Source organism: Microbacterium sp. GQ128, from assembly GCF_059758615.1.
This window is the reverse complement of sequence record NZ_JCAXDY010000006.1, coordinates 56944-112224: the sequence shown is the minus strand read 5'-3', so window position 1 is coordinate 112224 and position 55281 is coordinate 56944. Positions and strand designations below refer to the sequence as shown.

At 69.4% G+C, this 55281-nt stretch carries 57 protein-coding genes (2 of these 57 cut by a window edge); 38 read left to right on the top strand and 19 right to left on the bottom strand.

Going from position 1 to position 55281, the window contains the following annotated elements; all coding sequences use genetic code 11:
- The 5 genes in view from AC6CHX_RS18100 to AC6CHX_RS18080 are tightly spaced (at most 1 nt apart) and all read left to right on the top strand, a layout consistent with a single transcriptional unit that may run on beyond the window.
- Nucleotides 1-145 carry the 3' portion of an ABC transporter ATP-binding protein gene (locus AC6CHX_RS18100; protein WP_498273940.1) on the top strand. Its footprint begins 680 nt before the window's first position, so 145 of the gene's 825 nt are visible here — the last part of the coding sequence; its start codon lies beyond the left edge, outside the window; its stop codon occupies nt 143-145.
- A complete protein-coding gene (locus AC6CHX_RS18095; RefSeq protein WP_498273939.1) occupies nt 142-948 on the top strand; it encodes an ABC transporter ATP-binding protein in 807 nt (268 codons plus the stop codon). The genes AC6CHX_RS18100 and AC6CHX_RS18095 overlap by 4 nt, the downstream gene beginning before the upstream one ends.
- Complete coding sequence (locus AC6CHX_RS18090; protein WP_498273938.1) at nt 945-2033, top strand: ABC transporter permease; 1089 nt, start codon at nt 945-947, stop codon at nt 2031-2033. Before AC6CHX_RS18095 ends, AC6CHX_RS18090 begins: the two co-directional genes overlap by 4 nt.
- 1 nt (nt 2034) lies before the next feature.
- Nucleotides 2035-3162, top strand: coding sequence for an ABC transporter permease (locus AC6CHX_RS18085; RefSeq protein WP_498273937.1), 1128 nt, complete (start codon nt 2035-2037; stop codon nt 3160-3162).
- Nucleotides 3162-5408 carry an exo-beta-d-1,3/1,6-glucosidase gene (locus tag AC6CHX_RS18080; RefSeq protein ID WP_498273936.1) on the top strand — a complete coding sequence of 749 codons (2247 nt, stop codon included), beginning with the start codon at nt 3162-3164 and terminating at the stop codon, nt 5406-5408. The genes AC6CHX_RS18085 and AC6CHX_RS18080 overlap by 1 nt, the downstream gene beginning before the upstream one ends.
- Nucleotides 5409-5582: 174 nt before the next feature.
- Here AC6CHX_RS18080 and soxR read toward each other — a convergent pair whose 3' ends face one another.
- A complete protein-coding gene (gene soxR, locus AC6CHX_RS18075) occupies nt 5583-6032 on the bottom strand; it encodes a redox-sensitive transcriptional activator SoxR (RefSeq protein ID WP_498273935.1) in 450 nt (149 codons plus the stop codon).
- Between the two features lie 120 nt (nt 6033-6152).
- On the opposite strand from soxR, the gene fdxA reads away from it, so the two are divergent.
- Genes fdxA through AC6CHX_RS18055 form a run of 4 tightly spaced genes read left to right on the top strand, consistent with a single transcriptional unit; the run spans nt 6153 to nt 8992 of the window.
- The gene (gene fdxA / locus AC6CHX_RS18070) at nt 6153-6479 is read left to right on the top strand and encodes a ferredoxin (RefSeq protein ID WP_498274129.1); all 327 of its coding nucleotides are present in this window, start codon (nt 6153-6155) and stop codon (nt 6477-6479) included.
- Nucleotides 6476-7834: an FAD-dependent oxidoreductase gene (locus tag AC6CHX_RS18065; RefSeq protein WP_498273934.1), complete on the top strand. Its 1359-nt coding sequence runs from the start codon at nt 6476-6478 to the stop codon at nt 7832-7834. The genes fdxA and AC6CHX_RS18065 overlap by 4 nt, the downstream gene beginning before the upstream one ends.
- The gene (locus AC6CHX_RS18060; RefSeq protein ID WP_498273933.1) at nt 7831-8340 is read left to right on the top strand and encodes a flavin reductase family protein; all 510 of its coding nucleotides are present in this window, start codon (nt 7831-7833) and stop codon (nt 8338-8340) included. The genes AC6CHX_RS18065 and AC6CHX_RS18060 overlap by 4 nt, the downstream gene beginning before the upstream one ends.
- Before the next feature lie 22 nt (nt 8341-8362).
- Nucleotides 8363-8992 (top strand): superoxide dismutase, encoded by a 630-nt coding sequence (locus AC6CHX_RS18055; protein ID WP_105710713.1) that lies wholly within the window; start codon nt 8363-8365, stop codon nt 8990-8992.
- A 111-nt stretch (nt 8993-9103) separates the two neighbouring features.
- Here the strand turns inward: AC6CHX_RS18055 and AC6CHX_RS18050 are convergent, their stop codons facing one another.
- Nucleotides 9104-10111, bottom strand: a complete 1008-nt coding sequence (locus AC6CHX_RS18050; RefSeq protein ID WP_136040787.1) for a LacI family DNA-binding transcriptional regulator — start codon at nt 10109-10111, stop codon at nt 9104-9106.
- 87 nt (nt 10112-10198) lie between these two features.
- Nucleotides 10199-11869, bottom strand: a complete 1671-nt coding sequence (locus AC6CHX_RS18045) for a glycoside hydrolase family 13 protein (protein ID WP_498273932.1) — start codon at nt 11867-11869, stop codon at nt 10199-10201.
- A 117-nt stretch (nt 11870-11986) separates the two neighbouring features.
- Here AC6CHX_RS18045 and AC6CHX_RS18040 point away from each other — a divergent pair, with 117 nt between their 5' ends.
- A complete protein-coding gene (locus AC6CHX_RS18040; RefSeq protein WP_136040789.1) occupies nt 11987-12415 on the top strand; it encodes a DUF1761 domain-containing protein in 429 nt (142 codons plus the stop codon).
- A gap of 48 nt (nt 12416-12463) precedes the next feature.
- On the opposite strand, the gene AC6CHX_RS18035 is transcribed toward AC6CHX_RS18040, so the two are convergent.
- Nucleotides 12464-13360, bottom strand: coding sequence for an SDR family oxidoreductase (locus AC6CHX_RS18035; protein ID WP_452327563.1), 897 nt, complete (start codon nt 13358-13360; stop codon nt 12464-12466).
- A gap of 322 nt (nt 13361-13682) precedes the next feature.
- On the opposite strand from AC6CHX_RS18035, the gene AC6CHX_RS18030 reads away from it, so the two are divergent.
- Nucleotides 13683-14930, top strand: a complete 1248-nt coding sequence (locus tag AC6CHX_RS18030) for a hypothetical protein (protein ID WP_498274127.1) — start codon at nt 13683-13685, stop codon at nt 14928-14930.
- A gap of 94 nt (nt 14931-15024) precedes the next feature.
- Here the strand turns inward: AC6CHX_RS18030 and purQ are convergent, their stop codons facing one another.
- The 3 genes from purQ to AC6CHX_RS18015 form a co-directional block, all read right to left on the bottom strand.
- The gene (gene purQ, locus AC6CHX_RS18025; RefSeq protein ID WP_376102675.1) at nt 15025-15732 is read right to left on the bottom strand and encodes a phosphoribosylformylglycinamidine synthase subunit PurQ; all 708 of its coding nucleotides are present in this window, start codon (nt 15730-15732) and stop codon (nt 15025-15027) included.
- A complete protein-coding gene (purS, locus tag AC6CHX_RS18020; RefSeq protein ID WP_017204254.1) occupies nt 15729-15977 on the bottom strand; it encodes a phosphoribosylformylglycinamidine synthase subunit PurS in 249 nt (82 codons plus the stop codon). The genes purQ and purS overlap by 4 nt, the downstream gene beginning before the upstream one ends.
- Nucleotides 15978-16038: 61 nt before the next feature.
- Nucleotides 16039-16572 carry an adenine phosphoribosyltransferase gene (locus AC6CHX_RS18015; RefSeq protein WP_498273931.1) on the bottom strand — a complete coding sequence of 178 codons (534 nt, stop codon included), beginning with the start codon at nt 16570-16572 and terminating at the stop codon, nt 16039-16041.
- Between the two features lie 240 nt (nt 16573-16812).
- Between AC6CHX_RS18015 and AC6CHX_RS18010 the strand changes: the two genes are divergently transcribed.
- The 8 genes from AC6CHX_RS18010 to AC6CHX_RS17975 all read left to right on the top strand — a co-directional run bounded on the left by AC6CHX_RS18010 (nt 16813) and on the right by AC6CHX_RS17975 (nt 26186).
- Nucleotides 16813-18123 carry an ABC transporter substrate-binding protein gene (locus tag AC6CHX_RS18010; protein ID WP_498273930.1) on the top strand — a complete coding sequence of 437 codons (1311 nt, stop codon included), beginning with the start codon at nt 16813-16815 and terminating at the stop codon, nt 18121-18123.
- Nucleotides 18124-18229: 106 nt separating this feature from the next.
- Entirely contained in the window at nt 18230-19321 is a 1092-nt protein-coding gene (locus AC6CHX_RS18005) for a carbohydrate ABC transporter permease (protein WP_498273929.1), read from the top strand.
- Complete coding sequence (locus AC6CHX_RS18000) at nt 19318-20208, top strand: carbohydrate ABC transporter permease (protein ID WP_136040799.1); 891 nt, start codon at nt 19318-19320, stop codon at nt 20206-20208. The genes AC6CHX_RS18005 and AC6CHX_RS18000 overlap by 4 nt, the downstream gene beginning before the upstream one ends.
- 5 nt (nt 20209-20213) lie before the next feature.
- A complete protein-coding gene (locus AC6CHX_RS17995; RefSeq protein WP_498273928.1) occupies nt 20214-21644 on the top strand; it encodes a GH1 family beta-glucosidase in 1431 nt (476 codons plus the stop codon).
- Between the two features lie 117 nt (nt 21645-21761).
- Nucleotides 21762-22757: a LacI family DNA-binding transcriptional regulator gene (locus tag AC6CHX_RS17990; RefSeq protein WP_136040829.1), complete on the top strand. Its 996-nt coding sequence runs from the start codon at nt 21762-21764 to the stop codon at nt 22755-22757.
- 322 nt (nt 22758-23079) lie between these two features.
- Nucleotides 23080-23751 carry a TetR/AcrR family transcriptional regulator gene (locus AC6CHX_RS17985; RefSeq protein WP_240744977.1) on the top strand — a complete coding sequence of 224 codons (672 nt, stop codon included), beginning with the start codon at nt 23080-23082 and terminating at the stop codon, nt 23749-23751.
- 4 nt (nt 23752-23755) lie between these two features.
- Nucleotides 23756-24523, top strand: a complete 768-nt coding sequence (locus tag AC6CHX_RS17980) for a LamB/YcsF family protein (protein WP_498273927.1) — start codon at nt 23756-23758, stop codon at nt 24521-24523.
- 22 nt (nt 24524-24545) lie between these two features.
- Complete coding sequence (locus AC6CHX_RS17975) at nt 24546-26186, top strand: 5-oxoprolinase subunit B/C family protein (RefSeq protein ID WP_498273926.1); 1641 nt, start codon at nt 24546-24548, stop codon at nt 26184-26186.
- Nucleotides 26187-26322: 136 nt separating this feature from the next.
- Here AC6CHX_RS17975 and AC6CHX_RS17970 read toward each other — a convergent pair whose 3' ends face one another.
- Complete coding sequence (locus tag AC6CHX_RS17970) at nt 26323-27651, bottom strand: uracil-xanthine permease family protein (protein ID WP_136040803.1); 1329 nt, start codon at nt 27649-27651, stop codon at nt 26323-26325.
- A gap of 111 nt (nt 27652-27762) precedes the next feature.
- Between AC6CHX_RS17970 and AC6CHX_RS17965 the strand changes: the two genes are divergently transcribed.
- Together AC6CHX_RS17965 and AC6CHX_RS17960 are read left to right on the top strand one after the other, a co-directional pair.
- Entirely contained in the window at nt 27763-28026 is a 264-nt protein-coding gene (locus tag AC6CHX_RS17965; protein WP_498273925.1) for a type II toxin-antitoxin system VapB family antitoxin, read from the top strand.
- The gene (locus tag AC6CHX_RS17960; protein ID WP_136040805.1) at nt 28023-28421 is read left to right on the top strand and encodes a type II toxin-antitoxin system VapC family toxin; all 399 of its coding nucleotides are present in this window, start codon (nt 28023-28025) and stop codon (nt 28419-28421) included. Before AC6CHX_RS17965 ends, AC6CHX_RS17960 begins: the two co-directional genes overlap by 4 nt.
- A gap of 4 nt (nt 28422-28425) precedes the next feature.
- On the opposite strand, the gene AC6CHX_RS17955 is transcribed toward AC6CHX_RS17960, so the two are convergent.
- Complete coding sequence (locus AC6CHX_RS17955) at nt 28426-29304, bottom strand: phosphoribosylaminoimidazolesuccinocarboxamide synthase (protein WP_136040806.1); 879 nt, start codon at nt 29302-29304, stop codon at nt 28426-28428.
- Nucleotides 29305-29394: 90 nt separating this feature from the next.
- On the opposite strand from AC6CHX_RS17955, the gene AC6CHX_RS17950 reads away from it, so the two are divergent.
- The 8 genes from AC6CHX_RS17950 to AC6CHX_RS17915 all read left to right on the top strand — a co-directional run bounded on the left by AC6CHX_RS17950 (nt 29395) and on the right by AC6CHX_RS17915 (nt 35755).
- Complete coding sequence (locus AC6CHX_RS17950; RefSeq protein WP_498273924.1) at nt 29395-29943, top strand: GNAT family N-acetyltransferase; 549 nt, start codon at nt 29395-29397, stop codon at nt 29941-29943.
- 110 nt (nt 29944-30053) lie between these two features.
- Nucleotides 30054-30680 (top strand): PadR family transcriptional regulator, encoded by a 627-nt coding sequence (locus tag AC6CHX_RS17945; protein ID WP_136040808.1) that lies wholly within the window; start codon nt 30054-30056, stop codon nt 30678-30680.
- Between the two features lie 92 nt (nt 30681-30772).
- Nucleotides 30773-32248 (top strand): DHA2 family efflux MFS transporter permease subunit, encoded by a 1476-nt coding sequence (locus tag AC6CHX_RS17940; RefSeq protein WP_498274125.1) that lies wholly within the window; start codon nt 30773-30775, stop codon nt 32246-32248.
- A 110-nt stretch (nt 32249-32358) separates the two neighbouring features.
- A complete protein-coding gene (locus AC6CHX_RS17935) occupies nt 32359-32595 on the top strand; it encodes a DUF4160 domain-containing protein (protein WP_498273923.1) in 237 nt (78 codons plus the stop codon).
- Nucleotides 32576-32812, top strand: coding sequence for a DUF2442 domain-containing protein (locus tag AC6CHX_RS17930; RefSeq protein WP_498273922.1), 237 nt, complete (start codon nt 32576-32578; stop codon nt 32810-32812). Before AC6CHX_RS17935 ends, AC6CHX_RS17930 begins: the two co-directional genes overlap by 20 nt.
- A 41-nt stretch (nt 32813-32853) precedes the next feature.
- Nucleotides 32854-33393: a GNAT family N-acetyltransferase gene (locus AC6CHX_RS17925; protein ID WP_498273921.1), complete on the top strand. Its 540-nt coding sequence runs from the start codon at nt 32854-32856 to the stop codon at nt 33391-33393.
- A gap of 158 nt (nt 33394-33551) precedes the next feature.
- The gene (locus tag AC6CHX_RS17920; RefSeq protein ID WP_498273920.1) at nt 33552-35030 is read left to right on the top strand and encodes an amino acid ABC transporter substrate-binding protein/permease; all 1479 of its coding nucleotides are present in this window, start codon (nt 33552-33554) and stop codon (nt 35028-35030) included.
- Nucleotides 35027-35755 carry an amino acid ABC transporter ATP-binding protein gene (locus AC6CHX_RS17915; RefSeq protein WP_136040817.1) on the top strand — a complete coding sequence of 243 codons (729 nt, stop codon included), beginning with the start codon at nt 35027-35029 and terminating at the stop codon, nt 35753-35755. The genes AC6CHX_RS17920 and AC6CHX_RS17915 overlap by 4 nt, the downstream gene beginning before the upstream one ends.
- A gap of 118 nt (nt 35756-35873) precedes the next feature.
- On the opposite strand, the gene purD is transcribed toward AC6CHX_RS17915, so the two are convergent.
- The 3 genes from purD to AC6CHX_RS17900 all read right to left on the bottom strand — a co-directional run bounded on the left by purD (nt 35874) and on the right by AC6CHX_RS17900 (nt 38583).
- Complete coding sequence (purD, locus tag AC6CHX_RS17910; protein ID WP_498273919.1) at nt 35874-37151, bottom strand: phosphoribosylamine--glycine ligase; 1278 nt, start codon at nt 37149-37151, stop codon at nt 35874-35876.
- Nucleotides 37152-37286: 135 nt separating this feature from the next.
- The gene (locus AC6CHX_RS17905) at nt 37287-37961 is read right to left on the bottom strand and encodes an NUDIX hydrolase (protein WP_498273918.1); all 675 of its coding nucleotides are present in this window, start codon (nt 37959-37961) and stop codon (nt 37287-37289) included.
- An 88-nt stretch (nt 37962-38049) separates the two neighbouring features.
- Nucleotides 38050-38583: a GNAT family N-acetyltransferase gene (locus tag AC6CHX_RS17900; RefSeq protein ID WP_498273917.1), complete on the bottom strand. Its 534-nt coding sequence runs from the start codon at nt 38581-38583 to the stop codon at nt 38050-38052.
- A 70-nt stretch (nt 38584-38653) separates the two neighbouring features.
- On the opposite strand from AC6CHX_RS17900, the gene AC6CHX_RS17895 reads away from it, so the two are divergent.
- Nucleotides 38654-39118: a hypothetical protein gene (locus AC6CHX_RS17895; protein WP_498273916.1), complete on the top strand. Its 465-nt coding sequence runs from the start codon at nt 38654-38656 to the stop codon at nt 39116-39118.
- A 3-nt stretch (nt 39119-39121) separates the two neighbouring features.
- Nucleotides 39122-39490 carry a sterol carrier family protein gene (locus AC6CHX_RS17890; protein WP_498273915.1) on the top strand — a complete coding sequence of 123 codons (369 nt, stop codon included), beginning with the start codon at nt 39122-39124 and terminating at the stop codon, nt 39488-39490.
- A gap of 71 nt (nt 39491-39561) precedes the next feature.
- Here AC6CHX_RS17890 and AC6CHX_RS17885 read toward each other — a convergent pair whose 3' ends face one another.
- Together AC6CHX_RS17885 and AC6CHX_RS17880 are read right to left on the bottom strand one after the other, a co-directional pair.
- Complete coding sequence (locus tag AC6CHX_RS17885) at nt 39562-40017, bottom strand: hypothetical protein (RefSeq protein ID WP_498273914.1); 456 nt, start codon at nt 40015-40017, stop codon at nt 39562-39564.
- A 103-nt stretch (nt 40018-40120) separates the two neighbouring features.
- On the bottom strand, nt 40121-40489 hold the full coding sequence (locus tag AC6CHX_RS17880; RefSeq protein WP_498273913.1) for a VOC family protein: 369 nt from the start codon (nt 40487-40489) through the stop codon (nt 40121-40123).
- Between the two features lie 63 nt (nt 40490-40552).
- Between AC6CHX_RS17880 and AC6CHX_RS17875 the strand changes: the two genes are divergently transcribed.
- Nucleotides 40553-41002, top strand: a complete 450-nt coding sequence (locus AC6CHX_RS17875) for a MarR family winged helix-turn-helix transcriptional regulator (RefSeq protein ID WP_498273912.1) — start codon at nt 40553-40555, stop codon at nt 41000-41002.
- 26 nt (nt 41003-41028) lie between these two features.
- On the opposite strand, the gene AC6CHX_RS17870 is transcribed toward AC6CHX_RS17875, so the two are convergent.
- From AC6CHX_RS17870 to AC6CHX_RS17860, 3 genes are read right to left on the bottom strand one after another with little or no spacing between them, the layout of a single operon-like run.
- Nucleotides 41029-41808, bottom strand: coding sequence for a heme ABC transporter ATP-binding protein (locus tag AC6CHX_RS17870; RefSeq protein ID WP_498273911.1), 780 nt, complete (start codon nt 41806-41808; stop codon nt 41029-41031).
- Nucleotides 41799-42872, bottom strand: a complete 1074-nt coding sequence (locus tag AC6CHX_RS17865; RefSeq protein ID WP_498273910.1) for a FecCD family ABC transporter permease — start codon at nt 42870-42872, stop codon at nt 41799-41801. The genes AC6CHX_RS17870 and AC6CHX_RS17865 overlap by 10 nt, the downstream gene beginning before the upstream one ends.
- Nucleotides 42869-43975 carry a heme/hemin ABC transporter substrate-binding protein gene (locus AC6CHX_RS17860; RefSeq protein WP_498273909.1) on the bottom strand — a complete coding sequence of 369 codons (1107 nt, stop codon included), beginning with the start codon at nt 43973-43975 and terminating at the stop codon, nt 42869-42871. Before AC6CHX_RS17860 ends, AC6CHX_RS17865 begins: the two co-directional genes overlap by 4 nt.
- 164 nt (nt 43976-44139) lie before the next feature.
- Between AC6CHX_RS17860 and AC6CHX_RS17855 the strand changes: the two genes are divergently transcribed.
- Both AC6CHX_RS17855 and AC6CHX_RS17850 read left to right on the top strand, forming a co-directional pair.
- Nucleotides 44140-47544, top strand: a complete 3405-nt coding sequence (locus AC6CHX_RS17855; protein ID WP_498273908.1) for an HtaA domain-containing protein — start codon at nt 44140-44142, stop codon at nt 47542-47544.
- A gap of 153 nt (nt 47545-47697) precedes the next feature.
- Nucleotides 47698-48009: a potassium transporter Trk gene (locus AC6CHX_RS17850; protein ID WP_136041115.1), complete on the top strand. Its 312-nt coding sequence runs from the start codon at nt 47698-47700 to the stop codon at nt 48007-48009.
- A gap of 131 nt (nt 48010-48140) precedes the next feature.
- On the opposite strand, the gene AC6CHX_RS17845 is transcribed toward AC6CHX_RS17850, so the two are convergent.
- Nucleotides 48141-48746, bottom strand: a complete 606-nt coding sequence (locus tag AC6CHX_RS17845; protein WP_498273907.1) for a zinc-binding alcohol dehydrogenase — start codon at nt 48744-48746, stop codon at nt 48141-48143.
- A gap of 86 nt (nt 48747-48832) precedes the next feature.
- Between AC6CHX_RS17845 and purM the strand changes: the two genes are divergently transcribed.
- Genes purM through AC6CHX_RS17830 form a run of 3 tightly spaced genes read left to right on the top strand, consistent with a single transcriptional unit; the run spans nt 48833 to nt 52737 of the window.
- Entirely contained in the window at nt 48833-49948 is a 1116-nt protein-coding gene (purM, locus tag AC6CHX_RS17840; RefSeq protein ID WP_498273906.1) for a phosphoribosylformylglycinamidine cyclo-ligase, read from the top strand.
- Between the two features lie 6 nt (nt 49949-49954).
- Nucleotides 49955-51427 (top strand): amidophosphoribosyltransferase, encoded by a 1473-nt coding sequence (gene purF, locus AC6CHX_RS17835; RefSeq protein WP_452327317.1) that lies wholly within the window; start codon nt 49955-49957, stop codon nt 51425-51427.
- Nucleotides 51424-52737, top strand: a complete 1314-nt coding sequence (locus AC6CHX_RS17830) for an MFS transporter (RefSeq protein WP_498273905.1) — start codon at nt 51424-51426, stop codon at nt 52735-52737. The genes purF and AC6CHX_RS17830 overlap by 4 nt, the downstream gene beginning before the upstream one ends.
- Nucleotides 52738-52752: 15 nt before the next feature.
- On the opposite strand, the gene AC6CHX_RS17825 is transcribed toward AC6CHX_RS17830, so the two are convergent.
- Nucleotides 52753-53787 (bottom strand): LacI family DNA-binding transcriptional regulator, encoded by a 1035-nt coding sequence (locus AC6CHX_RS17825; RefSeq protein ID WP_376102767.1) that lies wholly within the window; start codon nt 53785-53787, stop codon nt 52753-52755.
- Between the two features lie 94 nt (nt 53788-53881).
- Between AC6CHX_RS17825 and AC6CHX_RS17820 the strand changes: the two genes are divergently transcribed.
- On the top strand, nt 53882-55281 hold the 5' portion of the coding sequence (locus AC6CHX_RS17820; protein ID WP_498273904.1) for a glycoside hydrolase family 35 protein. It continues 421 nt past the right edge of the window; only the first 1400 of its 1821 coding nucleotides appear in the window; the start codon lies at nt 53882-53884; its stop codon lies off the right edge, out of view.

Genomic DNA, 55281 nt, shown 5'->3' with positions numbered 1-55281 from the left:
CCGGATCGCGATCATGCGCGAGGGCGAGATCATCGAGCTCGAGACCGCCGAGCGCATCTGGACGCAGCCCGCGCACGAGTACACGAAGACGCTGCTGTCGTCGTTCCCCCGACTCACCGGCGAGAGAGGAGTGCTGGTGCGATGACCACCCTCGAATTCCGAAACGTCACGAAGGCGTACAACGTCCGCGGCGCCGGGCAGATCAAGGCGCTCGACGAGGTGAGCTTCACCCTCACCTCCGGCCAGACGATCGGCCTGGTGGGCCAGTCCGGCAGCGGCAAGTCCACGATCGCCAAGATCCTCACCCAGCTCGAGACCCCCACCAGCGGCGAGGTGCTGCTCGACGGCACGCCGATCCCCCGTCGCGGCAAAGGGCTGCGGAGGTACCGGCAACAGCTGCGCATGGTGTTCCAGGACCCGTTCGCCTCGCTCAACCCGTACCACTCGATCCGGTACCACCTGGAGCGCCCGATCCGTCTCGACGACGTCGTGCCGAAGAAGGAGACGGAGGACGAGGTGCGCCGGCTCCTCGACCGCGTGCGCCTGGATGCGGATGCCGTGATCGACCGCCGCCCCCACGAGCTCTCCGGGGGGCAGCGGCAGCGCGTCGCGATCGCCCGCGCGCTGGCTTCCCGTCCGTCGCTCCTGGTCGCCGACGAGCCCGTCTCGATGCTCGACGTCTCGATCCGCCTCGGCGTACTGAACCTGCTCGCCGACCTGCAGCGCGAAGAGGGGCTCGGCGTGCTCTACATCACCCACGACCTGGCCACCGCCCGCCACTTCAGCGACGAGATCATGGTCCTCAACCAGGGGCGCGTCGTGGAGTACGGCACCGCCGACGACGTCATCCTCAACCCGCAGGACCCGTACACGCGAGAACTGCGATCCGCTTCCCCCGACCCGGACAAGTTCTTCGCACAGGCCCCATCGAACGGAGGCGCACGGTGAGCACCGCATTTCCCCAGCTGGACGACAACGACCTGGTCGCCCGCGACGCCCTCGAGGTCGGGACCACCGCGACCACGGCGCAGCGCGGGCAGCGGCGCGTGCCGTGGCGCTTCTTCGCCGGACGCGCGGGCTTCTACCTGTTCACCCTGTGGGCGGCCATCACGATCAACTTCTTCCTGCCGCGCCTCATGAAAGGCGATGCGGTCAGCTCCTACCTCGCCCGCAACCGCAGCGTGAGCCCCGAGGCCGAGGAGGCGCTGCGCATCCTGCTCGGCATCGACACCGACAAGTCGATCTGGCAGCAGTACATCGAGTACTGGGGGATGCTGCTGCGCGGAGACCTCGGCATCTCCACGCTGCACGGCCTGCGGCCGGTCGCCGAGGTGCTCGCCGCCGCCCTGCCCTGGACCCTCGGCCTGGTCGGCATCGCGACGATCATCTCGTTCACGATCGGCACGGTCGCGGGTGCGATCGTCGGATGGAAGCGCGGCAGCAGGCTCGACGCGATCATCCCGGTGACGACGTTCTTCAACACCATCCCGTACTTCTGGCTCGGGCTCATCGCGATCGCGATCTTCTCGTCGACGCTGAAGTGGTTCCCCTCCTCGCACGCCTACGACAAGGGCCAGTCGCCCGAGTGGAGCTTCGACTTCATCGGCCAGGTGATCATGCACGGCACGCTGCCGGCGCTGACCATCGTGGTCGCCTCTCTCGGCGGCTGGGTGCTCGGCATGCGCAACATGATGCTGACCGTGCTCGACGACGACTACATCACGGTCGCGCAGGCGAAGGGCATGCCCAACAAACGGGTGCTGTGGGGATACGCCGCCCGCAACGCGGTGCTGCCGCAGATCCAGAGCTTCGCGCTGTCGATCGGCTTCATCGTCGGCGGCACGATCGTGATGGAGATGGTGTTCAGCTACCCGGGCGTGGGCAAGCTCCTGCTCGACGCGACCAACGCCAAGGACTTCGCCCTCATGCAGGGTGTCTTCCTCGTGATCACGCTGTCGGTGCTCGTGGCCAACATCCTCGCGGATGTCGTCTACGCCTACCTCGACCCGCGCACGCGCCAGATGGAGTCCTGACATGACCGTTCCCACCACCGCAGCGAGCACCGCTCCCGACGGATCGGCCGTCGTCTCGGGCATGCCGGAGACCGCGACCCTGCGCACCCCGCCGACCGGCGAGCCGCCGCGCAAGACCTTCTGGTCGCAGCTCGGCCAGGCGTTCGCGATGTTCCGCAACCCCAAGTCGGTCGCGGGTCTCATCATCCTCGGCGTGTTCGTGCTCGTCGCGATCCTCGCCCCCTGGATCGCGCCGTACGGACCGACCCAGAAGGACCGCACCGCGCTGCGTCAGCCGCCCTCCTGGGAGCACTGGCTGGGCACGACGCACATGGGGGAGGACGTGCTGAGCCAGATCATCTACGGCACTCGCGGTGTGATCGTCGTCGGCTTCCTCGCGGCCTTCATCGCCACGATCATCGCGATCACGATCGGTGTGATCGCCGGCTACGTGCGCGGCTGGAAGAGCGAGTCGCTCTCGGCGCTGACCAACGTGTTCCTGGTGATCCCCGGCATCCCGCTGATCATCATCATCGCCTCGCAGTTCGACAACCCGCCGCTGATCGTGATCGCCGCGGTGCTGGGCTTGACCGGATGGGCGTGGGGTGCGCGCGTGCTGCGCGCCCAGACGATGTCGCTGCGCAACCGCGACTTCATCCAGGCCGCGCGCGCCAACGGCGAGCCGCTGCGCCGCATCATCACGGTCGAGATGCTGCCGAACCTGATGGCGCTCATCGCGTCGAGCTTCGTCGGCACGGTCACCGCGGCCATCCTCGGCCTGACGACGCTGGCCTTCATCGGCGTGATCCCCGTGAGCAACCTCAACTGGGGCACCATCCTGTTCTGGGCGCAGCAGAACGGCGCCTTCCCGCGCCTGTGGTGGTGGTACGTGCCCGCCGGGCTCTGCATCGCGATCATCGGCGTCGCCCTCTCGCTCATCAACTTCGGCATCGACGAGTACGTCAACCCGCGCCTGCGCTCGGCCGGCGAGCGTGCCAGGGCCATGAAGAAGAAGGGGCTGGACGTGAACGACGCCGTCACGGCCGTCCGCAGCGTGCCCCTGCCGCGAAAGAGCGCCGATCCCGTAACGTCGGCGACCTCGCCCGACACCTCCGACTCTCCGAAGACCTCGACACAGAACACGAAGTGATGACCTCTCAGACCCTGACCACGGTTCTTCCCTACCAGGACCCCGCCCTCTCGATCCCCGAGCGCGTGGCCGATCTCCTCAACCGCATGACGCTGGAGGAGAAGGTCGGGCAGATGCTGCAGCTCGACGCGCGCGACGACCTCGACGACCACATCGCGCGGCGGCACGCGGGATCGATCCTGCACACCTCTCCCGAGCGCATCCTGCGGGCGAACGAGCTGACGGCCGAGACCCGGCTCCGCATTCCGCTGCTGGTGGGCGAGGACTGCATCCACGGGCACTCGTTCTGGCCGGGAGCCACGATCTACCCGACCCAGCTGGGCATGGCCGCATCGTGGGATGCCGACCTGCTCGAGCGGGTGGCCCGCGCGACGGCGGAGGAAGTGGCGATCACCGGCATCCACTGGACCTTCTCGCCCGTGCTGTGCATCGCCCGCGACCTGCGTTGGGGGCGCATCAGCGAGACCTTCGGCGAGGACCCGTTCCTGATCGGCGAGCTCGCATCGGCCATGGTGCGCGGTTACCAGGGCGACGGCCTCGACGACCCGACCGCGATCCTCGCGACCGCCAAGCACTTCGCCGGGTACTCCGAGACCCAGGGCGGTCGCGATGCGAGCGAGGCCGACATCTCGCGCCGCAAGCTCATCTCCTGGTTCCTGCCGCCGTTCGAGCGCGTCGCCCGCGAGGGGTGCCGCACGTTCATGCTCGGCTACCAGACCACCGACGGCGTGCCGATCACGACCAACGACTGGCTGCTCAGCGACGTGCTGCGCGGCGAGTGGGGGTACACCGGCACCCTCATCACCGACTGGGACAACGTCGGACGCATGGTGTGGGAGCAGCGGATCCAGCCCGACATCACGCACGCGGCCGCAGCGGCCGTGCGGGCGGGCAACGACATGATCATGACGACGCCCGCCTTCTACGAGGGGGCGCTGGATGCCGTGGCCCGCGGGATGCTCCCCGAGGATGCCTTCGACGCCGCAGCCGCCCGCATCCTGACGCTCAAGTTCGAGCTGGGGCTGTTCGAGAACCCGCGGTTGCCGGGTGCCGAGCTCGACGCCGTGGTCGGCAGCGCCGCGCACGCGGAGCTGAACCTCGAGACGGCCCGCCGCTCCATCGTGCTGCTCGAGAACGACGGGGTGCTGCCGCTCGACCCGACCGCCCCGCTGCGGGTGGTCGTCACCGGACCGCTCGCCGACGACGCGCAGACGCAGCTCGGCGACTGGGCCGGCGGCTCGGGTCAGGCCGGGTGGCTCGACGGACAGCCGCGCGAGATGATCACGACCGTGCTCGACGGCCTGCAGGGAGTCGAGGGGTGGAGTGTCACGCACGCCCATGGTGCCGACATCCTCACGCTGGAGGAAGACCCGAAGGGCGCCTTCTTCCCCGATCACCAGCCGCGTCCGCCGGTGGTGAAGGCGTGTGAGCCGGATGCCGCGCTGATCGCCGAGGCCGTGGCGGCGGCATCCGCCTCCGACGTCGTGGTCGCCGTGGTCGGTGACCGGATCGAGCTCGTCGGAGAGGGCCGCTCGACCGCGACGCTCGAACTCATCGGCGGGCAGAACGCCCTGATCGACGCGCTCATCGCGACCGGGAAGCCCGTCGTGATCGTGCTGCTCGCCTCGAAGCCGCTCGTGCTCCCGGCATCCGCGTCGAAGGCCGCCGCCGTGATCTGGGCGGCGAACCCGGGCATGCAGGGTGGCCGTGCGCTCGCCGAGATCATCTCGGGCGCGGTCGAGCCCTCCGGTCGGCTGCCGATCTCGTTCGCCCGGCACGTGGGGCAGCAGCCGACGTACTACAACCAGATCCGCGGACAGCACGGCGACCGGTACGCCGACCTGACGCAGTCGCCTGCCTGGGCGTTCGGCGAGGGCCTGTCGTACACGACGGTTGCGTACTCCGACCTGGAGTTGGAAGCGACCTCGCTCGGGGAGTCCGACACGATCGTCGGGCACGTCACGGTGGCGAACACGGGCTCACGGCCGGTGCGCGAGACGGTGCAGGTGTACGTGCGCGATTCGGTGACGAGCGTGAGCTGGACCGACAAGGAGCTCAAGACCTACCGCCAGGTCGACATCGCTCCGGGGGAGTCCGCCCGCGTGCGCGTGGAGCTGCCGGTCGCCGACTGCTCGATCGTGGATGCCGCCGGAAAGCGTCTGGTCGAGGCCGGCGCGTTCGAGCTGCTGGTCGGCCCGAGCTCCCGCGACGAGGTGCTCCTCTCCGCTGACTTCGAGGTCGCCTGACCCGGCCTCTCCTTCTCCTCCTCCTCCTCCTTCTCCTCCTCCTCCTTCTCCTTCACGCCGACCCACCCCCTTGTGTGCGAGCCACCCCTTTGTGTGCGCACGCAAGGGGCCGGGTCGTGCGCAACGGGCCGGGTCGGCGGCGAGGAAGGAAGGAGTGCGCAGGACGGGGGGATGTCAGTCCTGCAGGCGCTGCGGGCCGACGCCCTGCGTGCCGAGGGCGTCATCGGGGTTGAGCAGTCCGCACGCCTTCATCGACAGGCAGCCGCAGCCGATGCATCCGGTGAGCTCGCGCTCGAGACGTTCGATCCCTTCGCGCCGTTTCTCGAGCTCGCGCTTCCAGCGTCGTGACGCCTTCTGCCAGTCGGCGTGACTCGGTGTCTCGGTCAGCGGCACATCGGCGAAGGCTGCCTGCACGTCGGAAAGCGGGATGCCGAGGCGTTTTGCGACCGTGATGAGCGAGACCCGCCGCAGCATGTGCCGGGCGTAGCGGCGCTGATTGCCGGGCGTGCGGGTGGAGGCGATGAGGCCCAGCGACTCGTAGAAGTGCAGGGCGGAGGCGGCGACACCGGTGCGTCGGGTCATCTCGCCGATCGTCAGCGGCTCGTCGGGCGCGTGCGGGCTCATCGGGATGCCTCTCCCTCGATTTGACCTCAAGTGTACTTGAGGTCTTACGGTTGTCGAGTGGCCCCGACGTGGGCCGATCGACCCGAACGAGGACAGCGTGACCCGAACGAAGACCCCGCGATGACCTATGTGATCGCCCTGCCGTGCGTCGATGTGAAGGACAAGGCCTGCATCGACGAGTGCCCCGTCGACTGCATCTACGAGGGGGAACGGTCCCTGTACATCCACCCCGACGAGTGCGTGGACTGCGGCGCCTGCGAACCGGTGTGCCCGGTCGAGGCCATCTACTACGAAGATGATCTGCCCGACGAGTGGCAGGACTACTACAAGGCGAACGTCGAGTTCTTCGACGAGATCGGCTCGCCCGGAGGTGCCGCCAAGACGGGGATGCTCCCCTTCGACCACCCGATCATCGCCGCGCTCGCGCCCCAGGGGGAACACGCATGACCGTCACCGAACCGCGCATCGCCATCATCGGGGCAGGGCCGGCCGGAATCTACGCCGCCGACATCCTCCTCGGCCTCGTCCCGACCGCGTCGATCGACCTGTTCGAGAAGCTTCCGGCTCCCTACGGCCTGGTCCGCTACGGCGTCGCCCCGGATCATCCCCGCATCCGCAAGATCACCGACGCCCTGCACGATGTGCTCGTGAACCCGCGCATCCGGCTGTTGTGCAACGTCGAGATCGGCGTCGACGTCGAGATCGACGCACTGCGTGCGGCTTATGACGGTGTGATCGTGGCGACCGGCGCCGACCTCGACGTCGCACTCGACATCCCCGGCATCGATCTGCCGGGCTCGTTCGGCGCGGCCGCCTTCGTCGCCTGGTACGACGGGCATCCCGATGTCGCGCGCACCTGGCCGCTCGAGGCCGAGTCGGTCGCGGTGCTCGGTGCGGGCAACGTCGCCCTCGACGTCACGCGGATCCTCGCGAAGCACGCCTCCGCACTGACGCACACCGACACCCCGGATGCCGTGCTCGACCAGCTCACCGCCAGCCCGCTGCGCGACGTGCATCTGTTCGCCCGGCGCGGCCCCGCTGATGTGCGCTTCTCGGCGATGGAGCTGCGCGAGCTCGCCGAGCAGGACGACGTCGACGTGATCGTCGACCCGGAGGAGCTCGCCCTGGATGAGCACGCCGAGCGGGTGGTGGCGCAGTTCTCGCAGCGCCGCATCATCGTGCGCACCATGACCGAGTGGGCCGCGCGCGACCCCGCCACGCGCACGGCCTCGCGCCGCATCCACCTGCACTTGCGGCAGCGCCCCGTGCGCCTGCTGGGCACGGACCGCGTGACCGGCATCGAGATGGAGCGCACCGCATCCGACGAGCTGGGCCGGATGGTCGGCACGGGAGAGCTGCTGCGCTACGACGTCGGAGCGGTCTACCGGGCCGTGGGCTACCGCTCGACCCCGGTTCCCGGCATGCCGTTCGACGCGGAGCTCGGAGTGGTCCCGCACGTCGAAGGACGGGTCGTGGATGCGGCGGGCGCGCCGATCCCGCGGCTGTACGCCACCGGCTGGATCAAGCGGGGTCCCGTCGGGCTCATCGGCTCGACCAAGTCGGATGCCGCGCAGACCGTTCGGCACCTCGTCGACGATCTCGCCGACGCCGAGCCGGCCGCGTCCGGCGAGGACCCGCTCGCCCACGTGGACCACGCCGTCGACCTCGCCGGCTGGCTGCGCATCGACGCCGCCGAACGCGGGGCCGGAGCGGAACGCGGACGGGAGCGCACCAAGATCGTCGAACGCGCGGAGATGCTCGTGCACGCGAAACAGGAACAGATGACGGAGGCCGGCCGATGACCGCGATACCAGTACCCACCCCGGTCGGCGAAGGACTCAAGACCGCCTTCCGCACGCACCCCGCCGGTGTCGCGATCATCACGGCATCCACCCCCGCGGGCCCGGTCGGGCTCACGGCCTCGAGTGTCGCGTCCGTCGCGGTCGACCCGGCGGCGATCGTGTTCTCGGTCACTCGGGCGACCGGATCCGCGGGCGCGATCCTCGGCGCCGACACCTTCGTCGTCCACCTCATCGACGACGAGCATTCCGATCTCGCGCAGAGCTTCGCGGTCAGCGGCTCCGAGCGGTTCACCCCCGAGCAGGGATGGTCGGCCCTGGAGACGGGCGAGCCGCACCTCGCTTCGGCGCGGGCCGCCCTGCGCTGCCGCACCCTGCAGACCGTGGCCGTCGGCTCGTCGACGGTCGTGATCGCCGAGGTCCTCGAGGTGCTGGCGGGGCCGCAGGGCCGCCCGCTCGTGTACCTCGACCGCCGCTTCCACTCCCTCCCGCACGACACCCACCACTGACCATCATCGAAAGGAAGACGCCATGTCCACTCTCTACACACTCCCCGAGCTCCCCTACGACTACTCGGCCCTCGAGCCGCACATCTCCGGCAAGATCATGGAGCTGCACCACTCCAAGCACCACCAGGCGTACGTGACGGGTGCGAACACGGCACTCGAGCAGCTGGCGACCGCCCGCAGCGCGGGTGACCTCGCCAACGTGAACAAGCTCGAGAAGGACCTCGCCTTCAACCTCGGTGGCCACATCAATCACTCGGTGTTCTGGCAGAACCTCTCGCCCGAGGGCGGCGGCGCTCCCGAGGGTGAGCTCGAGGCGGCGCTGGTCGACGCATTCGGATCGATCGACGCCTTCCGCGCGCACTTCACCGCGACCGCACTCGGTGTGCAGGGATCGGGCTGGGCCGTGCTGGCCTGGGACAGCGTGGGCGCTCGTCCCGTGATCTTCCAGCTGTTCGACCAGCAGGGCAACGCGCCGCTCGGCGTCACTCCGCTGCTGCAGCTCGACGTCTGGGAGCACGCCTACTACCTCGACTACCTCAACGTGCGCGCCGACTACGTCAAGGCGTTCTGGAACCTCGTGAACTGGCCCGACGTGCAGCGCCGCTTCGAGGCCGCCCGCACCGCGACCAAGGGTCTGATCGTCGCGGGCTGACCCTCCCGTACTCTGCTCGACCCGGCCTCATATGTGCGACCCGGCCCGTTGCGGACGTCCGCAAAGGGCCGGGTCGCACATAACGGGCCGGGTCGAGTTCGATGGGTCGAGCTAGATCAGGCGCGCGGTCGTCCCGCGCACGTTCAGCTCGTACGGCAGCGCCGAAGGGATGTGCACCTCGTCGGGGGTGGTGAGCTTCGCCAGCACGGCATCCGCCGCGCGCTCGCCCTGTCCGAGCGGGAACTGATCGACCGTGGTCAGGCGGAAGAACTCCCCGAGCTCGTGCCCGTCGATGCCGACGATCGACAGCTCCTCGGGCACGCTGAAGCCCAGGTCGCGCGCGGCGAGCAGGGCTCCGATCGCCATCTCGTCGGATGCCGCGAACACCGCGGTCGGTCGTGGACCCGGTCGTCCGAGCAGCTGCTTCGCCGCGCGATAGCCGCCCTCGACCGTGAAGTCGGCCGGCTCGAGGAAGGCGTGGTTCAGGGGGATCCCGGCCTCCGCCAGGGCCTTCTCGAACCCGAGGCGGCGGTTGGTGGGGATGTGGAAGTCGATGTCGAACTCGGGGTTCGCGCCGATGTGGGCGATGTCGGTGTGGCCGAGGCCGATCAGGTGCTCGGTGGCGAGCTGGGCGACCGCGACGTCGTCGACCGTGAGGGTGTCGAGCTTCGGGTTCGGGCCGCCGATCGCGATCACCGGCAGGCCGAGGTCGAGCAGGTGCTGCGTCTCGTCGGCGTCGAGTTCGATCGACACGGCGATGACGGCATCCACGCGCTGCCGCCGCAGGAACGTGTCGAACACGTGCCGGCGCACGTCTTTGTCGGCGGTGATGTTGTAGAGCGTGATGTCGTAGCCGGCGCGCATCAGCGCGGCCGAGACGCCGGAGAGCACCGTGCTGAAGAACCACCGGTCGAGGAACGGGACGACGACCCCGATGTTGCGGGTGCGCCCCGACGCCAGGCTCGACGCGCGCGAGGACACGACGTACCCGAGCGACTGCGCCGCGGCCTGCACCCGCTCTCTGGCGGACTCGGACACGTGGCCGCGGCCGCTGAGGGCGCGCGAGACGGTCGCGGTGGAGACCCCGGCGAGCCGGGCGACCTCATCGATGCTGGCCATGTGTTCCTCTTCGAAAAGTGTTCCGGTCGCGATTTCTGTCGCTTCACGCGGGTGTGAGCGGCAGAAATCGCGACCGGAAGGGGCTTGTCAGACCTGGGCGGCGGTGGTGTACCAGACGGCGGTGTCGACCGGGATGGCCGCTCCGTTGAAGGGCTGGCTCTGCAGGATGACCGTCGCGTCGGCGGGCAGCTCGATCGGCTCGGTGCCGAGGTTCGCGACCACGTGCACATCACCGCGGCGGAAGGCCACCGTCTCGGCCCCGGCGTCTTCCCAGATCAGCGAGCCGCTGCCGAAGCCGTGCTCACGGCGGGCGGCGAGCAGTCGCTTGTACAGCGCGAGCGTCGAGCCGGGGTCGACCTCTTCGACGTCGCGGGCGTACGTCGCCCACTCGGCCGGCTGCGGGAGCCACGACTTCCCGGTCTCGTTGAAGCCGAAGGCCGGAGCCTCGGCCTCCCAGGGCAGCGGCACGCGGCATCCGTCGCGGCCGTAGCGCTTGCCCTCGGTGCGGAACCAGGTCGGGTCCTGACGGAACTCGTCGGGGATCTCCATGGCCTCGGGGAGCCCGAGCTCCTCGCCCTGATACAGGTACGCCGAGCCGGGCAGAGCGAGCATGAGGGTGGTCGCCGCGCGGGCACGGGCCAGTCCGATGACGATGTCGGGCTTGTTCGGGGTGTTCGGTCCGATGCCCTCGCCCTGGGGGTTGTCGGCCGTGAGCGCGAGGCGCGAGGCGTGCCGCACCACGTCGTGGTTCGAGAGCACCCAGGTGCTGGGCGCTCCGACGCCGCCGAACTCGTCGAGCGACTCGCGGATGACGTCACCCAGTCGCTGTGCGTCCCACGGCGTCATCAGGTACGGGAAGTTGAAGGTCTGGTGCATCTCGTCCGGACGCACCCAGAGAGCCGTCTGCTTGAGGGTCGGCATCCAGGCCTCGCCGCACAGGGCTCGGTCGCCGTCGTACTCGGCGAGCACCTTGTGCCAGTCGCGGTAGATCTCGTGCACGCCGTCCTGGCCCCAGTACGGCACGTTCGATTCGCCGCCGCCCATGGAGTCGGCGTCGGTCGGCGGGGTGTAGTCCGGGAGGCCCTCGGTCTTGATCATGCCGTGGGCGACGTCCACCCGGAAGCCGTCGACGCCGCGATCGAGCCAGAAGCGGAGGATGGAGCGGAACTCCTCCTGCACCTCTTCGTTGTTCCAGTCGAAGTCGGGCTGCGTGGCATCGAAGATGTGCAGGTACCACTGGCCGGGGGTGCCGTCGGCCTCGGTCACGCGCTGCCACATGCCGCCGCCGAACACCGACTCCCAGTTGTTCGGGGGGAGCTCGCCGTTCTCACCACGGCCGTCGCGGAAGATGTACCGCGCGCGCTCCGGGCTGCCCGGTGCTGCCTTGAGGGCTTCCTGGAACCAGACATGCTGGTCGGACGAGTGGTTCGGGACCAGGTCGACGATCACGCGGATGTCGCGGTCGTGTGCCTGAGCGAGCATCTCGTCGAAGTCGGCGAGCGTGCCGAACAGCGGGTCGACGTCGCGGTAGTCCGCCACGTCGTAGCCGGCGTCGCGCTGCGGACTGGTCATGAAGGGGCTGAGCCAGATCGCGTCGACGCCGAGTTCCTGCAGCGCGTCGAGGCGGCTGGTGATGCCCGGGAGGTCGCCGATGCCGTCGCCGGAGGCATCCGCGAAGGAACGGGGGTAGATCTGGTAGATGACGGCGCTGCGCCACCACTCGGAACCGGGGGCTGCGATCTGCTCAAGCTGTGCCATGCGAACAGGCTACTGCAAACGCTTACAGTCTTGCCAGAGCGGGCATCGAATCGGTTCGATCCCGGGCGGGCGTCCATCGGGGGAGTAGCCTGACGGCATCCGATGAGTGGAGGAATCATGGTTCCCGAGATCAACTACTGGGCGGTGCTGCTGGCCACCGCGTCGAGCATGCTCGTCGGCTCGATCTGGTACGCCCCGAAGGTGTTCGGCACGCGGTGGTCGAAGCTCGCGAACGTCGACATGGATCGTCCGGCGGCCACGGCGATGTGGCCGATCATCACCACCGTCATCGTGAGCTTCATCACGGCCTGGGTGCTCGCTGGGGCATCCGCCATCGCCTGGCATTTCTACGGCGGTCCGTTCTTCTGGGGCACCATCGTCACGGCGGTCACGCTGTGGGCGGGGTTCACCGCCGCGCGCTTCATCACGCACGACGCTTTCGAGGGCCGCTCGACGAGGCTGACGACCCTGAACATCGCGCACGAACTGGTCACGGTCGTGGTGATGGCCGTGCTGATCGGCGTCTGGCCGCCGGCACTGGGCTAGGGCCCGTACGGGGTCGTCGGCGGGGAGCCCGTCGACGACCCCGTCTGCTCACGGCGTGGGCATGCCGCCGTTGACGTTCAGCGTCTCACCGGCCACGTAGCTCGACTCGGCCGACGCCAGGAAGACGTAGGCGGGGGCGAGTTCGGCGGGCTGTCCCATCCGGCCGAGCGGGGTGTCTTCGCCGAAGCTCTCGAGCTTCTCCTGGGGCTGTCCGTCGCTGGGCTGCAGGGGCGTCCAGATCGGACCGGGCGCCACGGCGTTCACGCGGATGCCCTTCGGGGCGAGCTGCTCGGCAAGTCCCTTCGTGAAGGCGTTGATGGTCGCCTTGGTCGAGGCGTAATCGACGAGGATGCCGGAGGGCGAGTACGCCTGGATCGACGTGGTGTTGATGATCGTCGAGCCGGCGGGCAGGTGCGGCAGGGCTGCCTTCGTGATCCAGAACATCGCGTACACGTTGGTCTTGAACGTGTCGTCGAACTGCTCGTCCGTGATGTCGATCAGCGACTCCTGATAGACCTGCTTCCCGCCGTTGTTGACGAGGATGTCGAGCCCGCCGAGCGAGGCCACCGCGTCCGCGACGAGGGTCCGGCAGTACTCGGGATCGCGGAGGTCTCCCGGCAGAGCGGCGACCTTCACGCCGGCGTCGCGCAGGATGCCGGCGATGCGACTCGCATCCTTCTCCTCCTCGGGCAGGTAAGAGATCGCGACGTCGGCACCCTCTCGGGCGAACGCGATCGCGGTGGCCGCGCCGATACCCGAGTCGCCGCCGGTGATCAGCGCTTTGCGTCCGGTCAGGCGTCCGGTGCCGCGGTAGCTCTCCTCGCCGAGGTCGGCCTTCGGAGCCAGATCGGCGTCGAGACCGGGCTCCGGCATGTGCTGCTTCTCGGGTTCGATGTCCGCATAGAGCTCGGCGGGGTTGGTGAAGGTGTACTGGTCGCGGGGCATGAGGCGTCCTTTCGACAGTGGCCGATCGTCTCCGCCGCCCGTGATCTGCGTGCGAGACGCAGGCACGAGTCTCGGCGGCGAGTGGACTCCCAGAGTGCGGCCGACCTCCCCGTCGGGGCAAAAGCCTTGCGCGGACCGACCCCGGTTGCTATGCGGACGCCGTTGTTGTCCTCACGGGCCGCAGAAACCTAGACCTTCGCCACTTCTGCGCGGCGACTCGATATGCGAATGTTCCTATCGTGGCCGTCCGGCCGCCCGCGGGCCGCACCCGGACCGTGGTCCTGCCAGAGGGGTTCCGATGTCCGGTTCGTCGCGCCGAAGGATGCCGTCGGTGGTCACCGCCGCGCTCGTCGCAGCGGCGCTCGCGGCCGCCGTGCCCGCCGTCTCAGGCGCCTTCGCCGCAGCCGACGGCTCCCCGTCCGTGGACGGCGCACCGGACCCGTCGCGCTCGGTCGCGCTGGCCTACGAATTCCTCGACGCGCGCGTGGATCAGTTCTGCGACGGCGCCGGCCGCTGCCTGCCGCGCAGCTACGAGGGCGGATTCTTCACGACGCCGAGCTGGGACTTCACGCCGTCGTTCGTGTACGACGACGCACTGGTGATCATGGCGTACACCGCCCGAGGTCTGCCGGACGACATCCGACGTGCGCGGACGATCGGTGACGCGCTCCTCTTCGTGCAGGAGAACGACCCGATCGGCGACGGCCGCACCCGCGCGTCGTACGAGCCGCACGGCATCCGGCAGGGACGGGTGGAGATCACCGGGCCCGGCACGTTCACCGGGAATCAGGCCTGGGTCGGGATGGCGTTCACGCGGCTCGCGCACACGACCGGGGATCCGCGGTACCTCGAGGGGGCACTGCGTGTCGGTCGGTGGATCCAGGACCACACGGCAGATATGGCCCGCGCGCCCTCCGGCTACACCGGCGGCCAGCTCGAGGATGGAACGTCGCTGACCTGGAAGTCCACGGAGCACAACAGCGACGTGGCGGGATTCTTCACTCAACTGGCGCAGCTCACAGGCGATTCGGTGTGGTCCGATCGCGCAGCCGTTGCCGCGGGTTTCGTCGCGGCGATGCAGAGCGCGGACGGCCACGTGAACACCGGCACCGGCCTCGACGGCTCGACGATCAACACCCGGCCCATCCCGCTGGACGCGCAGACGTGGAGCTCACTCGCCACCGGCGACCCACGGTACGGGACAGCGCTGGATTGGACACTCGAGAACCTGATCGCGACGGACGGCCCCTATACCGGTCCGTCGATCAGCGAGGTCGACGTGTCGAAGGCGTGGTTCGAAGGCAGCGGGCACCTGGCGCTGGCCCTCCGGCTGCGCGACGGCTCGGAGGATGCCGCGACGGCGGAGATGCTGCTGGACAGCATCCGCCTGGCGCAGCGCGACGCGCCGAACGGCGACGGCAAGGGGATCGTCGCGACCTCGAACGACGGTCTCGATTCAGGCTTCGGCGACCTCTACTACGCGAGCCTGCACACCGGCGCGACGGCGTGGTACCTGCTCGCGTCAGCGGAGGACAACCCGTTCGTGCTGCCGGTCGACCCGGCCTCTTGAGGACGAGCCGGCCCTGTGCGTGCAGACGCAAGGGGCCGGTTCGAACCGAAGGGGGTGGGTCGGGTCGGGCTGTCGGGCGACGCGGGCGAAGTGGTTACGCGGCGACGCGGGCGACGGCGGCGATCGCGCTCGTGAAGAAGTCGAGTCCGTCGACACCGCTGCGCATGGCGGCCGCGGTGTCGGGGCCGAAGCCGGCTTCGGTGGCGTGCTCGGGGTGCGGCATGAGGCCGACCACGTTGCCCGCTTCGTTCGTGACACCGGCGATGTCGCGGAGCGAACCGTTCGGGTTCACGCCGGCATAGCGGAAGGCCACGAGGCCCTCGCCCTCGATGCGGTCGAGGGTCTGCTCGTCGGCGATGTAGCCGCCGTCGGCGTTCTTCAGCGGGATGACGATCTCCTGGCCGCTGCGGAACGCGTTCGTCCAGGCGGTGTCGGAGTTCTCGACCGTGAGGCGCTGGTCGCGGCGCACGAAGTGCTGGTGGTTGTTGCGGATCAGTCCGCCGGGCAGCAGGTGCGCCTCGACGAGCATCTGGAAGCCGTTGCAGATGCCGAGCACGGGCATGCCCTTGGCGGCGGCATCCTTCACCTCGGACATGATCGGCGAGAGCGCGGCGATCGCGCCGGCGCGCAGGTAGTCGCCGTAGCTGAAGCCGCCGGGGAGGACGAGCGCGTCGACGCCCTCGAGATCGTGCGAGCCGTGCCACAGGGCGACGGGCTCGGCGCCGGCGATGCGGACGGCGCGCTGTGCGTCGCGGTCGTCGAGCGAGCCGGGGAAGGTGACGACGCCGATGCGGATGGTCACTCCGCGACCTCGATGCCGACGACGTCTTCGATCACGGAGTTGGAGAGCACCTCGTCGGCGATGCGGCGGGCCTCGGCGAGCACCTCGTCGGTGACCTCGCCCTCGACCGTGAGCTCGAAGCGCTTGCCGATGCGGACGTCGGTGAAGCCCTCGACGCCGAGGCGGGCGAAGGCGCCGGAGACGGCCTTGCCCTGCGGGTCGAGCAGTTCGGGCTTGGGCATGACGTCGACGACGATGGTGGGCATGACGGCTCCAAGAGTCGCGGGCGGACGGGCGCACCCAGTCTACCGTCCTCGGGCGAGCCGCTTACGCGGAGTGGAAGACGGTGTGCAGGTCGCCGACGGCTTCGCGACCGCCGAGGCCGTCGATCTCGAACAGCACCGAGATGCCGATGACGTGGCTGCCGAGACGCTCGACGAGTTCGCGCCCGGCAGCGAGCGTGCCGCCCGTGGCCAGCACGTCGTCGATGAGCAGCACGCGGGAGCCGGTGGGCAGGTCGTCGTGCATCTCGATCGTCGCGGTGCCGTACTCGAGGGCGTAGTCGACGGATGCCGCGGGCCGGGGCAGCTTTCCGGCCTTGCGGATCGGGATGAGGCCGACGCCGGCGGCGATCGCGGCGGCGCTGGCGAGGATGAAGCCGCGCGCCTCGATGCCCGCGATCACGTCGAACTGGCCGGCGAAGGGCTCGATGATCGCCTCGGTCGTGACCCGCAGTGCCTCGGCATCGGCGAGGAGCGGCGTGATGTCGCGGAAGATGATGCCCGGCTGCGGGTAGTCCGGCACGTTGCGGATCAGGGTTTCGGCACGGACGAGGGCAGGAGACAGGGCGGCTTCGGGCACCGGACAAGGTTACGCCGCTCGACCTGGCCTTGACGATTCGCCGACAAGGGGACGATCGGCCGAGGGTTTCCCGGCATCCCCTCGGTGAATCGTCCCTACCTCGGCGGATCGTCGGCAACCAGACCGGCTTGACACCGTGGGAGCGCTCCCATAGAGTGACTGCTCAGTTCGTGGGAGCGCTCCCACGACGTCCCGAAAGCAGCAACACCGCACGACCCCCACCACACAAAGGAGTGAACCGTGAACACACGTGCCCGCCACCGGATCCTCGCGATCGCCGCCGTGGCATCCGTCTCCGCCCTCGCCCTCGCCGGCTGTGCCGGTAACGCCGGCGGTGCCGACGAAGGCAGCGCCGACGAAGAGGTGACGCTCACCGTCACCACGTTCGGCACCTTCGGCTACGACGACCTCTACAAGGAGTATGAGAAGGCGCACCCGAACGTGAAGATCGAGGCGACCAACATCGACACCGGCGGCAATGCCCGCACCGATGCCTTCACCAAGATCGCCGCCGGCTCCGGCCTCAGCGACGTCGTCGCGATCGAGGAGGGCTGGCTCGGCGCCGTCATGGACGTGTCCGACACCTTCGTCGACCTGCGCGACTACGGCATCGAAGACCGCAAGGCCGACTGGGTCGACTGGAAGTACGGACAGGCGACGGATGCCGAAGGCCGCGTCATCGGCTACGGCACCGACATCGGCCCGAGCGGCATCTGCTACAACGGCGCCGCGTTCGAGGCAGCCGGCCTCCCCAGCGACCGCGAGTCCGTCGCCGAGCTGCTGAACGGCGACTGGGAGAACTACTTCCAGGTCGGCGCCGACTACACGGCCAAGACCGGGAAGGCCTGGTACGACCACTCCGGCTTCGTCTGGAACGCCATGGTCAACCAGCTCGACGAGGGCTACTACACCACCGACGGCGAGCTGAACGTCGAGGACAACGCCGAGCTCAAGGAGCGCTTCGAGCTGCTGGGTGCGGCGACCGAGGGCGGCCAGTCGGCTGCCCAGACGGCGTGGGACTGGAACGGCGGCAAGTCGTTCGTCGACGGCACCTTCGCGACCTTCGTGTGCCCGGGCTGGATGCTCGGTGTCGTGCAGGGTCAGGTCGAGGCCGGCGGCGGAGACGCCTCCACCGGCTGGGACTTCGCCGACGTGTTCCCCGGCGGCGCAGCCAACTGGGGTGGCGCGTTCCTGTCGATCCCGGAGTCCTCGCAGCACAAGGAGGCGGCCGCCGAGCTCGCCGACTGGCTGACGCAGCCCGAGCAGCAGGTCAAGCAGTCCGCCGCCGCGGGCAACTTCCCCTCCACGATCAAGGCGCAGGAGACGCTGGCCGCCGACGCGACGCCGAACGAGTTCTTCAACGATGCTCCGACCGGTGCGATCCTCGCGGAGCGTGCCAAGGGCGTCGTCGCCCAGTTCAAGGGCGCCGACGACTCGGTCATCCAGGAGAACGTGTTCGGCCCGGCCCTCAGCAGCCTCGACCGCGGCGAGACCGACACGCAGGGTTCCTGGGGCCAGGCGATCAAGCTCCTGAACGAGCTCGTCGACTGACACCGGTCGACCTCACCCTCCCGTCGCAGTCTCCGTCGGTATCGCACGTGCGTTCCGACGGAGACTGCGACGGGAATCCTCGGAACCCCGGGACAAGGACCCCTCCATGACTCTCACCGCCCCGCCCGCGGAGCAGCAGGCCGCGGCATCCGCCCACAAGACGGATGCTCCGCCGAAGCGCTCCTGGCGCCACCGCGTCTCGCGGTTCGACCAGAACGCCTCCCCGTACTTCTACATCTCGCCGTTCTTCCTGCTGTTCGGGCTGGTCGGCCTGTTCCCGCTGCTCTACACGGTGTGGGTCGCCGTGCACGAATGGGACCTGCTCAAGGGCGAGGGCGACTTCGTCGGCGTCGGCAACTTCGTCGAGATCCTCGGCGACGCCATGTTCTGGAACTCCATCGGCAACACCCTGAGCATCTTCCTGCTCTCCGCGATCCCGCAGCTGTCCGTCGCGCTCGTGATCGCCTATCTCCTCGACCGGGGGCTCCGCGCCCCGACCTTCTGGCGGATGAGCGTGCTGATCCCGTTCGTCGTCACCCCTGTCGCGGTCGCCATCATCTTCTCGAGCATCTTCAACGAGGCCGACGGCCTGGCCAACAACCTGCTCAACCTCATCGGCATCGCCGACCAGGAGTGGAAGCACAACACCGCCCTGTCGCACATCGCGATCGCCGTCATGGTGAACTTCCGCTGGACCGGGTACAACGCCCTGATCCTCCTCGCCGCCATGCAGGCCGTGCCGCGCGATCTCTACGAGTCGGCCGCCCTCGACGGGGCAGGCGCCGCCCGTCGGTTCTTCTCGATCACGATCCCGACGATCCGTCCGACCCTGATCTTCGTGATCATCACCGCGACGATCGGCGGCCTGCAGATCTTCGCCGAGCCGCGCCTGTTCGACGTCTCGACGGCCGGCGGCATCGGCGGCAGCGATCGACAGTTCCAGACAACGGTGCTGTTCCTGTGGGAGCTCGCGTTCTTCCGCCGCGACCTCGGTGAGGCCTCCGCGGTCGCCATCCTGCTGTTCCTGCTGATCGTCGGGATCGGCGTGATCAACTTCCTGATCTCCCGGCGCATCTCCACCGGCGACGGGCCGAAGAACCGTGCCGCCCGCCGGCGCGCCCGCACCGCCGACAGGACGGCCGCCACCGCCGCCGCGGGAACGACGATCGCCACCACCACCGAGGAGAACGCGCGATGACCGCCACCCAGGCACTCAGCGTGCCCGAGAAGATCCGCCGTCGGCGCAGCGCAGCGGGAGGCACCGCTGGCATCGGCAGCCGCCCGGGCTTCCTCACCTACGGGCTCCTCGCGGCCTTCATCATCGGCAGCGTGTATCCGCTGTGGTGGTCGGTCGTGGTCGCCAGCGGCACGAACGCCACCCGCGGAGAGACGCTGCCGCTGATCCCCGGGGGCAACTTCTTCGCCAACGCGGCCAAGGTGTTCGACGCCATCCCGTTCTGGCTCGCCCTCGGCAACTCATTCCTGATCTCGGGCATCATCACGATCTCGGTCGTCACGTTCTCCACCCTCGCGGGCTACGCGTTCGCGAAGCTGAAGTTCAAGGGACGCGACGGACTGATGGTCTTCGTGATCGCGACGATGGCGATCCCGACGCAGCTGGGCATCATCCCCCTGTTCATGCTGATGCGCGAGCTCGGCTGGACCGGCTCGATCGGCGCGGTGATCGTGCCGACCCTCGTCACCGCATTCGGGGTGTTCTTCATGCGGCAGTACCTCGTCGACGTCATCCCCGACGAGCTGATCGAGGCGGCGCGCATGGACGGCGCGAACCAGTTCCGCACGTTCCTGACCGTCGGGCTGCCCGCGGCTCGACCGGCCATGGCCATCCTCGGACTCTTCACCTTCATGACGGCGTGGACCGACTACCTGTGGCCGCTGATCGTGCTCTCCCCGCAGAACCCCACGCTGCAGACGGCGCTCAGCCAGCTGCAGTCGGGCTACTACATCGACTACTCGATCGTGCTCGCCGGTGCGGTGCTCGCGACCCTTCCGCTGCTCGTGCTCTTCGTGGTCGCGGGTCGGCAGCTGGTCAGTGGCATCATGGCGGGCGCGGTGAAAGGATGACCCCTATGACCCCCTCCTTCCCCGAGAACTTCCTCTTCGGCGCCGCAACGGCGGCGTACCAGATCGAGGGGGCGGCGTTCGAGGACGGACGCACGGCATCCATCTGGGATACGTTCGCCCGCGTTCCCGGTGCCGTGATCGGCGGCGACAACGGCGACGTGGCCTGCGACCACTATCACCGGTACCGCGACGACGTCGCCCTGATGACCGAGCTCGGCCTGCAGACGTACCGTTTCTCGACGTCGTGGTCGCGGGTGCGACCGGACGGCGGCGCCGTGAACCCGGCGGGCGTGGACTTCTACGAGCGCCTGGTCGACGAGCTGCTCGCCGCCGACATCCTGCCCTGGCTGACGCTGTACCACTGGGACATGCCGCAGGCGCTGCAGGATGCCGGTGGCTGGACGAACCGCGACACGGTCGACCGGTTCCTCGAGTACGCCGGCACCATGCACGACGCGCTCGGCGACCGGGTCAACGTGTGGACGACGCTCAACGAGCCGTGGTGCTCCTCCTTCCTCTCCTACACCGGTGGTGAGCACGCGCCGGGGCACACCAGCGTCGCCGAGGGGCTGCTCGCCTCGCACCACCTGCTGCTCGCGCACGGCAGGACGGTGCAGGAGCTGCGCGGCCGCGACGCCTCGCTGAACCTCGGCATCACCCTGAACCACACGGTCGCCGACCCCGCCGACCCGCAGAACCCGGCCGACGTCGATGCCGCCCGCCGCGTGGACGGGCAGTTCAACCGCTGGTTCCTCGACCCGATCTATCGCGGCAGCTACCCGGCCGACATCGTCGAGGACATCCGCGCGGTGGATGCCGACGCCGTCGCACAGTTCGAGGCCGCGGTCCACGACGGCGACCTCGAGACCATCTCCCAGCACATCGACACGCAGGGCGTGAACTACTACCACGGCGACTTCCTGTCGGGCACGGCTCCGGCCCAGGCGCCGGTGTCCGGAGGGCCCGCCACCGAGCGCCCCGTCCGCAGCCCCTACCCGTCCAGCGACGGCATCCACTCGGTCGAGCGCGGGCTGCCGCGCACGGCGCAGAACTGGGAAGTGCAGCCCGAGGGCCTCACCCGGGTGCTGCAGCGGGTCTGGAGCGAATACGCCGAGCCCGCGGGAACCGTGCTGTACATGACCGAGAACGGTGCCGCCTATGACGACGTCGTGGTGGTCGAGGACGGCGAGACGCGCGTGCACGACGCCGATCGCACGGAGTTCCTGCGCCTGCACCTCGGTGCGGTGCTCGATGCCGCGGAGTCGGGCGTCGACGTGCGGGGCTACTTCTACTGGTCGATGTTCGACAACTACGAATGGGCCTGGGGCTACGACAAGCGCTTCGGCATCGTGCGCGTCGACTACGACACCCAGGAGCGGAGCCTCAAGGACTCCGCCCGCGAGTACGCCCGCATCATCGCGGCTCGGTCGCTGTAGCCCCCGTCCGTCTCTCGAATCGCGGGAATGGTCCCATCCGGGGCCGGGATGGGACCACTTGCGCGATTCGACGCGGGACGTCAGTGAGAATAGGGCGATGGAAGAGTGCGTACGTTGATGTCGCCACGAGCGACCATCGAAGAGGTGGCCGCGGCCGCCGGTGTCTCCCGGTCGACCGTGTCGCGGGTCGTGAACGGGTCGACGGCGGTGAGCCCGGAGGCGCTCGCCGCGGTTCGTGCCGCGATCGATGAGTTGAACTACGTTCCCAACCGTGCGGCGCGCTCGCTCGCCTCGCGGCAGACGCACGCGATCGCCCTGATCGTCCCCGAAGACACGAACCGCTTCTTCGGCGACCCGTTCTTCGCCGCGATCGTCGCCGGCATCACGGGTGCGCTCGGCGGTTCCGACTACCTGCTCAACCTGCTCATCGCGAGTGACGACCCGGGCGACAAGATGACCGGCTTCGTGCGCAACGGCGGCGTCGACGGCGCGCTGATCGTGTCGCATCACACCAGCGACGCGTTCATCGACCGGGTCGCGGATGCCGTGCCGGTGGTCTACGGCGGTCGGCCGGTGCGTCGGCTCGAGGGCGACTACGTGGTCGACGTCGACAACGTCGCGGGCGCCCGCGCGGCGACCCGTCGGCTGATCGACATCGGGCGCACACGCATCGCGACGATCTCGGGCCCGCTGACGATGGTCTCCTCCGGCGACCGCATCCAGGGCTTCCGTGCGGCGCTGGCGGATGCCGGGCTGACGCCGTTCGCCGAGGAGGAGGGCGACTACAGCGAGGCCAGCGGTGCGGATGCCGTGCGGCGCATCCTCGCCGCCGGTCGACCCGATGCGATCTTCGTGGCCAGCGACCTGATGGCGCGGGGTGCGCTGACCGCGCTGCGTGCCACCGGTGTGCGCGTCCCGGAGGACATCGCCCTCGTCGGCTTCGACGATTCCTCGGTCGCGCTCACGACCGATCCGCAGCTCACGACGATGCGGCAGCCGATGTACGCGCAGGGTGAGACCATGGCCCGCGTGCTGCTGTCGCGTCTCGCGGGGGAGGATCCGCCGCAGACCACCATCCTGCCTACCGAGCTCGTGGTCCGCGCCTCGGCCTGAGTCGGTCTTCGCCGGTGCGACTCGGCCCGGGCGTCTCATCCGGAGCCGGGAGGAAACACGGGCGCGCCCCTGACGCCCCCTCCTGGCCAGGGACGCACCCGTGCGTCTTTGCAGCACAACTTCGGAGATCGGCGGCGAACCGCCGGTGGAAGGCACGGATGCCGCGGCGTGTCGCCCCGGATCTCCGAAGTTGTGCTCGGCTGATCTGGTCAGCCGAAGATCGCATCCATTCATAGGTTGAACGGACGTTCAGTGAGTAATCTATACGGCAGGGGGCGCATTCGGGAAAACGGACCGGCTGAACTCAGGAGGTGGATGCCGCGTGGCACGCTCCGACGAGCAGAACCGACTGGCCCGTCAGCGCGCCAGGGAGAACATCCTGGAGGCCGCGATCGAGGTCTTCAGCGAACGCGGCGTCACCGGCGCGAGCATCGCCGCGATCACGAAGCGGGCGGGCGTCGCGCAGGGCCTGGTCAACTACCACTTCGGCGGCAAGGAGCAGCTCGTCGCGGCCGTCATCGACCGATGGTTCGAGACGGTGCTCAGCTTCGCGCGCGTGGAAGGCACCCCGGACGAGATGCTCGCGGCCGTGATCGACGGAGCCCTCACGGCCACCGCCTACGCGATCCCGCTGCAGCGGGCGGTGCTGGCGATGCAGCAGCAGCCCGCCACACATCGACTGTTCGCCGAATCGGAAGCTCGCCATGAAGCGCGCGCCACTGCGGCGGAGGATGCCGTGCGCCAGCTGTTCCGCGCCCGCGGCGCCGAAGACCCCGCCTTGGAAGAGGTCATGCTTCGCAGCACGCTCGAGGGCGTCTTCGTGAAGTTCGCCGTGTTCGGCGATACCTATCCGCTCGAGGACGCCCGGCGTTGGGTGCATCGCCGGTACGGACTGCCCGAGCCGACGACACCCATCGCGCCGCCGGTTCCGCTCCGGGACGGCGAACCACGCCCGCGCGCGACGGCCGCGCTGGGTTCGGGGCGGCAGGCGTGATCGCATGACGTCGATCGACCTGAACTCGGACCTCGGCGAGAACGTCGCCGACCGGATCGTCAGCGACGACGCGAGCATGCTGTGCCTGGTCACGAGCGCGAACGTGTCGTGCGGATTCCACGCGGGCAGCCCGGAGGGGATCCGCAAGACGCTCGCCTCCGCCGTCGAGGGCGGTGTCGTGATCGGTGCGCACCCCGGCTACCGCGACTACGAGAACTTCGGCCGCACCAGGGTGGACATCGACTCGGCCACGCTCCAGGCGCATGTCGAGTATCAGCTCGGGGCCCTCATGGCGCTCGCCGCCGCGGTCGGTGGCACGGTCACCTACGTCAAGCCGCACGGGGCGCTCTACAACACCATCGCCCGCGACGAGCGGCAGTCGAAGGACGTGATCGCGGCGATCCGCGCGATCGACCCGAGCCTGGTGCTGCTCGGGCTCGCCGGGGGTGTCGTGCTCGATGTCGCCGAGCGGGCCGGGCTGGCGGTCGCCGCTGAGGCCTTCGCAGACCGGGCCTATCAACCCGACGGGCAGCTCGTGCCGCGCACCGAGGCGGGGGCGGTGCTGCACGACCCCGCCGTGGTGGCGGAGCGCATGGTGCGCCTCGCGGCCGACGGCGTGATCCGGGCGATCGACGGCTCCGACGTGCCGGTGACGGCGCAGTCGATCTGCGTGCACGGCGACAGTCCCGGCTCGGTGGCGATGGCGGCCCGGACCAAGCGGATGCTGCAGGACGCGGGCATCACGATCGCCCCGTTCGCGGGCACCCGATGACACAGCCGGCGCAGGTCGGCTGATGCGCATCCTCACGGCATCCGATCACGCACTGCTCGTCGAGGCGGACGACCTCGACGAGGCGATGCGGCTGAACCGGGCGTGGGAGGGCGTGCCCGGGATCGTCGAGCGCATCCCCGGTGCCCGCACCGTGCTCGTGCGCTTCGACCCGCTGCGGGTATCGGCCGCCGATCTCGCGCAGACGTTGGCGGCGACCCGAGTCGATGCCGCATCCCTCCCGGGCACCGGGGAGGTCGTGATCCCCGTGAGCTACGACGGTGAGGACCTCGACGAGGCGGCATCGCTGCTCGGTGTCCCGGCGGAGGAGCTCGTGAACCGGCATCTCGCCGCGGACTGGCGGGTCGCTTTCGCCGGGTTCGCCCCCGGCTTCGGCTACCTGGTGAGCGACGATCCGCTCTTCGACGTGCCGCGCCGCTCGTCTCCGCGCACACGTGTGCCTGCCGGGTCGGTGGCACTCGCCGGGGCGTTCACGGGTGTCTATCCGCGCGAGAGCCCCGGTGGGTGGCAGCTGATCGGCCGCACGGATGCCGTGATGTGGGACATCGACCGCGACCCGCCGGCGCTCCTGTCTCCGGGGACGGCGGTGCGGTTCGAGCGGGTGCGGGCGGATGCTCCTGTGGCCGCGGCTCAGCCGGGTGCGGCTCAGCCGGACCGAAACGGAGATGATCCGGCGGACGCCCGGCGCGCCGTCGAGCGACTCGCCGACGCGGAAGCGGATGGTCCGGGATTCGGCGCGGCATCCGCGGGCGCGGCATCCGCGGTCGAGGTCATCCGGCCGTCGCTGCAGCTCCTGGTGCAGGATGTCGGGCGTCCGGGTTACGCGGCGCTCGGGGTCTCGGCATCCGGAGTCGCCGACCGGCGCGCGATGCGGGATGCGAACCGCGCCGTGGGGAACGCCCCCACGGCTGCCGTGCTCGAGAGTGTCGGCGGAGCGGTTCTCCGGTTCCACGGGGCCGGCGTCGCGGTGGTCACCGGGGCTATCGGCGCGCTCACCCTGAGCGGAGCCGAGGGGTTCGTCCGTCCGGTCCTGCACGGAGAGCCCTTCGCCACGACCGACGGCGACGAGCTGACCCTCGGCCATCCGGACCGCGGTCTGCGGTACGTCATCGGGGTTCGCGGCGGAGTCGATGCGCCGCCCGCGCTGGGCAGTCGCGCGGCCGACACCCTCGCGGAACTCGGCCCGGAGCCGCTCACCGCCGGTGCGGCGATCGCGATCGGCGATGCCGCCCCGAACCTGGTCGAGCCCGGGGCCGTGCCCCGCGACCTCCCGGCCTCCGGCGACCTCGTCGAGCTCGACATCACGCTCGGCCCTCGTGACGACTGGTTCACGACCCGTGCCCTCGAGGTGCTCACGACCCAGGAGTGGACGGTCACGCCGCGCTCCGACCGGGTCGGCATCCGCCTCCATGGCGAGGTGCCGCTGGAGCGTTCCGTCGACGGCGAGCTGCCCAGCGAGGGTGCGGTCACCGGTGCGATCCAGGTGCCGCCCGACGGGCAGCCGGTGCTCTTCCTCGCCGACCACCCGCTCACCGGCGGATACCCGATCGTCGGCGCCCTGACCGACCGCAGCCTCGACCTCGCCGGTCAGCTGCCGCCGGGCGTGCGCCTTCGATTCGCTCTCCGGGTGCCGTCCGACGGCTGAGTCCCGCCGTCGGACGGTTCACAACTCCGCAGACAACTGCACCGATCCGAAGTGATACCGCCGTACAGAGCCGTGCGGGCCGGTTTCTGAGGAGTTGTGACGGCGACGGGTGTGGCACCCGACGCTGCGGGACGGCTCAGGCGGGGTCGCCGCCGAGCGGGCCGACCGCCTCGAGCGGCTTCGGGTCGTCGGCGCCGGTCTTGCGCAGGCGGGCGATCAGGTTGCCCAGGTGGTAGATGAGGATCGCCGCGACCGTGGCGATGACGATGCCGCCGAGCTCGAAGCCGGATGCCTCGTCCTTGATCATGAAGCCGCCGACCGCCATGATCAGCGCCACGGCTGCCGTGTACTGGTTGACCGGGCGCGAGAAGTCGACGCGGTTGTCGACCCAGATCTTGATGCCGATGACGCCGATGAGGCCGTACAGCGCAGTGGTCACGCCGCCGAGCACACCGGCCGGCACGGAGTTGATGACCTCGCCGAACTTGGGCGAGAGGCTGAGCAGGATCGCGGCGGCTCCAGCGACCCAGTAGGCGGCCGTCGAGTACACGCGGGTGGAAGCCATCACGCCGATGTTCTCGCCGTAGGTCGTGGTGCCCGAACCGCCGAAGAAGCCGGCCAGGGTGGTCGAGACGCCGTCGGCGATCAGCGCCTTTCCGGTCTGCTGGTTCACGCTCGCGTCGCCGGTCATGGTCGCGACGCCGCGCACGTGTCCGACGTTCTCGGCGATCAGCACGAGCACGACCGGGAGGAACATCGCGAGTGCCGTGAGGGTCCCGGGCTCGGTGAAGTTCGGGAAGTGGAAGGTGGGAAGGCCGACCCAGTCGGCCTTCTCCACGGCCGAGAAGTCCAGTTCGCCGCGGAACGCCGCGAAGATGTATCCCGCGATCACGCCGAGGAAGATCGAGATGCGTCCGAGGAAGCCGCGGAACACGACGGCGAAGAGGATCGTGATGGCGAGCGTGAACGTCGCGGTCACGGGGGCTGCGGCGTAGTTGTTGTGCGCGGCGCCCGCGAGGTTGAATCCGATGAGGGCGACGATCGTCCCTGCGAGGACCGGAGGCAGGAAGCGGTCGACCCACTTCACGCCGACTGTGTGCACCACGACGCCGATGATGGCGAGCAGCACACCGACCGCGACGATGCCGGCCAGGGCGGTGCCCATGTTCGCGGAGGCGGTGGCGGCGGTGACCGGTGCGATGAACGCGAACGACGAGCCCAGGTAACTGGGCAGCTTGTTGCGCGTGACGAGGAGGAACAGGATCGTGCCCACGCCGCTGAACAGCAGGGTCGTGGCGACCGGGAAGCCGGTGATGATCGGCACCAGGAAGGTCGCGCCGAACATCGCGACGACGTGCTGGAGTCCGATCGCGATCGTGGCGGGCCAGTTCAGGCGCTCGTCGGGACGGACGACGGCGCCGGGCTCGACCGTGCGGCCGTTTCCGTGCAGCTTCCACAGGGCCATGCGGGCTCCTCAGGGTTCGGGGGATGGCGGGAGTGCTGGAGCAACACTATCGATTCCTGAGTTTTCCCTGAGCGCTTCTACCATGGTAGACGCGACGGTAGAATGGTAGACATGAGCCTCAACATCAAGAACGAGACGACGCACGAGCTCGTGCGCCGACTCGCGGCGTTGACCGGTCAGAGTCAGACGAGTGCGGTGGAGGATGCGGTGCGGCGGCGTCTCGCCGAGCTGGAGGAGACGCGTGAGGCGGAGATAGAGCGCAAGCGTGCGGCGATCGCCGCTGTGGTGGAGGAAGCGCGGAAGCTACCGGTCATCGGGCCGAGCTTTGAGGAGATCATGGACGAGATGTATGACGAGATGGGCCTTCCTCGATGATCCTCGACTCATCCGTGATCGTCGCGATCCTGACGAGTGAACCCGACGGAGTTCTGTTCCAGCGCCTGTTGGCGGAGGAGGCGGATCCGGTGATCTCGGCGGCGACGCTGCTCGAGTCGCATATCGTGATGCGCCGGCGGCTGGGTGAGCCCGGCGTGGAGAAGGTGGACCGGCTCCTCCGTGAAGGAGGCGTCGGCGTGATCCCGGTCGATGAAACGCAGGCCAGGAGTGCAAGTCGTGGGCATGCTGCGTACGGGCGGGGTTCCGGGAGCCCAGCTCGCCTGAACTACGGCGACTGCTTCTCCTACGCGCTCGCGATCAGTCGCGACGAACCGCTGCTCTTCAAGGGCGACGACTTCATCCACACCGACGTGCGTCGGGTGGAGCTCGCCTGACGACTCAGGCGCCGAGGCGGTCGATCAGTTCGCGGTAGCGGTCGGCGGTGCGCTCGACCACGTCGTCGGGGAGTGCGGGCGGCTCCCCCTGCTTGTCCCAGTTCGCGGCCATCCAGTCGCGCACGATCTGCTTGTCGAAGCTCGCCATGCGTGCGCTCGGGGTGCTGCCGGTGCGCCAGGCCTCGGCATCCCAGTACCGCGAGGAGTCGCTGGTGAGCACCTCGTCGGCCAGGCGCAGGGTGCCTTCGGCATCCGTCCCGAACTCGAACTTGGTGTCGGCGAGGATCAGACCCTTCTCCTCGGCGATCGCGGCGGCGCGGGCGTAGATCGCGAGCGAGGTGTCGCGCAGCTCGGCCGCGCGCTCGGCGCCGACCAGCTCGACGGTGCGCTCGAAAGTGATGTTCTCGTCGTGCTCGCCCATCGGCGCCTTGTAGGCCGGCGTGAACAGGGGCTCCGGCAGACGGTCGCCGTTCTGCAGGCCCGCGGGCAGCGGGATGCCGCACACGGTGCCGTTCTCCTGGTACTCGGCCCAGCCGGAACCGGTGATGTATCCGCGCACCACGCATTCGATCGGCAGCATCTCGAGTGACTGCGCGAGCATGGCGTGATCGGCCACCTCGTCGGGCAGCTCGCCCTCGGCGATGTGATTGGGGAAGTCGGAGAGCTGTGCGAACCACCAGCGGCTCAGCCGCGTCAAGAGCGCGCCCTTGCCGGTGATGCCGGGGGAGAGCACGAAGTCGAAGGCGCTCACGCGGTCGGAGGCCACGACCAGGATGCGCGTGTCCGCCGGATCCTCCGAGGCGTACAGGTCGCGGACCTTGCCCGAGTAGATGTGCCGCCAGCCGGGGATGCTCTGTGCCGTGCCTTCTGAAGGAGTGCTCACCCGCCCATTATCCCGGTTCCGTCCGACCGCGAACGCCGTCGGTCGTGGGTCGCGCCGCCCGGTGTCGGAGCGGTTGTCTAGCGTTGAGGGGTGACTGCTGACATCTTCACCGACCGGCTCCGCCTTTCGCGGTCGACCCCGTCCGACCTCGATGCGGTCTTCGCGATCCAGAACGATCCGCGGGTGTGGACGCACTTTCCGAGTCTTCGACACACCGACCCCGCGACGACCCTCGAGATGATGGAGCGCTGGGAGCGCAGCTGGGAGCTGGCGGGACTCGGATCCTGGGTCGCGCGTCTGCGTGACACGGGGGAGGTCATCGGAAACGGTGGGTGCACGCTGCTCCGCGATGAGGTGTGGAACGTCGGCTACCGGATCGCCGCCGACCATCACGGACACGGGTACGCGACCGAGCTGGCACGCGCCGGCATCGAGCAGGCGCGCATCATCGCACCCGCTCGCCCCGTGATCGCCTATCTCGTGGAGCACAACCGGGCGTCGGCGCACGTCGCGGAGAAGCTGGGCCTCGAGCTCGTGCATCGGGCACCGGATGTCGGCAACCCCGATCCCGCGGTGATGCGGCTCGTGTACGCGGATCGACCGCTCACCCCGATGCAGCTCGCGGCTGCCCTCGGCTGATCGGCTGACCGATCGGCCGGCTGACCACCGACCGACCGGCCGCTCGGGGTTCGGTCTTGTCGCTGTCCGCCGCGGGGCGTATAGTCCACATGGACTATTTGAGGGGCGATATGAAGAAGGATGCCGTCGATCGGCTCACCCCGATGGGGGTGATGGTGCTCGCGCTGCTGCGCGAGGGCGACATGCACCCGTACGAGATGGTGCGTCTGATGCGCGCCAGGCACGACGACCGACTGCTCACGATCACCAACGGGACGCTGTACCACACGGTCTCCCGGCTCCACCGCGCCGGGCTGATCGATGAGCTCGGCATCGATCGCGACGGCAACCGTCCGGAGCGCACGACCTACGCCCTGACGGATGCCGGGCGCGATGCGGTCGTCGCGTGGGTGCAGCGCGAGCTGCCGCGCATCGATCGCCCGGCCGACTTCCGCGTCGCGCTCGCCGAGGCGCACAATCTCGAGCGTCCGGAGGTCCTGGATCTCCTGCGTGCGAGGCGTGCGGCGCTCGTCGAGGACCACGCCAGACACCTCGACGGCCTCGCGAAGGCCCGGCAGAAGAACGTGCCCGAACAGGTGCTCGTCGAGATCGAACGGCAGGAGGCCCTGCTGGACGCAGAGCTCCGCTGGCTCGACTCCCTCCTCGACCGCCTCGAGGCTCAAGTCCTGCCGTGGGGTCCCACGGCATTCCCGAACTCAGACCGCTACCGCGCTCAGCGAAAGGCTGCACAGCAATGACAGACACTCCTCGCGACGGAGACCGCCCACCGGTGTCCGCGCCCGCCACGTCCGGTCCTTCGACCGGCACCTACTCCGTCGGGCACAAGCCCATGAGCCCCTGGCCCGCCCTCTGGGCCCTGGTCATCGGCTTCTTCATGATCCTCGTCGACACCACGATCGTGTCGGTCGCGAACCCGGCCATCAAGGCCGCGCTCGACCCCGACACGAACAACCTCGACAACGTCGTGTGGGTCACGAGCGCCTACCTGCTCGCCTACGCGGTGCCCCTGCTGATCACCGGACGCCTCGGCGACCGCTTCGGCCCGAAGAACATCTACCTGATCGGCCTCGCGATCTTCACGCTCGCCTCGCTGTGGTGCGGACTGTCGAACTCGCTCGAGGGACTGATCGTCGCCCGCGCGGTGCAGGGTCTCGGAGCGGCGTTCATGACCCCGCAGACCATGGCCGTGATCACCCGGACCTTCCCGCCCGAGCGCCGCGGCGCCGCCATGGGTCTCTGGGGTGCGACGGCCGGTGTCGCCACGCTCGTCGGTCCGCTCGTGGGCGGCCTGCTCGTCGACGGCTTCGGCTGGGAGTGGATCTTCTTCGTGAACATCCCGGTCGGCATCGTCGCGTTCGTGCTCGCCTGGCGTCTGGTCCCGAAGCTCGCCACCCACCCGCACCGCTTCGACATCGTGGGCGTCGTGCTCAGCGCCGTGGCACTGTTCCTGATCGTCTTCGGACTGCAGGAGGGCGAGAAGTACGACTGGGGCGTGATCTGGGGTCCCATCTCGGTGTGGGCACTGATCATCACGGGCCTCGTCGTGCTCGGGCTGTTCATCGTGCAGCAGGCCAAGACCCGCAGCGAGCCGCTGGTTCCGCTCGAGCTGTTCCGCGACCGCAACTTCTCCGGAGCGAACGTCGCCATCGCCGCGGTCGGCTTCACGGTGACGAGCATGTCGCTGCCGATGATGTTCTTCCTGCAGTCGGCGCGTGGGCTCACCCCGACCGAGGCGGCGCTGCTGATGATCCCGATGGCCGTGCTCTCGGGTGTGCTCGCTCCGGTCGCCGGCAAGATCCTCGACCGCGTGGATCCGCGCATCATCCTGATCCCCGGTCTGCTCTGTGTCGCCGGCGCGCTCGTCTGGTACTCGGCGCTGATCAACATGGACACCCCGATCTTGATGTTCCTGCTGCCCTCGGCTCTTATGGGCATCGGCAACGCCGGCATGTGGGGCCCTCTCGCCACCACCGCGACGCGCAAGCTCCCGCCGCGCCAGGCGGGTGCCGGTGCCGGCATCTACAACACCACCAGGACGATCGGCTCGGTCATCGGCTCGGCATCCATCGCCGCGTTCATGCAGTCCCGCCTCGAGGCGAACCTGCCCGGTCTCGCCGATGCGCCGGCCGGTATCTCGACCGGGGGAACGCTGCCTCCGCAGGTGGCCGACGGTTTCGCGGCGGGCATGTCGCAGGCTATCCTGCTGCCGGCCTGCGTCATGGTGATCGCGCTCATCGCCTCGCTGTTCCTCGGTCGCTACGACAAGGCGGATGCCGCGGCTCCGTCGACCGCGCAGTCGGAGTAGTCGAGCACTCTCCCTCCACGACCGGGTCCGAGCGGTGCGACTTCCGCACCTCCCGGACCCGATTGCTGTCCGGCTCCGGATTGCTTCGGCGTCAGCGCTACCGTCACTCCGTGCCGACGGTCATGCGAGTGCGCGGATACCGATTCTTCTTCTACACCAACGAGGGGTCGGAGCCCCCGCATGTGCACGTCGAACGAGCGGAGTTCACCGCCAAGTTCTGGCTGCGGCCGGTAGAATCGGCGGCGAAGACGAGGTTCGATGACCGTGAGCTGCGGGTGCTTCGACGGTTGGTCGAGTACCGACGAGATCTGATCGAGGAGGCGTGGCATGAGCACTTCTGTGGATGACGCTGTCGCGACCGGAGTCCTGATCGACGAGCGCGAGCTGCACGTGCACATGAAGGACGGACGCACCATCAGTGTTCCTCTCGACTGGTTCCCGCGCCTTGTCGACGCGAGCGCCGATGAGCGAGCGGACTGGCGCCTGATCGGCGCGGGGGAGGGTATCCACTGGCGGCAGCTGGACGAAGACCTCTCCATCGCCGCGCTGCTCCGAGGCCGCTGACGCGCTTTGCGGGGTATCGTGGAATGTGATGTCATCGGGCGATGACGATCGCACTCGCTCGACCGACCATCGACCTCTTCGACTCCTGGGCCGCGGCCGTGGCCGAGTTCGACAGCGCACACATCGACGGCGGCGGTTACGAGCAGGGGTTCGTGCCCGACCGGGCGGCATGCGAAGCGTTCGTCGAGAAGGCGGAGCTGTACGCCACTCCGGGTGCGGTGCTGCCCGAGGGGCACGTGCCGTGCGACTTCTTCTGGATCACCGAGGGCGACCGCGTCGTCGGGTTCATCGCGTTCCGGCGTGAGCTCAACGAATGGTTGCGTCGCTTCGGCGGCCACATCGGCTACTCGACGATCCCGTCGCGGCGCCGGGAGGGAATCGTGCGCGAGGCCCTCCGCCTCGTGCTCCGCTTCGCGAAGTCCGAAGGCTACGGCCGCGTGATGCTCACCTGCGACGACGACAACCTCGGCTCCATCCGCACGATCGAGGGCGCCGGCGGGGAGCTCGAGGGCGTGATCGACGCCTCGGAGCCGGGGCAGCCGCGCGTGCGGCAGTACTGGATCGAGCTGTCGCCCGCCTGAGTCGCCGGACGCGACGCGGAGGTCTTCGGTCACCCGCCCGCACACCCTTTTCGCGGCTGCGGAGTCCGGCCGCGGGCGTGGGCGCGCGCGGCGTGGCGACTAAGGTGGATGCTCGGCGATCGTCCGGTCGCATCATCCGATCCCGAGGAGCACACGTCGTGATCCGAAATCCATCCGCCGCGACCGGCCGCCTGCGCCGATCTGTGCGCCGCGCCGGTGCGGCCGTAATCGTCGCCTTCGTCGCCGTGGGAGCGCTGCTCGCCGGCGCCGCCCCGGCCACCGCCGCCGATGACGGCGAGAAGTACGTCATCGGCACCGACACGACGTTCGCCCCGTTCGAGTTCACGAATGCGAACGGCGACCTCGTCGGCATCGACATGGACCTGCTCCGTGCGATCGCGAAGGATCAGGGCTTCGAGGTCGAGATCCGCCAGCTCGGATTCGACGCCGCCGTGCAGGCGCTGCAGTCGAACCAGGTCGACGCCGTCATGGCCGGCATGTCGATCACCGAGGCGCGGCAGGAGACGTTCGACTTCAGCGAGCCCTACTTCACCAGCGGCATCCAGCTCGGCGTGCTCGAGGAGAGCGACATCCAGTCCCTCGACGACCTCGACGGCAAGGCCGTCGCCGTCAAGACCGGCACGCAGGGTCAGACCTTCGCCGAAGAGAACAAGGACGAGTACGGCTTCAAGGTCACTCCGTACCAGGACACGACCGACATGGTGGACGCCGTGAAGGCAGGCCAGGCCGTCGGCTACTTCGAGGACTTCCCGGTGCTGGCCTACGGCATCCAGCAGGGCTCCGGCTTCCGTCTGATCGGCCAGCCCGAGCTGGGCGGCGAGTACGGCTTCGCGGTCAACAAGGGCGAGAACCCCGAGCTGATCGAGATGTTCAACGAGGGTCTCGCGAACCTGAAGGCCTCCGGCGAGTACGACGAGATCGTCGACACCTACCTGTCCGGCGGCGAGGAGTCCGCGCAGCCGACCGACATCATCTCGGTGGCCGTCGAGTACTGGCCCGCGCTCATGCAGGGGCTCTGGCTCACGATCCTCGCGACGATCGTCGCGATCGTGGCCGCGTTCATCCTCGGCATCATCTTCGGGTTCGGCCGGCTCGCGAAGTTCGCTCCCCTGCGCTGGATCTCCACCGCGTACGTCTACATCTTCCGCGGTACCCCGATCCTCATCCAGGCGTTCTTCGTGTTCTTCGCGATCCCGCAGCTGATCCCCGATCTGAAGTTCGATCCGTTCGTCGCCGGTGCGATCACGCTCTCGCTCAACACGGGTGCGTACATGACCGAGATCATCCGCGGCGGCATCCAGGCCGTCGATCCCGGTCAGAACGAGGCCTCGCGTTCGCTGGGTCTCAGCCACTGGAAGACGATGCAGAAGGTCGTGCTCCCGCAGGCGTTCCGCATCATGATCCCGTCGTTCGTGAACCAGGGCATCATCACCCTCAAGGACACGTCGCTGATCAGCGTCATCGGCCTCGCGGAGCTGACGTTCGTGTCGCGCCAGATCATCGCCTCGACCTATCTGTCGGCCCAGGTGCTGACGATCGTCGCCATCATCTACTTCATCGTGATCACGCTGCTGACGCTGCTCGCGAACCGCCTGGAGAGGACGTTCAACGCATGAGCAAGATCGTGGTGCAGAACCTGCACAAGTCGTTCGGCGACAACGAGGTGCTCAAGGGCATCGACCTGGCGGTGGAAGACGGCGAGGTCGTCGCGGTCATCGGTCCGTCGGGGTCGGGGAAGTCCACGCTGCTGCGCTGCCTCAACAAGCTCGAGGAGCCGACGTCGGGGCACGTCATCATCGACGGCGTCGACCTCACGGACAAGAGCGTGAAGCTCGACGAGGTGCGTCAGCGCATCGGCATGGTGTTCCAGCACTTCAACCTGTTCCCGCACATGACCGTGCTCGAGAACATCACCCTTGCACCGGTCGAGTGCGGCAAGATGACCAAGGCTCAGGCGCGCGAGCGTGCGCTGGCGCTGCTGGAGCGCGTGGGCCTGTCGGAGAAGGCGGACGCGAAGCCGGCATCCCTCTCCGGTGGTCAGAAGCAGCGCGTGGCGATCGCCCGTGCGCTGGCGATGGACCCCGAGATCATGCTGTTCGACGAGGCGACGAGCGCCCTCGACCCCGAGATGGTCGGCGAGGTGCTGCAGGTCATCCGCGACCTGGCCTCGGGCGGTATGACGATGGTGCTGGTGACGCACGAGATGGGCTTCGCCCGCGAGGTCTCCGGACGCACGGTCTTCATGGACGGAGGCGTCGTGGTCGAAGAGGCCCCGCCCGCCGAGCTCTTCGGCGCCCCCAAGAACGAGCGCCTGAAGGACTTCCTCTCGAAGGTGCTCTGACCCTCCCGCGCTTCTCTTTGCCGAGCGGCCCCTCTTCGATCGATCCGGCCCCTTGCGTACGTACGCAAGGGGCCGGATCGATCAAAAAGGGGTGGTTCGACCAGGAGGGGTGGGTCGGCTAATCCGCGACGCGGGCGGCGATGTCGGTGCGGTAGTGCGACCCGTCGAGGCGGATGCGGGCGATCGCCTCATACGCCCGGTCGCGCGCGGTGCGGAAGTCGGAGGCCACGGCCACCACGTTCAGCACACGGCCGCCCGTCGCGATCAGTGATCCGCCGGGAGCATCCGGGCTCGCGGTCGCGGCGTGCACGAGGCGGACGCCCTCGACGGCCGCGGCGTCGGCCAGACCCTCGATCGGGCGCCCGGTCTGCGGTGCCTCGGGGTAGCCTTCGCTGGCCAGCACGACCGTGATCGCCACGTCGTCGCTGAACTCGGGCTCCGGCTGGTCCTCGAGGGTGCCGGATGCTGCGGCGAACAGCAGCTGCGACAGCGGGGTGACCAGGCGGGGCAGCACGATCTGCGTCTCGGGGTCGCCGAAGCGCGCGTTGAACTCGATCACGCGCACGCCCGCCGGGGTCAGGATCAGGCCCGCGTAGAGAAGACCGATGAACGGGGTGCCCTCCGCGTCGAGCTGGCGCACCACGGGGAGCGCCACGTCGCGGGTGACCTCTTCGACGAAGGCCTTCTCGCTGCCGAACTGCTCGGCGAGCCAGGGCAGCGGGGAGTAGGCGCCCATGCCACCCGTGTTGGGCCCGGCGTCTCCGTCGAGTGCGCGCTTGAAGTCCTGGGCGGGGCTGAGCGCGCGCACGGTGTCGCCGTCGCTCAGGAAGAACAGGGAGACCTCGGGGCCCGAGAGGAACTCCTCGATGAGCACCGGGCCGGCGGGGAGGTACTGCTGGGCGTGGGCGAGGGCTTCGGCGCGATCGGACGTGACGATGACGCCCTTGCCGGCTGCGAGGCCGTCGGCCTTGACCACATACGGGGCGCCGAGATCGTCGAATGCGGCCTCGACCTCGGTGGTGCTGGCGGCGCGGACAGCGCGTCCGGTCGGTACTCCGGCGGCATCCATCACCCGCTTCGCGAACGACTTCGAGCCCTCGAGCTGTGCTGCGGCCTTGCCCGGTCCGAACACCGGGATGCCGCGCACACGAAGGGCGTCGGCGACTCCGGCGACGAGGGGGGCTTCGGGCCCGACGACGACCAGATCGATCGCGTGCTCGTGGGCGAAAGCGGTGACCGCTCCGCCGTCGAGAGGATCGACCGAGACGGGGGTCGCATCCTGCGCGATGCCGGCGTTGCCGGGAGCGACGAAGATCTCGTGCTCCGTCTGCTCGGCCCGCAGGGCGAGGATGATCGCGTGCTCACGGGCACCGGAACCGAGGACGAGAATCTTCACCCGTCCAGACTACCGAGGCTCGCGCTCCGGGTTTCGGCGCATGGCGCGTTCACAACTCAGGAGAAACTCCCCGATCGGCACGTTCTCGAGGAGTTATGAACGGGAAGCGGCCGAGAGTCCGCGCCGCAGACCGGCTCAGAGCTCGATCACACGCTCCGTCGATGCGTCCCAGGGAACGGTCCAGCCCGCCGCATCGAACAGCGCATCGAGCACCATCGCGGTGAAGCCCCACACGATGGTCCCGTCGACGTCGAACGCCGGTCCGCGGAAGGTACGGCCCATCCGCGTGAGTGTCGAGGTGAACCGGGTTGCGGGGTCGAGCAGCTGCGCGACCGGAACCCGGAACACCTCAACCGTCTCGGCATGGTCGACGGCCACGACCCTGGACGGAGACTGCCACCAGGCGAGCACCGGTGTGACGAGGTGGTTGCTCGCAGCGAGCGGGATCACGGGCAGCGTCGCCAGGATCTCGACGCCGGCCGGATCGAGCCCGGTCTCCTCCTCGGCCTCGCGCAGCGCCGTGGCGACCAGATCGGCATCGCCGGGCTCCACTCGGCCGCCGGGGAACGAGACCTGTCCCGGGTGGGAGGCGAGGGTGGGCGCTCGCCGTTGCAGCAGCACGTCGAGGTCGCGGGCGACGGCGGCGTCGGTCGTGGGGGCGGGCGTGCGGTCCAGCACCCCGAACAGGATGAGCACCGCGGCATCGTGCGCGTTGTGCGGGTCGGCGAGGGGTGGGATCCGGACGCCCCAGGAGTGGTCGGCGACGGCCGCGAGCAGCTCGGCGCGGGCGCCCTGCGGATGCATGCTCATGCGTCTGAGCTTAGGACGCGTCGGGCGCTCGTGGCCCGCGTGTCCTGGCCAGCCGCGCGCGGCGAGCGATGCCGCCGAGCGGCGTGGTTCACGACATCGTGAGGGACAGCGACGAAGCCGGGGCGGGGTCGCTGCGCAGCCGCGCGTGCAGTTCGATGTCGAACCGCTCCGCGCCGTACCGCAGTTTCTCGCGCTCGATGCCCTCCGCCCGGAAACCGGATGCCGCCGCGACGCGGCACGATGCGGGATTGTTCACGCGATGGCCGAGTTCGAGTCGATGAAGCCCGTTCCGGAACGCCCAGTCCGACGCCGCGAGCACGGCGTCCGTCGCGAGTCCACGGCCGCGGGCGGCGGGCGCGAGCCAGTACGAGATCCAGGCCGTCTCGTGGCGGAGCTCGATCGCGGTCGCCGCCACGTTGCCGACGGCGACCCCGGCTTCCACGATCGCCCAGTTCCTTGCCCGCTCCTCGAACAGCAGCGATTCGTCGATGTAGGCGCGCGCCGCCGCCGGTGAGGTGAGCTGGGCAGATCCGAACTGCGGGGCGAGGTCGGGCGCCGTCTGCCACGCCCGTCGCAGAGCTTCGGCATCGGCGAGGGTCCAGGGGCGAAGGGTGACGCTCATGCCTCCATGATCTCGGTTCCACGGAGTGCGCGTCGCCTACCTCGACCCGTGCCGAAGGTAGGCTCGCGGGATGAGGCGATGGCGGGGATTCGCGCTGGGCGCGGTACTGGTGGCGGTGCTCACCGGATGTTCCGCGACGCCCGAGGTCGACCCCGACGCCGTGCAGGACTGGATGGCGACGCAGGACTCCCGTGAAGTCGCCGGGTCTCTCGCGACGCTCGCCGGGTTGGCGTCCCCGCTCTCGGACATCGTCGGCGAGGGCGGGGTCACGGTAGCGTTCGATGAGCCGACGGCGATCGTCTCGGTGCTGTTCGCGTGCTTCGGTCCCGAGACGATGAGCGCCGACATCGCCCTGAGCGGATCGGATGCCGGCGGCTCCGTGACGTCGCAGACGATCCGCACCGACGATCTCCTCTGCGACGGCGAGCCGCAGCGGATCGATATGGGCATGGATGCCGCGACCGAGGTCTCGGCCAACGGGCTGGGGCGGGACGCGGTCGGGGCGTGGTCGGTGTTCGTCGTCGGAGAGAGCTGAACGATGGCCAGGAAGATCGACATCATCGACGGGCGGGCGGCGCTGGAGGCCGTTCGTGCTGCCGACGCCGCCGACGCGAAGCCGCAGCGGACCGACCTCGCCACGGCCGTGCGCTACCTGCTGCAGCTGCTCGACGAGAAGGCTCCGGGAAACAGCGTCGAGGTCCGGGTGCCGCCCTTCGGCGCGGTGCAGGTGATCCAGGGCCCCCGCCACACGCGCGGCACCCCGCCGAACGTCGTCGAGATGGATGCCGCGACGTGGATCGCCGTGGCCACCGGCACGGAGCCCTGGGCGGATGCCGCAACGGCGGGCCGCATCCATGCCTCGGGCACGCGCGCGGATCTCAGCGACGTGCTCCCGGTGCGTCCCTAGCGTGAGCGCGCGCAGAGACGACCACGGGCCGCCCGACGACGACGTGTGAGCGCTCGCCCGGCGCCTTCGGCTCAGGCTCCCTTGCGGCGCGCGATCTCGTCGGCCAGCTGCTGCACGCGGCCGGGGTCGGCGTCACGGGCGAGGGCGACGTAGTGGTCCAGGACGGTCGGCCGGTAGCGCACGGGCATGGTCTGTCCCGCGGCGAGTCGGGTGAGCTCGGTGATCGTGAGGTCTTCGTCTGCGATGCCGCGGAACGAATGACCCTCCGTCGTCTCCACGTCGAGCATCAGCACCACGCGGGGGCTGCCGTCGCTGCTGACCTCGCGCCAGTCGACGAGCACACCGAGTGCGAGCGTTCCTGTGCGCAGCTCGGCATTGCGCTTGCGTGCCTCACCGCTCAGGAGGGGGTTCGGGGTGACGCCCGGGAATGCGGGGCCGACGCCGAGAGCTTCCCGACTCAGATCGGGCCTGAGCTGCTCCATCAGGTCGCTGAACGTGAGCTTCTTCTTCTTCTTCGAACCGAACATCCCGACCCCTCCCTCGCGCCGCTGCCGGCGCCCACGGTCCCTGCTTCGCACTCACCGCGATTGTATGCCGCCGGGCATCCACGCCCCCGGGGGCGGGCGAGAGTCACGCCCGGTCGTGGAGGGTGATCCGGTAGCCGTCGGGGTCGGCGAAGGTGAAGGTGCGACCGAAGGGGCCGTCGATCGGGTCGGCCACGATGGTGTGCCCGTCGGCGACGAGTCGATCGTGGATCGCCTGGACGTCGGTGGCGTGCAGCCAGATCGCGGCGCCGATCCCCGGCTGCGCGACGTCGGTCAGGTCGGTGCCCGGCGGGATGTCCCGGAGCGCGAACGCGATCGGCGTCGTCTGGAACACGACGGCGTGCGGGGGGCCCGCCGGCGAGCGGACGAGTCCGAGGTAGTTCTCGTAGAACGCCTGCGAGGCGGCGAGGTCGCGTGCCTGGAGGGAGAGGAAGTCGGGGCCGGTGACGGGCATGAGGAGAGTCCTTCATTTCGTGTCAGTTTTCTGACATGAATGAGCGTATGTCAGACTACTGACATGAGTCAAGACCGCGCCGGCATCGACCTCGACACGTCGCTGGGCTACCTGCTGAAGGAGGCGTCCAGCGCTCTCCGCGCCGCGATGGAGGAGGTGCTGCGCCCGCTCGGCATGACCATCACGCACTACTCCTGCCTGGAGCTCCTCTCCCAGCGCCCCGGACTGTCGAACTCCGAGCTCGCGCGCGGCGCGTTCGTCACCCGTCAGTCGATGAACGTGCTGCTCCAGACCCTTGAGCGGGACGGCTTCGTGACCAGGCCCGCCGAGCCGCCGGTCGGGAAGGCACTCCCCGCCCGCCTCACCGAGCGTGGCCGGCAGAGTCTCGCGAAGGCGACCGCGGCCGTCCGCTCGGTCGAGGTCCGGATGCTGTCGGGCATGACCGAGACCGAGCAGGCGGGCGCGCGGAAGATCCTGCGGAGCATGATCCGCTCCCTGCGCGACGAGGAATAGTCCGGCTCACGAGGGCGGGACGCCACTCAGCGCCGCGCGACCACCAGCGGAACTCCCGTCGCGGGATGCGGGAACACGTCGACCGCCTGTCCGTAGACCTGCTCGATCCGTTCGGCCGTGAGCACCTCGGCCGCCGGGCCCGTCGCCGCGACCCGCCCGTCGGAGAGCAGCGTGACCCGGTCGGCATGCGCGAGCGCGGCGTTGAGGTCGTGCAGCACGATGGCCACCGCGATGCCGGCATCCGCGCGGCCGCGGATCAGCCGCATGACGTCTTCGTGATGCTTGAGGTCGAGAGCGGCGGTCGGCTCGTCGAGCAGCAGGATGCCGGTGCTCTGGGCGATTACCCGGGCGAGGGCGACGCGGGCGCGCTCGCCGCCGGAGAGCGAGGGCACCGCGCGGGTCTTGAGGGCGGTCACCTCGGTCTGTGCCATCGCGGACGACACCCGCTCGTCGTCCTCTTCGGCCGCCGGGGTGCGCGCCCACGGCGTTCGCCCCATGCGCACGACCTGCTCGGCGCTGAACGGGAACGTGACGGTGTTCTCCTGCAGCAGCACGGCGCGCTCCCGGGCGAGCAGGCGCGGCTTCACCTTCGCGATCGGCTGACCGTCGATCTCGACCGTGCCCGCCTGCGCGCCGACATCGCCGGCGAGCACCCCGAACAGGGTGGATTTGCCGGCGCCGTTCGGTCCGACCAGGGCGTGGATCTCCCCGTCGTGGATCTCGATGGAAGCATCGTCGAGGATCGTGCGACCCTCGCCGACGCGCACCGTGAGCCCCGCGCCGCGGAGCCGCACGGTCACGCCCATCCTCCCGAGCGACGGCGCGTGCGCACGAGCAGCCAGAGGAAGAACGGCCCGCCCACGAGCGAGGTGATCATGCCGATCGGCAGGTCGGCGAGCGGCACGGCCGTGCGTGCGACGAGATCGGCGACGGCGATCAGCAGCGCACCGCCGAGGGCCGAGGCGATCACCAGCGGCAGGTGCGCCGGGCCGATCAACATGCGCATCAGGTGCGGCACGACGAGCCCGGCGAAGCCGATGATCCCGGCGAACGCGACCGCCGCGCACACGAGCAGGGCCACGGTCACGATGACCACGATCCGCAGCAGCTCGACGTTGACGCCGAGGTGCCGGGCGGTGCGCTCGCCGAGGGCGAAGAGATCGAGGCTCGGAGCGACGATCAGGGCGACGACCACGCCGATCAGGACCAGCGGTGCGACCAGTTGGATGTTCGACCACAGGGCGCCGTTCAGCGAACCCAGCTGCCAGAACACGATCTGCTCACGCGTCGACGTGGTGCCGAGGAAGGTGAAGAACGCCATTCCCGCGCCGGCGATGGCGTTGATCGCGATGCCGGTGAGAAGCAGGGTCACGACCTCGGTGCGGCCCCCGGAGCGACTGATGAAGTACACCGAGAACACCGCGATCAGCCCGCCGGCGAACGCGAATGCCGGCGTGGTCCACATGCCGAAGGTGGCCAGGCCGAACGTGATGCTCGCGGCCGCACCGAGTGCTGCGCCCGAGGAGACACCGACGACACCGGCATCCGCGAGCGGGTTGCCGAAGATCGCCTGCATGAGCACGCCCGAGACGGCGAGTGCGGCGCCGACGAGGAGCCCGAGCACGATGCGCGGCATCCGCAGGTTGAAGATCACGCCGTAGTCGGTGGATGCCGAGGGCGCCCAGGCGGTGTCGATACCGATGCCGCGCAGCAGCACGCCCACCAGAGAGGTGGGGGACAGGTCGTACTGCCCGCTCGTGATCGAGACGACGCTGGTGATCGCGAGCGCGACGACCAGGCCGGCCGTCACCAGGGCGAAGCGCAGCCCCCGGTGCCTGGTCGGCGTCGGAGTGACGACCTCGCCGGTCACTTCGCGGGCTCGGGGGCGTACAGGGCGCGGGCCAGGGCGCCGATCACATCCGCGGTGCGCGGGCCGAAGCTGAGGATCTCGCTGTCGGCCATGTCGATCACGCGACGGTTCGCTCCGGCGGGCGTCTCGGCGACGGCGGGGATCCGTTCGATGAGCCCGTCGATGCCGCCGACGGATTCGAGTCCGTCGGTCATCATCACGAGCACATCGGGCTGCGCGGCGACGAGGGCCTCGGCGGTCATGGGCTTCATCCCTTCCCAGCCGATCTCGGCGGCGACGTCGACCCCGCCGACCGCGTCGATGAGGGAGTCGGCGCCGGAGTCCTCGCCGAAGATGTAATAGACGTTCGCGCTGCCGCGCACGTAGAGGAAGAGCATCCGCGCGCGATCGGCTTCATCCGCCGGCACGACCTCGGCGATCTCGGCGAGCGTCTCATCGACCGAGGCGTCGAGCCGCGCGATGAGCGCCTCGCCCCGGCTCAGCACCCCCAGGGCCGTCGCGATCTCGGTGACCAGCTCATCGGTGGTGTCCAGCCGCCGGTCGCTGGAGATCACCACGACCGCGATGCCCGCGTCGCGCAGCTGCTGACGAACCTCCTTCGGACCGATCGTGGTGTCGGTGAGGACGACGGTCGGCGCGAGATCGAGGATCGCCTCGGCGTTCAGCGTGTGACCGGTCTTCGTGACGACCGGGAGGTCTTCCGTGCCGGCGAAGACGGTGGACGCGTCGCGCCCGACCACCTGGTCGCCGAGCCCGAGGGCGAAGACGGTGGACGCGATCGTGCCCGAGATATCGATCGGGAGGATGCGGTCGACGTCGGTGATCTCGATCTCGCGACCTTCGCTGTCGGTCACCGTGACGGGCAGCGACGGCGCGGTGTCGTCGTCGACGGCCTCGATCGCGCGGCTGGAGAGGCACGCGGTGGAGGGGCCCTCATGCCCGCGCACGTCGTCGATCACGTCGAGCGAGGCGAGGGGAGTGGATGCCTGCGGGCAGGTGTCTTCTGCGGCGGCGGGTGGTGCGGCGGTCGCTCCGGGCTCGGCGCACGCGGTGAGACCCATGGCGAGAGCGGCGACGAAGAAGACGGCAAAGACGCGACGCATTAGGCAAGGCTATCCTAAAACTTGACGCGCGCTGGTTCGCACCTCTACGCTCAGGAACGGCGGCTTGCTTAGCCAAGCCTAACCAACATCCGACCCTTCGCCCGACTGCATTGCGGCACCGCCGGCGCGCGTGCTCTTCTGCGTGCCCGGAGCCGTGGAGAACCGTGAACGCCACAGCCACAGCATCCTCAGGGAGCGCCCGCATACGCGTGCTGCTCGCCGCTTTCGTCTCCTTCCTCCTCGTCGTCGCCGGTGCGGTGATCGTCCCGCCCGCGCATGCTGCCAGCGCCACGGTCACAGCGACGGTCGCCTCTGCGACCACCTCCGGCGTGAGCGTGCAGGTGCAGGTGAGCGGCCTGCCGGAGGTCGAAGGCGCCTATGCGGCCCTCATCGTGAAGGGCACCGAGGCCGGCCTCAGCGGCAGTGGCGGATACGCGGCGTTCGTGATGCCCACGGTCGCGGCGGGGGCGAGCACGTTCACGCTCGATGCGCCCGCCGGATCGCTCGATCGGACCATGTCCTACGAAGTGCTCGTGTGGCAGAAGCACTCGAACCCGAACGAGACGACGATCTACGGCCGTGGCGACGTCGCGATCTCCGCGGGGCAGTGGGACGCCGTGTTCGGCCCCGTGCCCACCGACCCGGGCACGGACCCCGGAACCGACCCGGGCACCGATCCGGGCACGGGCCCCGGAACGGATCCGGGCACGGACCCTGGAACCGACCCCGGCACCGACCCGGGCACCGACCCGGGAACCGACCCCGGCACGGACCCCGGCACCGACCCGGGCGAGACGCCGTTCTCCCCGGCGATCGAGGTCTTCCTCGCCGACGGCACGACCCCCGCGACGGGCAAGGCCCTCAAGGCGGGCGACACGGTCGTCGTGAAGGGCTCGGGCTACGACCCGGCGGCGAATGTCGGAGGCCGCGGGGTTCCGATCCCGAAGGATCTTCCGCAGGGTACGTATGTGGTGTTCGGCAACTTCGCCTCGACGTGGCAGCCCTCGACAGGTGCGGCGTCGTCGACCCGTTCGGTGGGCGCGCAGGTCTGGGCGCTCTCCGAAGGTGTGCTGAACCAGGTGCCGTCGCAGTACCAGGGTGCGATCCGCGCGCAGTGGGTCGACATCGCAGCCGACGGCACTTTCCGGGCGACCCTGACGCTGAAGGACACGGCGGCGACCCCCGGCGCCTATGGCGTGTACACCTACGGCGCCGGCGGAGTCACCAACGCCGCGCAGGAGCAGAGCGTGGCACTGAACTACGGCAACGCCGCGGGCCTTGAGACCTCGGTGAAGTCGGCGACCGCGAAGGACGGCCTGACGGTCACGGCGGCGGCCTCGAAGCTCGGCGACATTGCCGGCGCGTATGTCGCGGTGATCGAGAAGGGCACCGAGGCGGATGTGACGGCCGGCGGCGGATTCCTGGCGATGCAATACGTGCGGGGTATCACCGGCGGCGCGTTCAGCGTCGACCTCACCGCTGCCGCCGACCAACTCGACCGCACGAAGGCCTACGAGGTCATCGTCTGGAAGCAGCACACGATGCCGAACGCCGACACCATCTACGTCCGTGCGACCGTGCCGGTCAGCGACGAGCAGTGGAACGCGATCTTCCCGGAGGGCCCCGCTCTCGGCGCGACCGTGAAGACGGCGACCGCGAAGGACGGGCTGACCGTCACCGCCGCGGCCTCGAAGCTCGGCGCGATCCCCGGCGCGTATGTCGCACTGATCGAGAAGGGTACGGAGGCGGACGTCACGGCCTCGGGCGGCTTCCTCGCCATGCAGTACGTGCAGAACATCATGTTCGGCTCGTTCGCGGTCGATCTCACGACGGCGGCGAAGAACCTCGACCGCACGAAGTCGTACGAGGTGATCGTGTGGAAGCAGCACTCCATGCCTGCCGCCGACACGATCTACGCCCGCGGCGACGTGACGATCACGGATGCTCAGTGGCGCGCGCTGCTCGGCGAAAAGCCCACGGAACCGAAGCCGCCGACGACGCCGACGACTCCGCCGGCGAGCGTTCCCGGCGGATCGCTCCGTTGGGCGATCTCCTCGGACTTCGCCCGCTACGTCACCGGTGGCATCGCCCAGGGGGCCATCTCGGTCTCCGACGGTGCGACGCGTTCGGGCAGCCAGTTCCAGTTCGGTCAGACCGTCGGGGGCGACTTCGACGTGGAGACCGGACTCGGCAGCGTCGTCTACCGCGGATCGGTGCGCTTCACGGGCCACCACGGGGTGCTCGACGTCACCGTGTCGAACCCGCAGATCCGCATCACCTCGGCGGGAGCGGCGACACTTTCCGTGACCAGCGGAGGTGCGCAGGTGCCGTTCGCGACGCTCGACCTCTCGCGGGCGGCGCGCATCTCGGCGAACGGTGCCGTCACCTACACCGCCGCGCCGGCGTCGCTGACGGCGGCCGGTCGCGATCGGGTGCTGTCGGGGTACTCGACCGACCTCAACCCGGTCACCTTCACGATCGGCTCCGTCGCGGCGGCGCCCGCGGGGAACACGGGCACCGTGGCTGCGGCCGCCGTGAAGGCGAAGACGACCCTGCCCGCGGCCCCGCCGGCATCGGACGGCATCGACGTCGACGCGGAGAACCTCGCCGCGCTCGAATCCGGGCAGCCGGCCACCATCACCGCATCCGGTTTCCAGCCGAACGAAGAGGGCATCAAGGTGGTCGTGTACTCGACCCCCGTGCTCCTCGACACCGTGACCGCGGATGCTGCGGGCGTCGCGACCTGGTCGGGCACGCTGCCCGCCAGCCTCGAAGACGGCGCGCACACGCTCACCCTGCAGGGCTCGGTCGACCGCGGTCTGTCGTTCACGCTCACCCGCGCGAAGACCGTGATCGGCGCGTGCACGGTCGAGGGCGCCACGCTCCAGTGGGGGTACAAGGAGTCGTTCCGCACCTACATCGAGGGCATCGCGAAGGGCGGCTGGACGCTGACCGATGTCGAGTACCGCTACCCGGACTACGTCTGGGAGAGCGGCACCGGCTCGTTCGATGACGAGACCCTCGCCGGAGTCATCACCTACGGCGGCAGCATCACGTTCACCGGCCACGACGGCGCGCTGAACACGACGCTGGCGAACGCCCGGCTCGAGCTCGCCGGCGACAAGGGCTACCTCGTCTTCGACGTGAGCGGCACCACGCAGGACGGCGCGAGCGTCGACCAGAAGGCGGTCCGCCTCGCGGAGTTCGCCCTCGGTGATGCCGCGGTCGTCGACGGGAAGCTCTCGCTCGACGCGATCCCGACGACACTCACCGAGGCGGGGGCTGCCGCGTTCGGCACCTATGCCGCGGGCGAGGCGCTCGACCCGGTGACCGCGGTCATCCCGGTCGACGCGGAGTGCGGCGTCGCGGTGGAGGAGGAGGCCGAGGTCGACTCCGAAGCCACCACCGCCGTCACCGCGGTGACCGAGCCGGCAGACGAAGACGGCGTCCCGGTGTGGCCGTGGATCGTCGGCGGCCTGGTGGTCGTGGCCCTCGCCGCGACCGGCGGTGTGCTGATCGCGCGCCGCAACCGCAAGTCCGAGACCGCGGAGACGACGACCGAGGTCTGAGTCGAGAACCCGGTACGGATGTCGGGAGAAAGTACGGATGCAGGGAGCGATGAGCCTGATGGCTCCTGCATCCGTACTTTCTCCCGACAAGTGCTCGTCTGTCGGACGCTGACCCGGGTTCCGGGCATCGGCGGACGGTGGGACAATGGAGGTATGGCCCCCACCGATACCCACCAGACCGTCGAAGCGACCGTGCGCCGTGTGCCGCGGTACGGCGTGCTCATGGGCATCGGCGTGGTGCTCGGCATCATCGCCGCAGGCATCCTCACCTGGACCGGCAGCTTCGACGAGTCGCAGGCTCTCGACATCGTCTACCCGCCGGGCCAGGTCTTCGGGTTCCTGTTGCTGTGGACCGTCCCGATCGGCATCGCCCTGGGCGGCGTCGCGGGACTCGTCATGGAGCGCATCGCCCGCCGTCACGACCGCGTCGTGCAGGTCGACCGCGAAACCGTCGTCGAGGACTGATCCCCTCCGCACCTGCTCTCGTGCCGAGTGCACGGCTTGTTGCCGAGCGCACGGCTTTCGCGCGCGTGTTTCTCGTGCACTCGTGAGCAACCCGTGCACTCGGCGCCCCATCGGCGCCCCGGCGCGGAGGACTACGCCAGCTCGGCGATCACCGGGCGGATGGCGGTGTCGAACGCCACGACATCGCGGCGCAGCCCGTCGGTCACGGCGACCGTGAGGTCTCCGATCCACCAGATGCCGCGCTGCGAGAACGGCAGCACCTGCACGTTCAGCTCGAACGAGTGCGCGCGACGCCCGACCTCGCGCTCGAACTCCGCGATCGCGCTGGCATAGGCGCGGTAGGCGTCGCCTCCGGTGTGGCTCTTCATCGAGCTCACGTACCGATCGTGCGCGGCGTGCGCGTAGAGGAGAGCGGATGTCGCCTGCGGGGCTATCGCGGCGGCGAGCTCTTCCGCACCCGTGGCGGGCAGAGCCACCAGGGTCTCGAACCCGTCGATGAGTTCGAGCGGCACATCTGAGGGGTGTGCGCGCGGCTCGACCGTCATGTCCCAGTAGTTCCGCCACTGCTCCTCGACCGCGGGGGAGGCATCCGTGGCGTCCGGCGCGCGCACGGCGAGGTCGCGAAGGGCGGGAAGGTCCTCCGGTGCGCGGATCCCGAGTCGCTGACGCAGCGCGAGCGCGACGAGCACCGGAACGCTCGCGTCTTCGCGGATGAGCCACTGCGGCTTGTCGGCCATGGCCCCATCGTAGGCGGCGAGGGGGTCCGGATCCGAGGTGCGACTTCGCGGAGAGTCGGACCGGCTGCGGGCGGTAGGCTGGAGGGGTGGCTGCCTCCCCCACCAATCCCTATTCCGAAGCCGGCGTCGACACCGCTGCAGGTGATCTCGCCGTCGAGCTGATGAAGTCTTCCGTGCGCGCGACGCACGGCCCCGAAGTGCTCGGCGGTGTCGGCGGATTCGCCGGCCTGTTCGATGCCAGTGCGCTGCGAGACTTCCGTCGCCCGCTGCTCGCGACCAGCACCGACGGCGTCGGCACCAAGGTCGCGATCGCGCAAGCGATCGACAAGCACGACACGATCGGCCAGGACCTGGTCGGCATGGTCGTCGACGACATCGTCGTCGTGGGAGCGAAGCCCCTCTTCATGACCGACTACATCGCGTGCGGCAAGGTCGTTCCCGAGCGCATCGCCGACATCGTCCGCGGCATCGCCGAGGCGTGCTCGGCCACGGGCACCGCGCTGGTCGGCGGCGAGACCGCGGAGCACCCCGGACTCCTCGGCCCGCGCGACTACGACGTCGCGGGCGCGGCCACCGGAGTGGTCGAGGCGGATGCCATCCTCGGCGCGGATCGCGTGCACGACGGCGATGCCGTGATCGCGGTGGCCTCCAGCGGACTGCACTCCAACGGCTACTCGCTCGTCCGCCACATCGTGACCCGCGCCGGCATCGGCTACGGCGACAACGCCGCCGACTTCGGCACCACCTGGGGCGAGGCACTCCTCGAGCCGACCCGCCTCTACACGCTTCCGCTGCTGCGTCTCATCGAGCAGCTCGGCGGCGGGGTTCACGCCCTCAGCCACGTCACCGGCGGTGGCATCGCGGCGAACCTCGCGCGCGTGCTCCCGGAGGGCAGCTGGGCCGAGGTCGACCGCAGCACCTGGTCGCCGAGCCCCGTCTTCCGGGTGCTCAGCGACATCGCCGGCTCCACGCTGGAGTCCGCGGAGGGCACCTGGAACCTCGGCATCGGCTTCCTCGCCGTGGTGGCCGCAGACAAGAAGGATGCCGCGATCGCGGCGCTGAACGCCGAGGGCATGCCCTCGTGGCAGGTCGGGACCGTGGGCTTCGGCGCGCGTCCGGCCGGCGAATTCGAACAGGGCGCCAAGGGCGTCGACGGTGGAGCAGTGCGCCTGGTCGGCGCCTACGCGGACGGAGCGAAGTAAGAGCCCATGTGCGGCATCGTCGGAATGGTGGGCTCTGCCCCGGTCAATCAGGACATCTACGACGCACTCCTGCTGCTGCAGCACCGCGGCCAGGATGCGACGGGCATCGCCACCGCCGAGGCGAACGGCGTGATGCACAACGCCAAGGCGCAGGGCATGGTCCGCGAGGCGTTCCGTACCCGGGACATGCGCGCGCTGCTCGGCAACGTCGGCCTCGGTCACGTGCGCTACGCGACCAAGGGCACGGCCTCGAACGAAGAGGAGATGCAGCCGTTCTACGTGAACGCGCCGTACGGCATCATCCTCATCCACAACGGCAACCTCACCAACACGCGTGAGCTCACGGCCGACATGGCCCAGCGCGACCGCCGTCACCTCAACTCGTCGAGCGACACCGAGCTGCTGCTCAACGTGCTCGCCGGTGAGCTGCAGAACACGACCTCGACCGTCGACCTCGACCCTGAGCGGGTGTTCGAGGCCGTTGCCCGCACGCATGAGCGCATCGAAGGTGCCTATGCCGTGATCGCCGTGATCGCCGGCTACGGTCTGCTCGCGTTCCGCGATCCCTTCGGCATCCGTCCGCTGATCCTGGGCCGTCGTCCGTCGACCGTCCCCGGCGCGGAGGGCAAGGACGAGTGGGTCGTCGCCAGCGAGTCGCTCGTGCTCGAGAACGGCGACTACGAGGTGGTCCGTGAGGTCGAGCCCGGCGAGGCCGTCTTCATCACCAACGACGGCGAGCTGTTCTCCAAGCAGTGCGCCACGGCCGCGACGCTCGCGCCCTGCGCGTTCGAGTACGTCTACCTCGCCCGTCCCGACTCGGTCATGAACGGCATCTCCGTCTACGAGTCGCGCCTGCGCATGGGCGACCGCCTCGCCGACACCATCGCCAAGCACGTGCCGATGGACAAGATCGACGTCGTCATGCCGATCCCCGACTCCTCGCGCCCCGCGGCCATGGAGGTCGCCCGCAAGCTCGGCATCGAGTACCGCGAGGGCTTCTACAAGAACCGCTACGTCGGCCGTACCTTCATCATGCCGGGGCAGGCGGTGCGCAAGAAGAGCGTGCGCCAGAAGCTCAACGCCATGTCGACCGAGTTCCAGGGCAAGAACGTGCTGCTGATCGACGACTCGATCGTGCGCGGGACGACCTCGAAGGAGATCATCCAGATGGCGCGGGACGCCGGCGCCGCCTCGGTGACCTTCGCCTCTGCGGCGCCTCCCGTGCGGCATCCGCATGTCTACGGCATCAACATGCCGTCGCGCCACGAGCTCATCGCCCACGGGCGCACGATCCCCGAGATCGCCGCCGAGCTCGGCTGCGATCACCTCGTGTACCAGGAGGTCGAAGACCTCAAGGCCGCGATCATCGAGGGGTCGGTCCTCACCGATCTCGACATGAGTTGCTTCGACGGCCGGTATGTGACCGGCACGGTCTCGGATGAGTACCTCGCCTGGGTGGAGGGGTCACAGACCTCATGACGATGCCGAGCGCACGACCGCTGTGGCAGGGTCGGGCTCTCGCACTCGTGGGGATCGTCCTGGTGGCGTTCTCGCTGCGCTCCGCGGTCGCCTCCCTGTCGCCGGTCATCGACCATGTCGCCGCGGACTTCCCCGTCTCGCCGGTCATCGTCGGGCTGATCGGCGCTGCGCCGCCGGTGTGCTTCGCGATCTTCGGCCTGCTCACTCCGCTGTTCGAGCGTCGGTTCGGGCTGGAGCGGATGGCGGTCGCCGTGATCGCCCTGATGGCACTGGGCATGCTGCTGCGGGGGTTCGCGGTGGACTCGACGACCCTGCTCGCGGCGACCGTCGTGGTGTTCGCGGGGGTCGGCTCCGGCAATGTGCTGCTGCCTCCGCTGGTGAAGAAGTACTTCCCGGATCGGCTCGGGATCGTGATGACGATCTACTCGACCACGTTGGCGGTGTCGACGTTCCTGCCCCCGCTGGTGGCGGTGCCGGTGGCTGACTCGCTCGGCTGGCGGGTGTCGCTCGGCATGTGGGGCATCGTCGCCGGGATCGCGCTCGTGCCGTGGGTGGCTCTGCTGGTGAAGGACGGCTCGCGCGCGGACACCCCGATGAAGATGGAGCTCCTGGTTCCCGACCCCACCGACGGCGTGAACGACGTGCAGGATGCCGTGGCCGCCGCGACCGGACCGATCTCCACCGCTCCGGCGAAACGGGGGCACTTCGCCCGCCTGTGGCGGCTGCCTCTCGCGTGGGCGCTCGCCGTCGTCTTCGGCACCTCGTCGACCATGGCCTACGTCTCGTTCGCCTGGATGCCGACGATGCTGGTCGACATCGGCGGGGTGACCCCGGCGACGGCGGGCTTCCTGCTCTCGCTGTTCGCGCTGATCGGCCTGCCCTGCTCGCTGCTCGTGCCGGTGCTCGTCGTCCGCTTCCAGGCCACGCGCCCGCTGTTCTTCGTCGCCGTCATCGGTGGTCTGGTCGGGCTCGCCGGGCTTCTGCTGTTCCCGACCGTCGCGCTGCCGCTGTGGGTGAGCATCTTCGGGCTCACTGCCATCATGTTCCCGCTGAGCCTCGTGCTGCTGAGCATCCGCGCCCGCACGTCGGAGAGCGCGGTCGCACTGAGCGGTTTCGTGCAGAGCATCGGCTATGCGATCGCGGCGACCTTCCCGCTGCTGGTCGGTCTGCTCCACGAGACGAGCCATGGCTGGCAGATCCCGCTGCTCGTGATCGCGGGGGTGCTGATCGTCGCGATCCCCGCGGGCATCGTCGCAGGGCGTCGCCGCACGGTCGAAGACGAGTGGGAGCGCCGGCACGGACACTGGTGAGGGTGATCTCCGGGGTCAGCGTGCCGAGCGGGGCGGAGCGGTGGACGAGCGCACGATGAGCTGCGGGTCGGTGGACGGCACCTCGCCGACCGCCTCGTGCCCCTCGATCTGGGCGATGACCCGGAGAGCGGCCGCCCGCCCCATCGCCTCGAAGGGCTGGCGGACGGTCGTGAGCGCCGGAGACGCGTAGGCGGCGAGGGCGATGTCGTCGACGCTCACCACCGAGACGTCGTCGGGCACGCTGCGGCCGGCCTCATGCAGCGCGCGGATCAGGCCGAACGCCATCTCGTCGCTGCTCACGAACACCGCGGTGACCTCGGGGATGGCCGCGATCGTGCGGCCGGCGCGGTAGCCGGACTCGGGGGTCCAGTCGGCGGGGATGACGGGCGGCGGCGCGATGCCGTGGTCGCGCAGCGTCTGCTCCCACGCTTCGCTGCGCTGCTGCGTCTCGGTCCAGTAGTCGTCGCCCGACACGTGCCAGACGGTCGAGTGGCCGAGGTCGAGGAGGTGCTCCACGGCGAGACGGGCGATCGCGCGCTGGTCCACGGCGAGCGGCGCATCCTCGTCGAGGGAGGTGCGCTCGCTGCGGGTGGCCGGGGTGCGCTCGGTGCGGGCCCGCATCGCGGGGCTGTCGAGTTCGACCGGCACGCCGAGGATGATGCCTTCGGCGCCTTGACGCTCGAGCCGATCGAAGGCCTCGAGGAACGATTCGGCGGAAGCATGATCGGCGACCGCTGCCGTGGTCACCGTGTACCCGTTCGCCGCGGCCGCCTGCTGGATACCGACGCCGAGGGCTGCGGACGAGTAGCGGTCGGTCGAGACCACGATCACGCCCAGCACGCGCGTGCGGCCCGAGGCGAGGGAGGCGGCGGCGGCGTGCACGCGATACCCGAGCTCTTCGACCGCGGCCATCACTCGCCGCGCGGTGTCGGGGCGCACGGTGTCCTGCCCGGACATGACGCGCGAGACGGTCTGCGTCGAGACGCCGGCCAGTCGGGCGACATCGACCTGGCTGGGCGCGCGGTCGTCTTTCGGGCGGCGTGGTGACATGTGACCAATGGTAGCGATCAATCGCCGGAATATCAGGAGGCGGTGGCCGTGGTGATGCGATAATGTGAACGCAAACACTCGTGCTTGGAGCGCTATGCCTGACCTTCTCGCCTCGGCTCTCGACGGCTCTTCCGCTGCTGTCGACGCCCCGGAAGCCGCGCCGCGGATCGACGCGCCCACCCTGACCTGGCGGGACGGGGAGATCCTCCGTGAGGGCATCTCGCACCGCATCCTCGCCGGTTCGATCCACTACTTCCGCGTGCATCCGGACCAGTGGGAAGACCGGCTCCGCCGTCTCGCGGCGATGGGCGCGAACACGGTCGACACCTATGTCGCCTGGAACTTCCACGAGCGTGTCGAGGGCGACATCCGCTTCGACGGCTGGCGCGACATCGAACGCTTCGTCCGGCTCGCGGGCGAGGTGGGTCTGGACGTGTTCCTGCGGCCCAGCCCTTACGTCTGCGCGGAGTGGTCCAACGGCGGGATCCCGTTCTGGGTGTCGGGGCGCGTCGCCGCGCTGCGCACCAGCGACCCCGAGTTCCTTGCAGCGGTCGACGCCTGGTACGACGAGCTCATCCCGCGGCTCGTCCCGCTCCAGGCCTCGCAGGGCGGACCGATCGTGGCCATCCAGGTCGAGAACGAGTACGGCTCCTTCGGCAGCGATGCGGGCTACCTCGCCCACCTGCGCGACGGGCTGCGCCGTCGGGGGATGATCGAGATGCTCACGACGGCCGATGGCATCACCGGCGACATGATCGAGCACGGCAGTGTGCCGGGGGCAATGGCCACCTTCACCTTCGGCACCGGCGTCGCGAGGGCCGTGGAGCTGCGACGCGAGGGCGATGCGCTCATGTGCAGCGAGCTGTGGGGCGGATGGTTCGACCACTGGGGCGAGCGGCACCACGTGCGCTCCGCCGCCAGCACCGGGGGCACGATCGAGGAGCTGCTCGCCGCCGGCGGATCCGTCAGCCTCTACATGGCGCACGGCGGCACGAACTTCGGTCTCTGGAACGGCGCGAACCACGACCGGGTGCTGCAGCCGACCGTGACCAGCTACGACTCGGATGCGCCGATCGGCGAGGACGGCACTCTCAACGAGAAGTTTCACGCGCTCCGGGCGATGTTCGCGCCGTTCCATGCGCGCGAGCTCCCGCCCGTTCCCGCAGCCCCGCGGAGGCAGGCCGCGTCGTCGGCCGCGCTGCATCCACGGGGGTCCGTGCTCGACCTCGTGGCGAGCCTGCCCGTGACCGGCGACGTCACTCCGCGCCCACTCACGTTCGAACAGTTGGGTGCCGAAGACGGCCTGGTCGCCTACGAGGCCGAGGTGTCGTACCCCGCCGACGCGACGCTCACGATCGACGGACTGCACGACCGTGCGGTGGTGTTCCTCGACCGTCGTCCGCTCGGGGTGCTGGAGCGCGACGGTGAGACGTCTCTCGCTCTGCCCGATGCCGGCGGGGCCGGCCGACTCGTGATCGTCGTCGAGAGCCTCGG

Excerpts from the sequence above, each read along its gene's own strand:
- AC6CHX_RS18095 (WP_498273939.1), top strand. The coding sequence starts at position 142 with ATGACCACCCTCGAATTCCGAAACGTCACGAAGGCGTACAACGTCCGC.
- AC6CHX_RS18085 (WP_498273937.1), top strand. The coding sequence starts at position 2,035 with ATGACCGTTCCCACCACCGCAGCGAGCACCGCTCCCGACGGATCGGCC.
- AC6CHX_RS18080 (WP_498273936.1), top strand. The coding sequence starts at position 3,162 with ATGACCTCTCAGACCCTGACCACGGTTCTTCCCTACCAGGACCCCGCC.
- soxR (WP_498273935.1), bottom strand. The coding sequence starts at position 6,032 with ATGAGCCCGCACGCGCCCGACGAGCCGCTGACGATCGGCGAGATGACC.
- fdxA (WP_498274129.1), top strand. The coding sequence starts at position 6,153 with ATGACCTATGTGATCGCCCTGCCGTGCGTCGATGTGAAGGACAAGGCC.
- AC6CHX_RS18065 (WP_498273934.1), top strand. The coding sequence starts at position 6,476 with ATGACCGTCACCGAACCGCGCATCGCCATCATCGGGGCAGGGCCGGCC.
- AC6CHX_RS18060 (WP_498273933.1), top strand. The coding sequence starts at position 7,831 with ATGACCGCGATACCAGTACCCACCCCGGTCGGCGAAGGACTCAAGACC.
- AC6CHX_RS18055 (WP_105710713.1), top strand. The coding sequence starts at position 8,363 with ATGTCCACTCTCTACACACTCCCCGAGCTCCCCTACGACTACTCGGCC.
- AC6CHX_RS18050 (WP_136040787.1), bottom strand. The coding sequence starts at position 10,111 with ATGGCCAGCATCGATGAGGTCGCCCGGCTCGCCGGGGTCTCCACCGCG.
- AC6CHX_RS18045 (WP_498273932.1), bottom strand. The coding sequence starts at position 11,869 with ATGGCACAGCTTGAGCAGATCGCAGCCCCCGGTTCCGAGTGGTGGCGC.
- AC6CHX_RS18040 (WP_136040789.1), top strand. The coding sequence starts at position 11,987 with ATGGTTCCCGAGATCAACTACTGGGCGGTGCTGCTGGCCACCGCGTCG.
- AC6CHX_RS18035 (WP_452327563.1), bottom strand. The coding sequence starts at position 13,360 with ATGCCCCGCGACCAGTACACCTTCACCAACCCCGCCGAGCTCTATGCG.
- AC6CHX_RS18030 (WP_498274127.1), top strand. The coding sequence starts at position 13,683 with ATGCCGTCGGTGGTCACCGCCGCGCTCGTCGCAGCGGCGCTCGCGGCC.
- purS (WP_017204254.1), bottom strand. The coding sequence starts at position 15,977 with ATGCCCACCATCGTCGTCGACGTCATGCCCAAGCCCGAACTGCTCGAC.
- AC6CHX_RS18005 (WP_498273929.1), top strand. The coding sequence starts at position 18,230 with ATGACTCTCACCGCCCCGCCCGCGGAGCAGCAGGCCGCGGCATCCGCC.
- AC6CHX_RS18000 (WP_136040799.1), top strand. The coding sequence starts at position 19,318 with ATGACCGCCACCCAGGCACTCAGCGTGCCCGAGAAGATCCGCCGTCGG.
- AC6CHX_RS17995 (WP_498273928.1), top strand. The coding sequence starts at position 20,214 with ATGACCCCCTCCTTCCCCGAGAACTTCCTCTTCGGCGCCGCAACGGCG.
- AC6CHX_RS17990 (WP_136040829.1), top strand. The coding sequence starts at position 21,762 with ATGTCGCCACGAGCGACCATCGAAGAGGTGGCCGCGGCCGCCGGTGTC.
- AC6CHX_RS17980 (WP_498273927.1), top strand. The coding sequence starts at position 23,756 with ATGACGTCGATCGACCTGAACTCGGACCTCGGCGAGAACGTCGCCGAC.
- AC6CHX_RS17975 (WP_498273926.1), top strand. The coding sequence starts at position 24,546 with ATGCGCATCCTCACGGCATCCGATCACGCACTGCTCGTCGAGGCGGAC.
- AC6CHX_RS17970 (WP_136040803.1), bottom strand. The coding sequence starts at position 27,651 with ATGGCCCTGTGGAAGCTGCACGGAAACGGCCGCACGGTCGAGCCCGGC.
- AC6CHX_RS17965 (WP_498273925.1), top strand. The coding sequence starts at position 27,763 with ATGAGCCTCAACATCAAGAACGAGACGACGCACGAGCTCGTGCGCCGA.
- AC6CHX_RS17960 (WP_136040805.1), top strand. The coding sequence starts at position 28,023 with ATGATCCTCGACTCATCCGTGATCGTCGCGATCCTGACGAGTGAACCC.
- AC6CHX_RS17945 (WP_136040808.1), top strand. The coding sequence starts at position 30,054 with ATGAAGAAGGATGCCGTCGATCGGCTCACCCCGATGGGGGTGATGGTG.
- AC6CHX_RS17940 (WP_498274125.1), top strand. The coding sequence starts at position 30,773 with ATGAGCCCCTGGCCCGCCCTCTGGGCCCTGGTCATCGGCTTCTTCATG.
- AC6CHX_RS17930 (WP_498273922.1), top strand. The coding sequence starts at position 32,576 with ATGAGCACTTCTGTGGATGACGCTGTCGCGACCGGAGTCCTGATCGAC.
- AC6CHX_RS17925 (WP_498273921.1), top strand. The coding sequence starts at position 32,854 with ATGACGATCGCACTCGCTCGACCGACCATCGACCTCTTCGACTCCTGG.
- AC6CHX_RS17915 (WP_136040817.1), top strand. The coding sequence starts at position 35,027 with ATGAGCAAGATCGTGGTGCAGAACCTGCACAAGTCGTTCGGCGACAAC.
- AC6CHX_RS17905 (WP_498273918.1), bottom strand. The coding sequence starts at position 37,961 with ATGAGCATGCATCCGCAGGGCGCCCGCGCCGAGCTGCTCGCGGCCGTC.
- AC6CHX_RS17900 (WP_498273917.1), bottom strand. The coding sequence starts at position 38,583 with ATGAGCGTCACCCTTCGCCCCTGGACCCTCGCCGATGCCGAAGCTCTG.
- AC6CHX_RS17895 (WP_498273916.1), top strand. The coding sequence starts at position 38,654 with ATGAGGCGATGGCGGGGATTCGCGCTGGGCGCGGTACTGGTGGCGGTG.
- AC6CHX_RS17890 (WP_498273915.1), top strand. The coding sequence starts at position 39,122 with ATGGCCAGGAAGATCGACATCATCGACGGGCGGGCGGCGCTGGAGGCC.
- AC6CHX_RS17885 (WP_498273914.1), bottom strand. The coding sequence starts at position 40,017 with ATGTTCGGTTCGAAGAAGAAGAAGAAGCTCACGTTCAGCGACCTGATG.
- AC6CHX_RS17880 (WP_498273913.1), bottom strand. The coding sequence starts at position 40,489 with ATGCCCGTCACCGGCCCCGACTTCCTCTCCCTCCAGGCACGCGACCTC.
- AC6CHX_RS17875 (WP_498273912.1), top strand. The coding sequence starts at position 40,553 with ATGAGTCAAGACCGCGCCGGCATCGACCTCGACACGTCGCTGGGCTAC.
- AC6CHX_RS17870 (WP_498273911.1), bottom strand. The coding sequence starts at position 41,808 with ATGGGCGTGACCGTGCGGCTCCGCGGCGCGGGGCTCACGGTGCGCGTC.
- AC6CHX_RS17860 (WP_498273909.1), bottom strand. The coding sequence starts at position 43,975 with ATGCGTCGCGTCTTTGCCGTCTTCTTCGTCGCCGCTCTCGCCATGGGT.
- AC6CHX_RS17850 (WP_136041115.1), top strand. The coding sequence starts at position 47,698 with ATGGCCCCCACCGATACCCACCAGACCGTCGAAGCGACCGTGCGCCGT.
- AC6CHX_RS17845 (WP_498273907.1), bottom strand. The coding sequence starts at position 48,746 with ATGGCCGACAAGCCGCAGTGGCTCATCCGCGAAGACGCGAGCGTTCCG.
- purF (WP_452327317.1), top strand. The coding sequence starts at position 49,955 with ATGTGCGGCATCGTCGGAATGGTGGGCTCTGCCCCGGTCAATCAGGAC.
- AC6CHX_RS17830 (WP_498273905.1), top strand. The coding sequence starts at position 51,424 with ATGACGATGCCGAGCGCACGACCGCTGTGGCAGGGTCGGGCTCTCGCA.
- AC6CHX_RS17825 (WP_376102767.1), bottom strand. The coding sequence starts at position 53,787 with ATGTCACCACGCCGCCCGAAAGACGACCGCGCGCCCAGCCAGGTCGAT.